Below are 50117 nucleotides of genomic sequence, written 5' to 3'. Positions count from 1 at the left end.
CCTGTTACATTTCCTGAAGCATCAACCGTAGCAACACCTGTATTGCTGCTGCTCCATGCACCAGTTCCACCACCTAGCACAACGCCGTTAGCCGTATATGCGGTTGCTGTTCCTCCAATACAGATTGCACTTGCTCCTGTAACTGAAGTAATAGCAGCGTTTACATTAGTCGTATTAATTGTAGTTTGAGGACTTGATGAACAACCCGCTGCATCTGAATAATTCAAAGTATATGTCCCGGCATCTAAACCAGTTCTATTTAAAGTAGTTCCTCCGTCACTCCAAGAAACATCCAAAACATTAACATCAATATAATGTTGTGGTGTAGTTATATTTTCGAAAAGATCTACAGTTTTAGAATAAACAACTTTGTTAGATGCATCAAGTAATTCTAACAACATATTTTGACCTCTTGTTTGGCAACAATCAGCACGATTATAAATACGTAAATAATCTAAATTTTTTGCTGATGCTAAATCCACCATTATGTACTCATTAATATTTGTAGAATTGCTATGCCAAAAACTACCTAGATTCCCATCAATTGCTCTTAATGGTCCATATGTCGCAGGAGCATTAGTATAAACAGAACTTGATGTAGCTGTAGCACCATTTGCTGACAAAGCAACATTAGTTCCTGTAAAAATCTCATAAGCCTGTATTTCAGCCACTTGTTGCCATGCATCTGCGTCAACATATTTTTGTGTTAATCTAATATACCTAATATTTGTAAGCCCTCCCGAAAGAGCTGGCGTTATAGTTCCGTTATTAGGTGATGGACAGGCTTTATCCGTTTTATTTAATGTAATGGTTGGCGTAGAATTTACTACTACAGTTGCTGATCCCGAAAGCGTAGTTGAACAAGTTGGTGCCGATTGGAATGCAACGCTAACCAAATTATAAACAAATACACCAGAAGTTGTAGTTGACGCAGTAACATTTGCAGTAGAACTAGCGGCAACATTTATGGTAGCATTTGATCCTCCATTTATATTATAAGTAACAGTAATTGGTAAAGTTTGCGGATTTGTAAAAACCACATTTGGCGAACTTGCATTTAAACAAACATTTGCCGACCCACTTATTGTCGCAGTTGGATTAGCAACAACAACCGTTTGAGTTGAAGAAGAGGCCGTGCTAACATTATTTCCACAGCCATTATAAGATCGTACTCTATAATAATACGTTCCAACGGTTAATCCAGTAACATTATAAGAAGTTGCGAATCCAATATCTAGGTTATTGACAACAAAACTTGCAAAAGTACTACTTGTTGAAACATCAATTCTATAACTAGTAGCATTTGACACTGAACTCCAATTAGCAGTAAAACTAGAACAAGTCACATTAGTTGCAACTGCTGAAGTTGGTGCTACTGGCGTTGAATTATTAGGGCTAGTAATAATAGCAACTGCATTTGTACTAAAAACACATGCGGCAGAGCTTGCAGTGGAACCTTTAACATTTCTCCTATAATAAATTCGTGTAGCAACAGTAGGTGTTGTTCCAGGGACTGTATAATCTTTTGCTGTAGCACCAGATATATCATTCCAAGTTATATTATCAGTAGAAGATTGCCATTGGTATAAAACTGGAGCAATTGAATTACTCCCTTGTGTTGCTACAGTAGAACCTGTTAATGCCGTTGTTGTAGATGAACATCTTGCAATTGGCCCAACCGGAGTAACTGTGTTTAAACTTGTTATTGTTGCTGACGCAGGAGTAATAGAAAAAGTTGATGTATTATTGCTATTTTTTTCATAATAATCAAAGACAAGCTGGCTGCTTCCATTTAAATAAACAAGTACATTATCATAAGTTGTTTCTGCTTGTTGAATCCATGCATCAAATACCAATGTTCCATCAACATATAAACGAACACCATCATCTCCTTTTATACTTACAAAATAACAACCCGCAGGATAGACTGCTGAAGTAGTTTGCATTTTATAACGAACAGCAAAGGTTTCCGTATAAAAAGTTTGCGATGTTCCACCTGCGGTAAAAGGGAAACAAGTTGCAGTTCCTGAATAATCCTGAGTAAAAGAAATTGTCGAACCAGATACAGTATTCGCCTGATTAAAATACCCTAAATAATTTCCAAATGCATCTGCATCACTAAGAGGAGAAACACCTGCTGAATCTGAAAAATTATAAACATGTCCAACCCACGAATTTGTACCAGATAAAGCTTGACTATCTGCAGTATTATTACCACCAATATAGCTAACAGTAATATCATCAGTTTGTGTACTAGTTTGGCAATTTGCAGTATTAAAAACTACATATAAAACTCCTGTAAAAGTAGCGGTCCAATCAACGGTTGCTGCGGTAGTACCAGAACTAGCATTTACAGTAGCCAAAGCAGTTGCAGTATTACTTCCATTAAACAATGTCAATCGTTTTGTAAAAGTCCTATTTGTTGCAGTAGTTGCAATACGATATTGTACACCCTGAATAACATTCACGGCTACATATCGATCAACAGGAACTGCAGAAAAAGTGACTCCTCCTGTATTTGGAGAAGAAGTTCTAACTGTTGAATCATAACAAATTGTTTGTGTCGTTCCAAATATTGTATTACTTGCAAACGGACAAAATGCAGGAACTAATTCACCTGTATCTAAAATAGTAGCATCTCTATTTTCTGCACCGACTTGAAATTTTATCTGTGACAATTGTGATGCTGTCAATCCTGTGGCCGAAGTACCAACAAAAATTCTTCCCGTGCTATTAAACGCCCCTGTCCAACCTGTTATAATCAAAGTTTTACCAGAAGTCCATGATATTCCATTACTAGCAGCAAAACTTATTGTATGACTTGACGAACCTAAGGCTATTGTCGAATTATCAGTCAAAGACAAAGTTCCTACCACTTCATTATTTCCTCCGGTAGAATAACTTCCTCCATCAAGCACAATTTTAGTCGCATCTGAAATACGATTATTAGCATTAGGCGCAAGTGCAGCACTTCCTGTTACTGTGAGATTGTTATTCACCGTTATATTAGACCCAACAGTTTTGGTTCCTGAACCTGAAAGAGTAAGATCAGTATAGGTCCCCCCTGAAACTGTTTGATTACCGCTATTATTATATTGTACGTTTGGCACCCAAGTTCGGCCAGCCGGCAAAGGAGTTCCAGTATTTTGAGTCTGCAAAATTCCACTTCCCGAAGTAGATAAACCTCCAGTCATAGCGTATGTTGCCATATTTAGAATAGCTCCTGAAGGAATACTTAAAATTCCCCCAACAGAAAAACCAACACCAGCTGTTGTTGTTGTACCAGTGTTTATCGTTAAACTACTAAAAGAAGTTATTACAGATGAGGGCAGAGTATTTGTTGCAGTCATAATTACCGTTCCCGTACTTGGAACCCAACTTGCTGCTGTTGCTGTTGGATTTACAAGAAAAGAGCCAACATTAAGTATTGATCCAGCGGTCATTGTAACGGTACCTGTACCTCCACCGGTAGCTGTACCTATCGTTATACTTCCTGCACTTAATGTTGCACCTGAAAGAAATGTTATAGTACCTGTTCTATTTGTGTTTCCTGTATCTCCAAGTTGGATATTGCCTACGACATTTAAAGAAGGAGATCCTGAATTTGCAAATGTCAATGTTCCGGCACCACCTGCTAAAGAGCCTAATTGCAAACTTGCACATGTTGCGGTAGTGCTGTTTACTGTTAAAATTGCACCATTCCTAACAATTATGATGTCAGTATTATTTGGCAATCCTCCAGGCCCACTTCCTCCTGCAAGCGCTGACCAATTTGTATTAGCAGTGACAGTAATAGTTGCCGCATTTGAAAATGTAACAACAAAAAACACTCCCAAACAAAGCATCTTAAAACTAAGGCTAAAAGATCTTTCTTTAGAAGAATTAGAAAAATTTAAAAATAAAGAACGAACAAACAATAGTAGTTTTCGAGGCATAGGCGTGGTATTAGATTTGTTTTGGCTTTAAAAGAAAATAAAAACGTGCTGTTTTATTTACAGCAAAACTTTAATTTTGGCTTTTAAATTTTAATTTTTTTAAGTTAAAACACTGTTTTTCAAAGAGGTTAAAACTTGCGATATTATCGTACAAAAATATTATAATTCCGCACACACACAACATTTTAAGCAATTTCTTTTTTAGAAAAAACGCAACAATCGGCAAAAATTTAACAGCAAAATGATTATTTTTAGCACTTATAGTTAAAAAGAAAGAAAAAACTCATGAATTCAGTTTACACAATAAAGGAAGCTTTACAGAAATTAGAACACTTTTGTGCCTATCAAGAACGGTGTCACGACGAGGTAATTTCAAAATTAGAGAGTTTCAAAATGACAACTGATGAAATTGATTTTATTGTTGTAAAATTGATTGAAGACAACTTCTTGAATGAAACTCGTTTTGCATGCAGTTTTGCTCGAGGTAAGCATAGAATGAAACAGTGGGGAAAAATCAGAATTACAAATGAACTTAAACTTAGACATATTTCATCGACAAATATAACATTGGCATTGAAAGAAATTTCACCAGAAGAATACGAAAACACTTTTAATGATCTTGCAGAAAAATGCTGGAATAGCATTCAAGAAAAAAATGTTCTCAAGAAAAGAAAAAAGTGCTGCTACTATCTTCTTCGTCGTGGCTACGAAAGCAATTTTGTTTATGAAAAAGTAAAAATGATGGAGCTAGAATAAGCTCCATTTTTTTTGAAAACATCCTTCCTAAAATCACTTAAAAACAACATTAAAACATCAGAAAATACTTTAATGTTAAAATCTTAATTTATTACGAATTCCAAAGCTTATCTCGCTTTTTTAGAATAAATTTTCCAAAAAATCATAAATTTTATGTTAATTTTTACGATTTTTCCTATATTAAATTTAGTGGATTTATAAGAATTTCCATAAAAAGGCAATTTTAAACATGCATTTCAACGAGTAATTTTAACACTTCATCGATTATTCGGCTATTCCAAAACCAACCTTATTTGAAACTCGTAGATGTCTATATCTTTGTTTGGTTAAATCCTATGCCAGCATAACATCCTGATTAAAACCACTTAACATGACTACTTGGTTTCATTTTGGATGCAATTTTCAATTAAAAAACGGGTATAGGAACGTTAAACAAAACGACAGTTTTTTTTAAAATTTAAATGCCACGATTTATATGATTAGAAAACTACTTTTAAGTGTTTTATTTTTTCTATTGTCTTTTTTTTCTTTTGGAAAAAATACACCAGCTCTCAACATCAACACAATTAGAGCCAATAACTTTTCGGATAAAATTTCCATCGTCGCAAGTACGATAACTAGTACAAGCACTGGAGGAAATTGGAACAGTACAAGTTCATGGGTTGGTGGCGTAGTTCCCTCAGCAACAGATGATGTTGTAATTGCCAGTGGAGCAACAATAACCAGCACCGGAACCATTAATGCTAAAACTTTGACAATCGATGGTACTTTTATCGTATCTGGCACGGTAACGCTTAACTCAATAACGCAATTGACAATTAACGGTTTACTTACTTTTGCAGACAACAATAGTAATATACATCTGCCATCTGGCACAGCCGTAAAAGTTAATTCTCCAGGAAAAGTTGATAATAGTGTAGGTTGTTCAAACAATGTTGCTATTTATATCGGAACTATAAAAATCGCTGCCTGCACAGGAAATGGTGGCGGTACAGTATATAGTTTTTCTGAGTTTAATAGTGGTGGCGGAACAATGAATGCAATTGCAAATTCAAATTCGCCAGTTTGTCAAAATGGGACGATTAATCTAACCGGTTCTTACTCAGGCTCAGCAGGAACAAAAACTTCAGGAGGTGCAGCAGGCGTAAATTACTCTTGGAGCATGAAAGCACCTGATGGAACTACAACTACAAGTAATTCACAAAATTATAATTTGACTGCAAGTCAGACAGGTAGTTATACAGCAATCTTAACCTGTACAACATATTACGGAAACGATTTATATACAAGTACAAGCACAATTACTGTAGCAGTAAGTCAAGCTTTTAGTCTTACTTCAGTAACTGCTGTAAAATGTACTTCTTCAAGTACGCCTATTATTACCTTAAATTCAACCGCATCTGGTTTACCAACTGGAACCTACACTGTAACCTATAACACAACTAATCCATCCGCAACAGCCAAAACAGCAACAATGACTGTTAGTACAGCTGGAAGTGGAAGTTTTACATCTACAGATTTAACCACAGTTAACTCTAGCACTATAACAATTACAAATTTAGCAAGCGGCTCAAGTGGCAATTCATGTAGTAATACAATTTCAAGTGGTAATACAGCAACTTTACAAACACCTCCTTCACCACAATCTGGATATTTAGCTTATGTTGCTCCAGCTTGCTTTAATTCTCCAATTACAATCAACTTAACAGGAACTATTGTAGGAGCAGTTGTTAGATGGGAAAAAAGATTAAGTCCATCGACTACGTGGACAACTATTGCAAACACAACCAATTCATACACAGAAACACCTGCAACTGCAGGAACTTGGGAATATAGAGTAATGGTTGGAGATGTGAACTGTGGGACCGTTTATACAGGTGTTCTACAAGTTGAAATACGACCAGAATTAACTGTAACACTTAATTCGACCAACTCTCCAGTTTGTAAAAATGGTGTAAGTAGCACTTTAAATTATAGCGCCACAACCGGCTCTCCAAATGGATATGCATTAGTTTTTGACAGCGCGGCTAAGTCAGCTGGCTTTGGAGATCAGGGTGGTTCCTTTACTGCTGGTTCTGGCACAATTGCCATAAATGTTCCTTATGGCGTAGCCGTTGGCACCTATAACGCAACTGTTAGAGTATTTATTTATTCCACATCTTGCACGAGCGTAACCTATCCTGTAACTGTCACTGTATCTGCTCAAATAGCGTCAGTTTCAATAGCACCAACCGCTACCCAAAACTTTTGCACATCAGGGAATGTTTTAACTGTTACTGAATCAGGAGGCACAATAACTTCTAGACAATGGGGCAAAAGATCTGTTTCAGGAGGTACAATAACTCCAATTTCAGGTGCTACAGGAAATACATATCTACCAACTAGTTCCGATTTAACAACAGGAACTTGGTATCTCGTATGTACATCATCAAATGGAGGTTGTATTGTAACTTCAAATGAAGTAATAGTAAATATTGGAAATATAGTTGGAAACGCGTCATCAACTCCTACACTATGTGTCGGCACTCCTCTATCACCAGCTATAACTCATACCACAATAAATGCAACTGGAATAAACAGCGCTGGTATTACCGGTTTGCCATCAGGAGTTACTGCATCATGGAATGCAAATACTATAACAATCAGTGGAACTCCATCCGCAACGGGGACTTTTAACTATAGCATTCCTTTGACCGGCTGTGGAAATGCAGTAAATGCTACCGGAACAATTACAGTAACAACATTATCAACAGCACCAACTGGCGCAACAGGAAATACTACTATTTGTAACGGAGCAAGCACTACACTTACTGTAACGGGAGGATCTCTCGGAACGGGGGCAACGACACAATGGTATACAGGATCATGTGGAGGGACTCTCGCAGGAACTGGAAATAGTATCACAGTGTCTCCCACAACAAATACTACTTACTATGTACGATATAGCGGAAGTTGCAATACAACTTCTTGTGCAACCGTGGTTGTTACAGTAACACCTACAAATACAGCAACTTCATCATCAAACCCTAGTGTTTGTGTTGGTGTATCTATGACATCTATAACACACACTACAACTGGAGCAACTGGAATTGGAACACCAACAAATCTACCTCCTGGACTGACAGCCTCTTGGTTATCTAATACTATAACAATTGGAGGGATGCCAAATACGCCTGGAAACTATTCATATAGTATTCCATTAAATGGTGGTTGCGGTTCAGTAAGTGCAACCGGAACAATAACGGTAAATGCTAATCAAACGGTATCAAATGCTTCATCAAGCCCAAGTATTTGTATTAACTCAACTATGCCTTCAGTAACTCATACTACAACAGGTGCTACAGGAATATCTAACAATGCAGTATCAGGTGCAAATGGTTTGCCTGCAGGAGTTTCGGCATCATGGTCATCTAATACAATAACAATCAGCGGAATGCCTACAGCTTCAGGAACTTTTGACTATAGCATACCATTAACTGGTGGCTGTGGAAGCGCAAATGCAACCGGAAGGATTACAGTAAATCCAGCTAATACTGTAACTTTAACTTCTGCAACAGGAACTGATGCTCAGAACATTTGCAAAGGTAGTGCCATAACAGCAATAAGATATGCTACCACAGGAGCCACAGGAGCAGACGTAACAGGATTACCTGCAGGAGTTACGGGAACTTGGGCATCAAATGTTTTAACTATAACAGGAACTCCTACAACTACGACAGGAGGTACATTCAATTACACCGTTACCTTGTTAAACGGATGTGGAAACGTTACAACAACAGGAACGATTACTGTAGCGGTCCCTAACAGAGGACAAGTACATGGTGGAAAACACATCTGCCTTGGAGATGACAGCCCACAATTATACATGGGAACTTTTAGTGGTACTATTATAAAATGGCAATATAGTGATGACCCGGCAGAATCTAGTGGAAGCTGGATCGACATACCAAATACTGCAAATTTAACTACTTATCAACCCGCAAAATTAACAGCACTTAGGACCTTCAGAACGGTAGTGCAAAACGGAACATGCCCTGCAGAAACAGCAGTTCAAACCAGAATTGATATCGATATAAGACCAACATTTACGGTCTCGCCTTCAGCAATAAGTTGCCCAAATACGGATGTAACCTATACCACTCAATCTGGGCAAGGTAATTATAGATGGACTGTTCCTGGAACTTTAGGAACCGATTATACTATAACTTCCGGAGGAGTTTCAACATCTAGTAGTACCGTAACTTTAAAATGGTTGACAGCTGGTTCAAAAACGGTTACAGTTACCTATTCAAATGCTTGTTCTAATAATCCTGTGGCTAGTTCAACTACTACTATTAACACATATAGTGTTTCTTCTGGTCCAGTAAATTTATCGGTTTGTATTAATACCCCAATAAATTCATTTTCTCATACTTTACAAGGTTATGATGGTATTGGAACAGGCTCATTTAATTTACCTTCTGGATTGAACGTAAATTATGACAGTACAAATAAATTAGTAACAATTAGCGGTACTCCAACCAGTGCAGGGTCTTTCAATTATTCTATTCCCTTAACTGTTAGTGGTTGCTCAATATCTGGCGAAGCAAAAGGAACAATCGTTGTTAATGCGCTTCCAGCAACTCCGTCAGCAAGTGTAACCACACAACCAACCTGCTCAGGAACAAAAGGAACAATTACAATAACTGCAACTGCTGGATATACTTACAGCATTGACGGAACAAACTATTACAATCAAACTGTATTTAGTTCTCTTGATCCAGGGAATTATACCGTAACAGCTAAAAATGCATCTGGATGTATTTCATCATCAGGAACATTATTGCAAGTAAACACTCCTGCGTCAAAAACCTGGACTGGAACAACTAGTGCCGACTGGAACGTTGCTTCAAACTGGAATCCAGCTGCAATTCCAACTTCATCAGACTGTGTTATTATCCCAGCGGGAGTTATAAATAATCCGGTCATTTCGGGAACAAATGGAAATTTCTATGCTTACACATTAACTGTAAATGACCAAGGAAATTTAACCGTTAAAAGTGGCAACACCCTTAGAGTTACAAGTTCAGTAAATGTATTATCATCAGCAACAACAGCTGGTACATTGTTTTTTGAAAGCACTTCTAGTTTAATACAAACTGACACTAATCCAAATATCAATACGGGTAAAATCAAATACCAACGCACAAGCCTTCCGATCCGTCTTGCCGATTACATTTATTGGTCATCACCTGTTCAAGGGCAGACTTTAGCTGGAGTCTCTCCTCAAACTTCAGGCGACAAATATTTTAGCTATGACGGAAGCAAATGGGTTGGCACAGATAAAACAAGTGTAATGACTGTCGGCAAAGGATACATCATTCGTGGTCCGCAGACCTATTCGAATACAACAAGAACAGCTTATACAGCAACTTTCTCTGGAGTGCCTAATAACGGGAATTTGACAGGAGAAACTGTAGTCGCAAACAAGTTTTATTTAGTTGGAAACCCTTATCCTTCGGCATTGGATGCTGATACGTTCATCAGAGACAATTTCTCAATCTTAGAAGGAACACTATATTTCTGGACTCATAACACCCCGGTGGTTTTAGGAGGCGCTTACCAATATTCTACGGATGATTATGCAAGTTACAACCTAAGCGGAAGCGTTAAGACTTCTAAGGAGGCTGCTTCAGGAACAAATGCTACCGGAAACAACAATGAAAAACCGAGCGGCAAAATTGGAGCTGGCCAATCATTTTTTGCAGGTACAAAAGCTGCTGGCACAATTGTATTCAACAATGACATGCGAGGTGGAGCTGCTGACAACACACAATTCTTCAAACCTGGAAAAAATTCTAAAACTGGCGCTCTTGAAAAAAATCGTGTTTGGTTGAACATGGAAAATAGCAGTGGCGCATTCAAACAGTTGTTAGTTGGATATATTGAAGGCGCAAGCAATTCTTATGAAAGCGGATTTGATGGTGTAAGTTTTGACGGAAATAAATATCTTGATTTTTACAGTATTAATGATGTCAGCAATTTAGTAATTCAAGGTCGTGCTCTTCCGTTTACAGATACTGATACGGTTCCATTAGGTTACCGAACTACTATTGCAGATGACTTTACCATCTCAATCGATGAAACTGATGGAAGCATGACTACTCAGAAGATCTATCTAGAAGATAAGACAACAGGTACAATTCATGACTTAACGCAAAGCAATTACACTTTTACAACTACAGCGGGAACTTTCGCTGATCGTTTTGTACTTCGTTACACTAATAAATCTTTAGGAACTGGAGATTTCGAAAACATCGAAAATGGAGTGCTAATTTCTGTAAAAGATAAAATAGTGAAAGTGATTTCATCTAAAGAAAATCTGAAAGAAGTAAGTGTTTATGACATTTCAGGAAAACTGCTTTACACTAAAACAAAAGTAAGTTCAACTGAATTACAGCTTTCAAACTTACAATCAAGCAACCAAGTCTTAATTGTAAAAGTGACCTTAGAAAATGATTTCACTGTTTCGAAAAAGGTTATTTTCAATTAATTTCTTATCGAAAAATCTCAAAATCCGACAGCAAAAGCTGTCGGATTTTTACATATAATAACCACACAAAATACATTCTAACAAAAACTAAGAGTCTTTAAAACCTACTAAAGATTTCGTTTTATTTTAAAAGCCAAAACAAAACCGCCCCCAAATTGTATGAGCCCAAAAATACTTTTATCTGCTCGTTTTCTTTTTTCAAAAAGAACGACTCTCTTTTTTCTATTCGCTACATTTCAAATAAATGCCCAAAGTGATGTCACCAGAATTTACACGGACTGGAACGGTTATTGGACCTCCAACAAAGCAACACTTGCAGGAAATCAACCAGACGATGCTAATAATTTATTAGCCTTTACATGGAAAAATACAACTTATTCTACTGGAGTAAACAATAGTATACTTGATTCAAAAGGCGTAGTATACAATGCTCAAAAATTTAGAGCTTTAAAAATTCAATCTTTAGCATCAGGCACTTCCACGTACTTTTTACAGGGTTCAATGATTGATGGATTGCCAACTACTGCCAAACTTGTACCTTCAATATCAGGATCAAATGCTACGGGTGCTGAACTTGCGTCAAGACTTACCGATGGCAGCTATGGCTTATCACTTGGAACTGGTATTGCAAACATTGCCACAGGTAAAGCTGAATTTAAAATTGGAACAAACAATCTAAATTTGAGTGGACTTAACGATGGTTTTCCTGACTTAATTGTGACTCAGGTAGCCGACCCTGGAGGATCTGCATCGGCCGATCTCTTTAAATTTGTAGATGCCGCAGGAAACACGGTAGGAACAGAAATATCATTTTTATTTAGCCCTGTTCAGGTAGTAGGTACATATAGCCTCGATCTTTTTAAAGTGGATGGAACTCCTAGTGCTTTTCCTGTGGCTTCAACACGAGATATTCGAATATTAGGAATAGAAACTAGTTCTTTTGGAATAACAGCTGCCAATGCCGCTCAAGTTGATCGATTTGTAGTTACTTTCTCTGGCAGTTCTGATTGTGCTTTTATTGCTTTCAATAGAAATTCACTAAAAATAGCAGAATTAACCTTGGTAAAAAAAGCAACGCTTTCCAATTGTGGCAAGCTCGGCGATATAATAAATTACTCTTTTGAAGTCACTAATACCGGAGAAGTTCCAATAACAGATATAAATGTTACAGATCCCGCATCAAGCACTGTAATAACAGGCAATCCAATTGCATCAATAGCTCCTGGAGCAACAGTTACTTTAACTGGCACACACACTATTACTGCTGCAGATGTTACACTCGGAAAAGTTATCAACAACGTTAAAGTTACAGGAACTGATCCGTCACTGAATACGGTTGAAGATTTATCTGTTCCATTAACCACTATTTTGTTAACACCACCATCCATTGGAACGATAAACAACATTACTTGTTCAAATTCAGGAACAGTTGTTTTAAATGATTTACCAGCCACCGGAACATGGACATTGGAAAGAAGCCCTGCTGCACCATCTGTTTACGGAACAGGAACCTCTACAACAATTTCGAATTTAGCAGCTGGAACCTATACTTTTAGAGTTACAAATAGTACCGGTTGCAAATCTCCTGTTAGTGCAGATGTGAAAATTACAAACCAGTCTTCTACAACTTGGAACGGCTCAACATGGTCCAACGGCAATCCAGATGCAACAAAAAATGTTCTTTTTTCTGGCCCGTACACGATTTCGGCAGACTTAGAGGCATGTTCTTGCACCATCAATTCAGGAGTCAATCTCACAGTTCCATCAGGAAAAACATTAAAGATTCTTAATGCACTTAACGTATCATCAACTGGATCTTTAAATTTTGAAAATAATTCTAGCTTATTGCAAACTAATACAGCTACAAATATTAATAGTGGTATTATTTCATATAAACGCACAAGCCTTCCAATTCGTCTTGCCGATTACATTTATTGGTCATCACCTGTTCAAGGGCAGACTCTAGTGGGAGTCTCTCCTCAAACTTCAGGTGACAAATATTTTAGCTATGACGGAAACAAATGGGTCGGCACAGATAAAACAAGTGTAATGACTGTCGGCAAAGGATACATCATTCGTGGTCCGCAAACCTATTCGAATACAACAAGAACAGCTTATACGGCAACCTTCTCTGGAGTGCCTAATAACGGGAATTTGACAGGAGAAACTGTAGCAGCAAACAAGTTTTATTTAATTGGAAATCCTTATCCTTCAGCATTGGATGCTGACACGTTCATCAGAGACAATTTCTCAATCTTAGAAGGAACACTATATTTCTGGACTCATAACACCCCGGTGGTTTTAGGAGGCGCTTACCAATATTCTACAGATGATTACGCAAGTTATAACCTAAGCGGAAGTGTTAAGACTTCTAAGGAGGCTGCTTCAGGAACAAATGCTACAGGAAACAACAATGAAAAACCAAGCGGCAAAATTGGAGCTGGCCAATCATTTTTTGCAGGTACAAAAGCTGCTGGTACAATTGTATTCAACAACGATATGCGAGGTGGAGCTGCTGACAACACACAATTCTTTAAACCAGGAAAAACTTCTAAAACGGGAGCTCTTGAAAAAAATCGTGTTTGGCTGAATATGGAAAATAGCACAGGCGCATTCAAACAGTTATTAGTTGGATATATTGAAGGCGCAAGTAATTCATATGAAAGCGGATTTGATGGTGTAAGTTTTGACGGAAATAAATATCTTGATTTTTACAGCGTTAACAACGGAAGCAATCTAGTAATTCAGGGAAGAGCTCTTCCATTTACGGATACTGATACCGTTCCATTAGGATACCGAACTACTATTGCAGATGACTTTACCATCTCAATTGATGAAACTGATGGAAGCATGACTACTCAGAAGATCTATCTAGAAGATAAGGCAACAGGTACAATTCATGACTTAACGCAAAGCAATTACACTTTTAAAACTACAGCGGGAACTTTCGCTGATCGTTTTGTGCTTCGCTATACCAATAAATCTTTAGGAACTGGAGATTTCGAAAACATCGAAAACGGAGTTTTGGTTTCTGTAAAAGATAAAATAGTGAAAGTGATTTCATCTAAAGAAAACTTGAAAGAAGTAAAAGTTTATGATATTTCAGGAAGACTGCTTTACACGAAAACGAAAGTAAGTTCAACTGAATTACAACTTCCAAACTTACAATCAAGCAACCAAGTCTTAATTGTAAAAGTGACCTTAGAAAATGATTTCGCTGTTTCCAAAAAGATTATTTTTCAATAATCATATTAATATTTCACAAAAAAATCCAGTCTACAACAGACTGGATTTTTTTTATTTTTAAAAAACGTTATTATCTCTTTTCAACCAAAACACTAACTGCATTTCCACCAAAACCAACTGCATTTACTAATACCTTTTTAATAGGCTTTGTTTGATTCTGTTTTTCTCCAAACGGAACTCCAATGAAAGTATTATGTTGCATCATCAATAGGGCGAGTTCTAGACTCAGAATCCCTGAAGCACCAAACGTATGCCCGATTTTCCATTTATTAGTCGTTAATAATGGTATATGAGACCCAAATACTTTCTCGATTGCACGAAGTTCTGTCAAATCGCCTTTTATCGTTCCTGGCGCATGCATTACGATTGCATCAATGTTTTCGATATCTTCATTTTCCAAAGCCATTTTCATTGATTTCTGAAAACAAGTTGCCTCGGCCGAAATCGAAATATTATGTTCCAAAACTTCGGTTGCATAACCAACACCAGTTACATAAGCAATTGCATTCTCTGTTTCACCAGCTTCTAAACAACAAACAGCCGCACCTTCACCCAAAATCATGGTATTTTGTGTTTTCTCAAAATCAAAAGCTAGATTTGGCCAAGCTTCTTGATTCTGATCAATGCGTGAATAGATCTTTAAAGCTCTCATTTGAGCAATTGTAAAATCGGTCAACGGCGCTTCACTTCCTCCCACCAAAAACTTATCCGACATTCCCGATTTTAGCCAAGCAACGCCATTTAATAAAGCATGAAGCGCTGTTGAACAGGTTATCGAATGCGAAATTTCGGGACCTGTACTCTGCAAATCATGAGCAATCCAAGATGAAATATTTCCTAAAGTTGTTGTTGGAGAAGCTAAAGTCTGCGCTTTTCCAGTATCGATATATTCTTTAAAGTGTTTTTCGAATAAATCTGTTGCTCCTCTCGAAGATCCAATATTTATTCCAAAAACATCATCTGAATTCCAACCTGCTTGCTGAACTGCCTTTCGAGAAACTGCCAAAGCAAATAATACAGAATCATCCAAAAACTTATATTTAGCATCAGATTCTCTTATCTCAGCAACAATTCGTTTTGATTCGTCGCTAAGCGGAGCTGTTGATGTTTCTTGCTGATCCAAAAATTGTTTTGAAAAACAATGATTATTATTGAGATAATTTGCCCAAACTTCGTCAACACTATTTCCTAAAGGCGAAATAGATGAAAAAGCGGTTATGGAGATTTTCTTATTCAATGTTGTGGTTTTTGAACCACAAAGTTCGCTAATGTTTTGCTTAAATCAAACCATATAAGTGATATAAGTAAATTTAAGCATAGTTCTAAAATGAACTTATATTACTTATATGGTAAAAATTATTTACACCATCTCGATGGCTTCTTCAATCGTTTTATAAACTTTATTTAGTTGGTCGTCAGTCATTATATACGGTGGCAAAATGTAAACGATATTTCCAACCGGTCTTAAAACCACTCCGTTTTCAATGAAGAAATTATATAACTTAGTACGCATTGAACCATAATAACTTTCCTCTGAATTTGATTTTATCTCCACGGCAAAAATAACTCCCAATGTTCTAGCCGTCGCTACTTTTGGATGATTTTCAATTTTCTTCTGAAATTCTAAATGACTACTATTAATTCTTTGAATATTCATTTGCATTTCATCTGTTTCTAATAATTCCATACTTGCCAACGCCGCCGCGCAACCTGTTGGATTTGCCGTAAAAGTATGTCCGTGAAACAGCGCTTTATTAATATCATCATCATAAAAAGCATCAAAAACTTCTTGCGTAAAAGTTGTAATCGCCATCGGAATTGTTCCTCCAGTTAATGCTTTTGATAAACAAATCATATCTGGATCGGCATTTACATAATCCATTGCGAAGGTTTTTCCAGTTTTACCAAAACCAGTCATAACTTCATCGGCAATCGTTAAAACCTTCTTTTCTTTACAAATTTCAATGAGTTTTTGTAATGCTTCTGGTTCATACATTACCATTCCCGCCGCACCTTGTACTAACGGTTCAAAAATAAATCCGGCACATTTATGGTTTTGGATTGCATTTTTTAACGCTTCAAAACTTGCCTCTTCTTGCCCTTTTAGTGGAACCGGAATTCGGACTACATCAATAAACATTCCTTGAAAAGCCTGCGTATAAAATGATATTCCGCTTGCCGCCATTGCAGCAAAAGTATCTCCATGAAAAGCATTTTCAAAAGCGATAATCGTTGTGCGTTTTTCACCTTTATTAAAAAAATACTGCAATGCGACTTTTATTGCTACTTCAACTGCTGTTGAACCATTGTCTGAGAAAAAGATTTTTTGCTGATTCTTTGGCAGAATTTCCATTAACTTTTCTGCTACTTTGATTGCCGGTTCGTGCGTGAATCCGCCAAATAAAACATGTTCTAAAGTCGTCAATTGTTTGTAAATCGCATCGGCAATAAATTTATTACTGTGCCCAAACGGATTTACCCACCAAGATGCAATCGCATCTATGTATTCTTTATTGTTTTCGTCCCAAAGCAATGCGCCTTCTCCTCTAGCTATTGCAATCGGAGTTTGAGAAGTTTTGTGTTGTGTATAAGGATGCCAAAGATATTGGCCGTCTTTTTCTTGTAAAGTCATTTTGTGAAATGTTTTCTGTTAGATGTGAAATGAAATCATTTGATTTTTTACAAAACACATTTTACATTTTTAATAAATTTTCTCGGAACAAATCGGCGTATTCTTTAATTACATTTTGATCGAAATAGGGTTCTTCATCAATTCTTCCGATACATTTTATTCCGGTTTTATTCAGAATCAAACTTTCCGTCGATTTGTTTTCGCTTCCGCTAAAGATAATTCCGTCCACTTGAAAACCTTTATTCTGAATCGCTTCAATCGTCAACAAAGTATGATTGATACTTCCCAAATAATGTCTTGAAACTACAATTATTTTATAATCGTCCTGAATCAAATCGGCAATCGTATCTTTTTCGTTTAACGGAACAAAAATGCCACCCGCACCTTCAATAACCAAATGGTTTTCTGTTTTAGGCTCTTGAATTTCTTTTAAATCAATTTGGATTCCGTCAATTTCAGCAGCTAAATGCGGACTTGCTGGTGTATTTAACTCATAAGCATTCGGGAAAAATTGAGATTTTGAATTTGATATTTTAGATTTCACTTTGTGCGTATCGCTAAAATCTAAATCTCCGGCCTGTACCGGTTTCCAATAATCAGCTTCTAAAGCTTCAACCACAATTGTCGAAGCTACGGTTTTGCCAACATCAGTTGAAATTCCTGTTATAAATATTTTCATAAATTATTGTTTCGCAAGATTCACCAAGAAGACACAAAGCAACACAAAGAAAAATATTTTGCGAATCTCTGTGCCTTCTCCGTGAATCTCTGAGTGATATTCTTCACAAAAATACCAATAAAAACAAAGCCCATCAATTATGATGGGCTTGTTCTTTATTCTTCCTTTAATTCGTCAATTACTTTTTTGATTTCTTTGGCATATCTTCCATAAGAATAGTGAACCGTCCATTCCATTGCCAGCCCCATAAATAAAATAGAAGTTGCAATACCTGCAAAAACACTTATGAGCTGCCTACTAGTAAAGTTATCAACATCAAAACCTGGATGTTGTGAAATTTTATTGTACCAAACACCAATTATAAACAGCACCATAAATGGAGTTAAAGCAAATCCGAAAGTTTTATACAACTCCATATTAAGCCTTATATCAAAGTACGTTTCATATAAACTGTCTTTTGTTTTCAAAGCAATCTTATTCAATCTCTTATAAAAGAAATAAAGTTTGAGCAAATAATAAACGGACACAGCAAAAATTATACTGAAAAGCAAATAAAAAGGCAAAATCCATTTTTCAGGAAATTGAAAAATATAAGGGCTTAACCCAATAAATAATACAGCAATCGTCTGCCCTATAAGTTCATTTCTCAGATTCTTTCTAATCTTGTCCAAAGGCGTATTAGCCGATTGTATTTTTTCTAAATTATCTGGAAGAACTACATTGTCAGTCTTTTCGCTGTTCCATGCGTTTTGTATATCGTTAAAATCCATATCCTTGATTTTTAATTATCTCTTTTAATTTTTCTTTTGCTCTGTTTAATTTCACTCTGGCATTTCCTTCAGAGATACCAAGATTTTCTCCAATTTCCTTATGAGAAAAACCTTCTAACTGATAAAAAATAATAGCTTTATCAATCTTTTCGAGTTTTTGCACTGCTTTATAAAAATGGTCTAGCTGACTTTCTTTTATATGTGAATCGCCTTCATCGTCTTTAATATTTTCCGAAGCAATTTCGTATTTGTCCACCTTTCGCTTTTCTTTTCTTAGGAAAACGATCGCTGTATTTACTGCAACTCGATACATCCAAGTCGAAAACTGGCTTTCGTTTCTAAATGTTTCATACGATTTCCAAAGCTGACAGACAATTTCCTGAAATAAATCCTGCTGATCATCATAATTATCCATGTACATTTTCGAGACTTTGTACAGAATTCCTTTATGACTTTCTATCCGATTTAAAAACTCTTGTTCTTTCTCTTTCAAAATAGTTTTAGTTCATTACTGGTTTTACAATATATCCTGCTTTTCTTAATAAATTAATCACTCCAAATTCTCCTCCTAAATGTCCTGAGCCAACTGCAAAAAATACGCTTTCATTTTTCATCATTTGAGGCATTTCCTTTACCCAATTCAAGTTTCTTCCATCCAACATCAATTTTCGTGTGGCCTCATTCATAAATTTTTTATCCGTTACAAGATTGAATAAAAGATCAATATTTTCTGCCTTATATGCTGCAACTAATTTAGTTGTTTCTTCTGGATTTGATTCACCCAACATGTCTATCATTTCATCATTTGAATAGGCATTCCCAAAAATTTCCAATTGAGACTTTACTGTTTCTAATCCGCCAATAACAATATTTCTTTTTTTGGCCATTTCAATAAATTCCATTTCATAAAGTTTGATATCGGTACAACCAAAAGTTTTCATTGAAATTAAACTCATTACGGTCACTAAACTAAAATTATCGACTTGCTGTACCGACATCCCAGCTGTACTTTTCAAAATACCATCTAATTTAGACAATTGCTCCGGCTTTAATAATTTGCTTAAAGGTTCTTTTCCCATTGCCATTTTTTGCATGTTTGTCGCTTCTACCGGATCTGCAAAATTGATTTCGAGCACTAATTTGTTAGATGCATTAATTGCTTTTTTTGCTTTTTCAGAAAGAAAATAATCTGGCGTGCAAATCATATGAATCGTTCCATATACATAAGAAGGTTTTTCCAAACCGTTTCCTGAAATTTCCCATAAAAGTGAGTTTTCAAGTTTTGGAGATTTTGTTTGTGCTTGCGCAGATGAACTAAAAACAAATACGATAATTGCTATTACTGCTTTGATTAAATTTTTCATGATTTTGATTGATTAAAGTTGATTGATGATTGATTTGATTAATTATTTGATTGACTGATAATGATTTGATTGATGATTGACGTCCATTTATTTTTTACTGTATTTTTTTCGTCGCCATGAAGCAATCGATACAATAAATAGACAGATCATTGTTAGAAGCATACTATCGTTTGGTTTATCAAAAATAAATTGCTTTGTCAAAGCATATCCAAGCCCCAAAGAAGTTAAAAAGATAAATAAGAAATCTGATATTGATTTGCTAACTGAAGTTGATTGTGTTTTCATAATTGTTTTAGTTTATTTGATTACGGCTCGTAAGTGACCAAACAATCAAAACGTTACAAAAAAAATTAAAATTTTTTTAAAAAGTGAGGAAATACAATGCTTTAGAGAATAAAAAAAGCCCACAGATCGAACTGATCAAACAGGTTTTCACAGATTATTTGTATTTTGTTTCCTATTATTTGTGTAGATAATTCGCTTAAATTCTGGTGTTTCTCCAAAATTCAATAACAACCCAACTTGAATTTGAGTTGATTTTAGATAATTCATTAATTGGGCAATATGCGAACTTGATACACATTCGCATGCTTTAAGTTCAAGAATAATAGAATCTTCAACTAATAAATCAGCATAAAACTCACCCACTAATTGCTTTTTAAAGTAAACTTTGATTTGCTTTTGAGCCTAAACTTTATATCCTTGCGACTTTAGCTCAAAATACATTGCATTTTGATAGACCTTTTCAAGAAATCCATAACCAAGTTGATTATAAACATCATAAAACACCTTTAATATTGGCTTAGTGATTTCCTTATGCAATAATTCATTCATAAAATATCAGTGCAAACCCGTTTGACCCGTTTTTATCCGTGGGCTAAAACACGAAATTTCCTAACAATTCTAGAATCTGAATTATCTCTTCTTCAGTATTAAAACTATGAATACAAAAACGAAGTCGTTCTTGGCCTTCAGGAACTGTAGGTGATAAAATTGCCTTTACATCAAAACCTTTGTCTTGCAATTGTTGCGCAATATGTTTTACGTTTTCGTTGCCCGGAATAATAGCCGATTGAATTGCAGATTTACTGCGAACAAACATTGGCTTTAAACCTAATAAATTTTTGTGCTGATTGAAGAACACAATGTTTTGACGTAGTTTGTCAATTTCTTCTTTTTCAATTTCCAATTGCTGATAAGCAACTAAAATCGTAGCAACAGAATGTGGAGACAATCCTGTTGTATAAATAAAACTTCGGGCGAAGTTTACTAAATATTCTTTAAGTTCCGGACTTCCTAACACAACAGCTCCATGGCAACCCAAACCTTTTCCAAAAGTCATAATTCGGGCGAAAATCCTTTTATGTAGTTGAAGATGTTGCGTCAATCCTTCGCCTTTTTCTCCAAAAACACCAAGCGTATGCGCTTCATCAACTACTAAATAGCAATTGTATTTTTCAGTCAGTTGTACCAATTCTTCCAAATTCGGACTGTCGCCATCCATTGAAAAAACAGTTTCAGTAACGACATAAATATTAGTACCCGGAAATTTAAGAATCAAACGTTCTAAATCTTCAAAATCATTATGATTGAATTTATATGATTTTGCGTTCGACATCACGATTCCGTCGCGAATTGAAGCATGACTTAATTCATCATACAAAATAACATCATTTCGTTGCGGTACAGCGCTAAAAAATCCAACATTGGCATCATAACCCGAATTGAAAATTAAAGCTGATTCTGCGTCGTGAAATTCAGCAATAAAAGTTTCTGCAATTTGATACAAAGTATGATTCCCCGAAATCAATCGAGAACCTGTTGCACCATTCTGAATAATTTCATTTTCGATCAAATAATGGTGTGACTGCCTAAAAATAGTTTCTGATTTTGAAAATCCAATATAATCATTTGAAGAAAAGTCAACCAGATTATTAAAACTTGGCAACTTTCTTAATGAATTATTTTGCTTTCTATTTTCAAGCTTTTGAATAAGATTTTCAGGTAATTTCATAAAAGCAAAGTTATGAAATTGAAGTTAGAATAAACGGCAGGCTCAAAATGGCCTGCCGCTTTTAATTCGATATTACAAAACGGCACTTATGAAAGGAGCTTTTTTCAGAAATTTATATTGAATCATTTCTTCAATCATAAAAGCAGCAATAGTTCCAGCACTGATTTTATCTCCTGCACAATCTTGTGTATTAACAATAATTTCAGCTTTTTCATCTGTAAATTCAATAAATGGAACGCGAACCAAAGTCCAATCAACATTACTTTCAATCAAAAGATCATAAGTCAACTGCCGATCTTTTTGAATTTCAGGAAAATTGGTTTTCATCCAATTTGTAGCCATACGTGTTTTTTCACTTTTAGTATCAAAAGGCGTATCGATATTCAAACCCGCTAGCAAAACATATCTTTGAATATTGAATTCCTCCATTGCTTTCAAGACATTTAAAGTTGCTTGACTTGCAACCATAGGTTCACCCGGCCTTTGACCAATAGTACTGACAACAGCTTGACAATCTTCTAGTAATAAGTTAATGATTCTTTCGTCGATTGCATCACCTTTGACGATTTCTAAATCTGAATGTCGAATGGTAAAGTTTTCAGGATTTCGCAATAATACTTTTACTTTAAATCCTTTTTCTAACAACTGGTTTACAAGAAATTTTCCTGTTCTTCCTCCGCCACCTAGAACGGCAACTTTTGATATATTTTTCATGAGTATTCTTTATAAAATTTGACATAAATAATTTGCGCTCAATCAGTCAGAAAAAGCGAAAACGCAAAAGCTTACTGAGCTTTTACAACAAAATCAATATTTTATAAAGAGATTTTAATAGTTCAAAAGTAAAAAAATAAAAAAAGCCAAACAAAACTGTTTGGCTTTTTAACTTATTCTGAAACTGTTTTAGTCAACTAAAACAATTATTTTGTTGTCTTTCATTTCGATTGTACCTGACTTAATCTCTAATGTGTAAGTTTGGTCATTAACTTTCGTAAATTTATCTGCTACCTCTTTAGAAAAATTAAAGCTAGGCGCTGCAATTTTTACAGTTCCTTTTTCTAGAATAGAAACAATAGGAGCGTGATTATTCAAAATTTGAAAGCTTCCATCAACTCCAGGCAAAGTAACTGCTGTAACTTCTCCTGAAAATAATTTTGCCTCTGGTGATACTATATCTAAAATCATTTTTTTATAGTTATGAGTTATAAGTTATGAGTTATAAGTGAGATGAAACTCATAATTTATAACTCATAATTCATAATTATTATTAAGCTTCAGCTAACATTTTTTCTCCAGCTTCGATTGCATCTTGAATAGAACCTTTCAAGTTGAAAGCTGCTTCTGGAAGGTGATCTAACTCACCATCGATAATCATGTTGAAACCTTTGATAGTATCTTTAATATCAACTAATACACCTGGGATACCTGTAAATTGCTCTGCTACGTGGAATGGCTGAGACAAGAAACGTTGTACACGACGTGCTCTAGATACTGCAAGTTTATCTTCTTCAGATAACTCTTCCATACCTAAGATCGCGATGATATCTTGTAATTGTTTGTATTTTTGAAGAATTTCTTTTACTCTTTGTGCGCAATTGTAGTGCTCATCTCCTAAGATATGTGGAGTCAAAATTCTTGAAGTAGAATCTAACGGGTCAACCGCAGGATAGATACCTAACTCAGCAATTTTACGAGACAATACAGTTGTTGCATCTAAGTGCGCGAAAGTTGTAGCCGGCGCCGGGTCAGTTAAGTCATCCGCAGGAACGTAAACCGCTTGTACAGATGTAATAGATCCTTTGTTTGTAGATGTAATACGCTCTTGCATAGCACCCATCTCAGTTGCCAATGTTGGTTGGTAACCTACCGCAGATGGCATACGTCCTAAAAGTGCTGATACCTCAGAACCTGCTTGTGTAAAACGGAAGATATTATCAACGAAGAATAATACATCTTTTCCTTGGTCTGATCCAGCTCCATCACGGAAATACTCAGCGATAGATAATCCTGAAAGTGCCACACGTGCACGAGCTCCAGGTGGCTCATTCATTTGTCCGAAAACGAAAGTAGCTTTAGACTCTCTCATTCCTGGCATATCTACTTTAGACAAATCCCATCCTCCATTTTCCATAGAGTGCATGAAATCATCACCATATTTAATAATTCCTGACTCTAACATCTCACGAAGCAAGTCATTTCCTTCACGTGTTCTTTCACCTACTCCAGCGAATACTGAAAGTCCACCGTGACCTTTAGCGATATTGTTGATCAACTCCTGAATCAATACTGTTTTACCAACACCAGCACCACCAAACAATCCAATTTTACCTCCTTTTGCATAAGGCTCGATCAAATCGATTACTTTGATACCTGTAAATAAAACTTCAGATGAAGTTGATAAATCTTCGAATTTTGGAGCTTGTCTGTGGATTGGCAAACCGTTTTCTCCAGTTTTTGGCAATTCACCTAAACCATCAATTGCATCTCCAACAACATTAAATAATCTTCCATATACATCTGGACCGATTGGCATTTGGATTGGATTACCAGTTCCAACTACCTCATATCCTCTAGACAAACCGTCTGTAGAGTCCATAGAGATTGTACGTACAGTGTTTTCTCCAATGTGAGATTGTACTTCTAGAACTAATAAAGTTCCATCTTTTTTCGTGATTTCTAATGAATCATAAATTTTTGGAAGTTCAACATCTTTACCGTTGAAAACTACGTCAACTACTGGTCCAATGATTTGAGCAACTTTTCCTATTACTTTTGACATTACTTATGTATTTATTAAATAGCTATTTAGGTTTATCGAAAATACCTCTTTTTTCAGAGCGCAAAGATAATTTTTTAAAATATAAAATCAATTTTTTTTTCATAAAAAATACTATGATTTTGTTTGATTCCTAAAAGTTGGGCTTCAAATAACTAAAACAGCAAATTTTAACACCATAAAAAAAAGCCACTGCATTTTAAAAATGAGTGACTTTCTTACTAAAAAAAATTGGCTTTATTGAATTGTTTGCGGATATTGACCTGGATATGTAGCCAAATCAACATGACGCAATGTAGAACCATATTGTGCATTTATAGCATCTATAAAAATATTAGCAATCAAACCATAACCTCTAGCACTTGGATGCACTCCATCTAATGAGAAAGCACCACCAACTGCAAAAGCAGAAGTCATTGTAAAGTTTCCGAATCTAATTCCGCCGCTTGACAATTGAGTCAATACTGTTTTTGTATCAACAAAAGCCAAACCTTTTGATTTTGCTACAGATTCAATTGTTGCATTGTATGCATCTGTTGCTTTTTTTACTGCCGCTGTCTCTGACGGAATAAGCACATGTTTATCTTGTAACGGATAAGTAATTCCAAATGAATTTAATGGTGCCGGAGGAGCAATTCCAATTCCTGAGTTAAGAGGCGTTGGAGCAGTACCAATATCTGACTGAGCAGTCAACACAACTAAATCTGTTGCTTTAGCCTGTCTTGCTTGCCCAAAAACAGCACCATAAAAAGCCGCAGTCTGGGCTCCTAATGTTGGAGTAAAAGCTGCTGTCAATTGAGGAGCCAAATCCGTCAAGCTTTCATCTTTTATCAATAAAGGATTTGAAGCAGTTTCAGACAACAAATTAATCCTATCGCCTGCACCAAAGGCAGTCAAAGCTTGTTTTAACGGACCATATAGTTGTGCATTCAGTGTCGGGATTTTACCTGTCAATAATTTAGGCGTAAGCGGATTATAAGGAACAGTTGTAAAATAAGGCAAAGCAGTAATATATGGCAGATTTGCCACAACCCCTTTTGCTCCATTTGCCGATAAAGCAGTAGCCAAAGAAGAATATACATTTGCAAAAACTGTTGGATCCGTAATATCATTCCCTCCATAAGTTTTAGGATCCATGTTACCAGTCTGATCTTTTCCAATTCCACCAGAAGTTGCGTAAGCTAAAACATCATTCCCTCCAATAAACAATGAGAAGAATGTTGGCGATTGAGCCAAGGCATCTGCCAAAACTGTTGTTGTTGGAGTACTAGCAAATCTTGCAAAATAAGGATTTGAAGCACCAGAAGGAACTCCGGCTGCATTACCATATCCAGCAGCTATCAAATGAAAACTTTTAGCACCCGGAACTCCCATATTATTAAACTGTCCCGTAAGATGCGCTGTTACCTCTGTTGTTGGCGTTCCAGACACAGGTGTTGGAGTCCTTGTTGCTGCATTAAAGTAAAGACGTGGCCCAGCAACTAAAACACCATTAAACAACAGTCCTCCTATATTATCATTTGCATAAGGAATTGCAAAAGCTCCTCCTCCAGCGGCAGAAAATTGTTTTGCCAAAATATTTGGGTATCCATTTTCCTGACCTTTTTTGAAAAGGGCATTATCACTATATCCTGCCGCGAAAGAATCACCAAGCGCTACGTATTTAGTAAAAACTGCCGATCCCGGAACTACTGGAACTTCCGCTGGCGTATCATTATCATCACTATTACACGCCATAAAGGTTAAAGAAACCAATAAAAGCCATTTTATATTTTTTTTCATGTCTTTAAAAATTTAAAAATTAATACCTCTTTCCATTTAACTTTCATAAGGGAAACAGAAAGAAAACCTTACCTCATTAAACCTACCTCTTCAAATTATGGATTGATTGTCCAAGAAGCAAACCACATCTGTCCAATTGCTCCAGCTCCAATTACTTGAATATAATCTTTTCCGAAAAGGTTTGTCGCTCCAACTTTAATAACTGATTTAAGTTTTGGCAAACCATAATTAACTTGTGCATCAAGAACTGTGTTTTCTGGAATCATTCCGTCTCCGAAAGAAGATTGCCATAAATACTCCGTATTCCATCTCACATTCACATTAAATCCTAAATTTTTAGCCACTTTTGCATTTCCAAGAGAAGCTTTAATCCTGTGTTTAGGCGTATTGAATCCAGCCACGAAACCAGGATCTTCTGACTGATCAAAATCAAATTGGGCGTAGTTATAATTCACACCAACTTCAAAATCCTTATAAACTTTTTTAGATAAACCAACTCCAAAACCAAATGATGAAATTTGTGCAGTTGTATTTGTATAAACCTGATACACTCTTCTATCACCAAAAGCCAATGCCGCATAAGTCATTTGAACATTTGGATCAGCAGGATTTGTCCCTACAGTACCGTAGTAAGGAGAAATTACTCTTGCAGTATTCATGAAATCATTATAAATATTGTAATAAGCATTCAAATCGATTGACAAATCATTTTGAACCACAGAACGATATCCAACCTCAAAAGCTTGAACTTGCTCTGGTTTAACCAAACCAATATTAGCCACTTGAAGATCTGCAGGATTTGCAGAAGCCGCAAACGCCTGAACTGAAGCCAATGTATATGCATTGTGATATGCATTTTGACCTGATAAATTAACAGTCGCAGGAGCTCCCATTGCTTGACCAGCCGCACTAACCGGCATTGTTTCTTGGAATCTATCTAAGTTTTCAGGTGCAGAGCCAATTAAAGCAAATGGCCCTAAATCCAAACCAATATATTGATCTTGCGTTGTTGGGTTACGGAAACCTGTTTGATATGACGCTCTGAAATTATGTCTTTTTGATTCTCCCGCAGCGTATGTAAACGATACTCTTGGCGAAATATTTCCATCAAAATTTTGGCTTTTGTCATAACGCAAAGATCCAGTGAATTTCAATCTGTCGTCTAACCATTTTTTTTGCAATTGCGCATAAGCTCCGTATTCTTTGTACTCAATTGGACCATCATAATCAGTAAAAATTGTTCCTTCAGAATCCATGATGTATTTTCTCCAAGAACCACCTACTTGAATTTCTGCCCATTTAACCATATCCCTAAAATTGTAATTCACATCTGAATGATATAATTTCGAATGATCAATAAATTTAGCCCCTTGTGTTAAATCTGGATTGGTAATAACTTTAGCAAGTGCACTATTAAACTGAGCTGAACCCGGCTCAAACCTTGGCGATCTTGGAGCGCTTGGATTAGCTGGATCAATATTAGGAGTCAACCCAAGACCTGGAGAAACATTGTAATCCGCAAAATTTCTTGCATAAATTGCTGCATCGTTTGAATTCAAGCCTAAGGAAGCAGATGACAGTTGAAAAGCTGTTGCATAATCCGTAAACCAGTTAGTATCTGATTTTGCCGCTCTGTTTACGTTCCAAGCCGCAAATCTCATGTCATAAGAATCTCCAGCATCTTCACTTGTAAAATAAACTCTACCAAAAAAGTTTTTCCCTTTTACCTCAAATTTTCCTTGTTGCATTAAGAAGTCTTTTAAGGCATATCTGTTAGCACCTTGATAAATTGTACTTCCTGTTCCAATTTTATATTGAAGAATAAATTCAGTATCGTCTTTCCAAGGTTTGAAATGAGCACTGAAATCCGCTTTCATACTTTTAACTTTATTATCAGTCAAGTCTTGCTCACGATATCCCGTTCTACTTACTTGCCCAACATTTGGAAGAAATGTAGTCACCTCGTCACCATAAATATTCAATCCATCATAATTCTGATTTACCGCATGGCTATCACCACCAGCTGTCATACTTCTTTTATCTGCAGCGATCCATTCTGTCGCTTCCATGTAAGTGAAATTAGCTTTCATCGCAAAAGTTTCTGTAAATGCTTTTGCTGCTCTAATTCCGAAATCATTATAATCGTTAGTGCCGGCAGCATCCTGAGATGTTTGTCCGTACTTATAGTAAACGCTTATTCCTTCATTTGTAAAAGGGCTTTTACTGCTCATAAACATAATACCATTAAATGCATTTGCTCCATAAAGTGCTGAAGATGCACCAGGCAAAAGCTCAACACTTGCAACATCAATATCAGAAACACCAATTAAATTCCCCAAAACAAAATTTAATGCTGGTGATGAGTTATCCATTCCGTCCACTAATTGCATAAAACGAGTATTTGCAACTGTAGCAAAACCACGCGTATTAACCGACTTGAATGAAATACTGCTGGTATTAAAATGCACCTCTTTCAAATTCTCTAAACCATCATAAAAAGTTGCGGCTGTAGTGTTTTTAATTTCCTGAATCCCCATTCTTTCAACAGTAACTGGCGACTCAATAATTCTTTCTGGAGTTCTAGAAGCCGAAACCACGATTTCGTCTAATTTATTCTCCTCATCTTTTAACACTACATCAATTTTCTGACTTAATGATGTAACACTAATTGTTTTTGTTTCAAAACCAATAGCAGAAACCTTAATAGTAAAAGGCGGTTTTGAAGTGGTATTCAACTTAAACGTACCATCAAAATCAGTTGAAGTTCCAGTTGAACTTCCTACAATATTAATATTGGCACCAGGAATAGATTGTTTGTTACTATCGGTAACAGAACCAGTAATTGTATTCTGCGCAAAAGAAACTCCACAGAAAAACAACATAATCAGTAAATACACTCTCATTTGGGTAAGTTTTTGGTTAGTTTATATAGCCAAAATACAAATATTTTTGAGATTAATAAAAAAACGTTAAAAAAAATTAATATAACGCATAAATTTTGTTAGTATTTTAACTTTTTCACATTGTGTTTTATTCAATTTACAGCAACAACAAGGCAATCCAAATCTTAAATAGTATGCATACATATAAAATTTGATTAAAAAAATGAGGATTCAATAAAAATAAGGGGGTCAGAAAAAAAATTCGACAATAAAAAAAAGCGAGACCAAAATCTCGCTTTTTTAACATTTAATATGTAATAAAATATTATTCTACAGTAACTGATTTTGCTAAGTTACGTGGCTGATCTACGTTACAACCTCTCATAACCGCAATATAGTAAGAAAGCAATTGCAATGGAATTGTCGTGATAAGCGGAGACAATGCATCTGAAGTTTCAGGAATTTCAATTACATAATCAGCTAGTTCACGAACTTGAGTATCTCCTTTTGTAACAACCGCGATAATTTTACCGCTTCGAGATTTAATCTCCTGAATGTTACTTACAATCTTATCGTAGTGACCCTGACTAGGAGCAATTACAATAACCGGCATATGCTCATCAATTAAAGCAATCGGACCATGTTTCATTTCTGCTGCTGGATAACCTTCTGCATGAATGTATGAAATCTCTTTTAACTTAAGAGCTCCCTCCAATGCAACAGGGAAGTTATAACCACGACCTAAATAAAGACAGTTTGGCGCATCTTTAAAAGCTGCCGCAATTTCTTTAGCACGATCATTAGTTTCTAAAGCTTCAGCTACTTTGTCTGGAATTATCTCTAATTCTTGTAAATAAGCATGGAAATCGCTGTTTGTCAAAGTTCCTTTTGCTTTTCCTAACTTTAACGCAATCATAGTCAAAACTGTGATCTGAGTAGTAAAAGCTTTAGTAGAAGCTACTCCAATTTCTGGCCCAGCATGTGTATAAGCACCCGCATGGCTTTCTCTCGAAATAGAAGAACCAACAACATTACAAACTCCAAAGACAAAAGCACCATTTTCTTTTGCCAATTTAATAGCAGCCATAGTATCTGCTGTTTCTCCCGATTGAGAAATTGCAATAACTACATCATCCTTGTTTATAATAGGATTTCTATATCTAAATTCAGAAGCATATTCTACTTCAACAGGAATACGTGTGAACTCCTCAAAAATATATTCTGCAACTAAACCTGCATGCCATGAAGTACCACAAGCTACGATTAGAATTCTTTTTGCATTTAAGAACTTTTCAAGATTATCCTCAACACCTGCCATTTGAACAATCCCTTCATTTGCATGAAGTCTTCCTCGGTAAGTATCTTTGATTACGCTTGGTTGTTCGTAAATTTCTTTAAGCATGAAATGATCGTAGCCTCCTTTTTCAATTTGCTCCAAATTCATTTGAAGTTCTTGAATATAAGGATCTACTAATGAGTCATCTTTAATTTTTCTAACTTTAAGAGGTTTATGCAATCTGATATTTGCCATTTCACCATCTTCAAGATAAATCGCATTTGAAGTATACTCAATAAAAGGAGAAGCATCAGAGGCAACAAAATACTCACCGTCACCAACACCAATCGCTAAAGGGCTTCCTAGTCTTGCCGCAACAATTTCGTCAGGATTCTTTTTATCAAAAACTGCAATTGCATAAGCTCCCACAACTTGATTTAAAGCAATCTGAACTGCTTTTCCTAATTTAATATTTTCTTTTTTCTGAACTTCCTCAATTAAGTTTACTAAAACTTCTGTGTCTGTATCCGACTTAAAAGTGTAACCTCTCTTGATTAATTCCTCTTTAAGCGGTGCATAATTCTCAATAATTCCGTTGTGAATAATAACTAATTCACCAGAATTAGAAAGATGCGGATGCGAATTTACATCATTTGGTACTCCGTGGGTCGCCCAACGCGTATGCCCAATACCAATTGTTCCGTTTGTTTTCAAACTATCTTGCGCTTTAGCCTCAAGATCCGAAACCTTACCTTTTGTTTTACAAAGTTTTACTCCAGATTCGTTGTCAAATAACATAACACCGGCACTGTCATAACCTCTGTATTCGAGTCGTTTTAATCCTTTGATAACAATAGGATACGCCTCTCTATGGCCAATATATCCAACAATTCCACACATATATATTTATTAATTTGGTTTCGTGTAGTAAATTTCGAGTTTCAGTCTTTTATCTTCAGGAACATTTGAATTTCCTCCATATAATATTGTCCCTAACGGACCCATAACTGAACCTCTAGGCGCATCTGTAAAATATTCAACCGGGCTAGTACCTGGTATTGCTATTTTGTTTTTCAGTTTATTAGAAGTAATTACGCCAATATCTTCTGTTACAGCCAACCCTAATTTCACATTAACGGCCGTTGTATCTTTTATAAGATTTCGAACATGATTCGTAATTCTTACTTTATAATAATTTCCTCTTTTAGTATTAGAATCAATATTTAAAATACCGCCAAAAACATATTTGGTAGCCTTAGGATTGTTTGCCAATGCACCTGTAGTTCCATCCGAATAATCTACTAAAGGCACATTATTGGTCATATCATATAGATATACTCTTTTTGGCTCTTCTGCCTGAAGACCGTCTGAGCCTTTCACAGCCATCTTGTCCGCATCAATATTAAAAACTAAATTAACTTCATTTACCCTCCATTTTTTAGTTCTAAAATCGTGTCTCATTTCATCCAAAATATCCGGAACACCATTAGGCTTACTCACCAAAACATCACTCTTATTATAACCTATTGCATCTGTCTTTCCAAAAAGCTCAATTATTGTAGTAGATCCTTGACCGCCTTTAATGTAAAGACTTTCGTCTCCCTGCGTCCTATTTATATTTGAGTCACTTATTGCGCTAGCATAACTAGCACTTTTAGTATCTTGCTGAAGGCTTGCCGTGGCACCTGTCAAATTAATCACAATACTCTTATCCTCTGTCGCATCACCATCAGTAGTACTTGCTGTTTTAGCCTTATACTTGATTGTAATTTTACCACTTTTTGCAAAATCAAGCAAAGCCATATTTGCAGGATTAGCTCCCGATCTTTCTACTTTAAAATACAATCCTCTAAACCAATCTTGAAATACAGTTGCATTTGCCAATTTTTCAGCAGGAGCTTTTAAAATCTTATCCATAAAGAACTGACTATTCAGCATCAATCGCATTTCTGGCGCCACTTTGCTTAATGTAGCTTTTCCATTTGAATCGACAGTCTTATCAGTGATTTCAGAATTATCAAAGAAGAACTCCGAATTTTGCTTTTTGTTGTCTGAATCATTTAATCTTGATCCAATTTTATAAGTATCAAAAGTTGCATTTTCGTCTGTATAATACAATTGTGGCAATTGCGTACCATTATCATAAAAATTGCTACGCATTTGAACGCCAGACTCATAAATACTTAAATTCAATTTTCCATTTGCTGGTCCAAAAACAGAATCCAATTCAAATGTACGAGCTCCAGTAGTCGCATCTGTAGCTACTACGTGATTAAAATAAGGAACACTCAAATACACACTATCAATAACAGGAGCCTCACCAATCGTAGGAGCATACTCTGATAAAGTTACTTGAGTAGCATAATTTCCAATAGTTGTACCTAAAACGGGATTATCATAAATACCTAAAGCATTTGTCGCCAATCCATTTGACTGAACAGGCGTTACTTCTTGGTTATAAGCCAAAACATCATATTTCTCTGGTGCCAAATCAAAATGATTATCTCCAATTATATCATCACCAATCGCATTAAAATCTCTATCGCAGGAATATAAAAAAACAACCGTAGCTGCCACTAGAATTTTCTTAATAAAAGAAGTATTATACATGTTTAAATTTAAAGTTAATTAAAGACCCATTTTTCTATAGAAATTCGTATACGCCTCAGCGAACGCATCTTTCGGGGTGAAAGGTAAAAAAGGTTTTCCTGAAGATTCTATAAATTTTGTTAAACTTGGGGAAACATTTTCAGATGCAATAATAACAGCGTCTGAATGCAATATACTTGCTTTTAAAACATTCTCATAGTTTGGAACTTCCAAATCAGCAACAGATTCATGAGGCACACCATCAAATTTAACTTTGTTGATCATTTCCATATCCAAATTCTCATCGAAAGACTGTCCGTAAACCGATGTCACAATTTTAGTTTCAGAAAACAAAGCTTCATTTTTATAATAATGTTTCATATAAATTGGAAGCATTGCCGCCAACCAGCCATGAACGTGAATAATATCTGGAACCCAGTTTAGTTTTTTAACGGTTTCAACAACTCCTTTGGCAAAAAAGATCGCGCGCTCATCGTTATCAGGATACAACGCACCTTCCTCGTCAGCAAAAGTTGCCTTACGCTTAAAATACTCATCATTATCAATAAAATAAACCTGAATTCTTTCTTTAGGAATTGAAGCGACTTTGATAATCAATGGCATATCTAAATCATTCACTACCAAATTCATTCCAGAAAGCCTGATCACTTCATGCAATTGATGTCTTCTCTCATTGATATTCCCATATCTTGGCATGAAAATTCTTATCTGACCTCCTTGATCATTAATCATTTTCGGAACGTCATAAGACATTAAAGAAACCTCATTTTCAGCCAAATAAGGCACGACTTCAGATGATACATATAATATCCTCTTATCTTTCATAATAGTATTTTACTTAATTTTTGGTAATAAAAACGTCGCAAAATTACAAAATTTTATGCAGTTTATAACTAATATATTATGTTTGCACTAAATTTTAATAATACTGCCATGCATATTTTTTACGGTAAAGTAGCTTTGATAGCTTATTTGAAGACTATCAAAACAGCAAATTCAACCATCGGATTTGTACCAACCATGGGAGCTTTACACCAAGGGCATCTGGCTTTAATGCAGCGATCACTAAAAGAAAACAACGATACAGTTGTAAGTATTTTCGTAAACCCTACTCAATTCAACAATCCAGAAGATTTAGAAAAATATCCTCGAACTCTTGAAGAGGATGTGAAAAAAATGCGAGGATTAAGTGACAAAATAATTTTATATGCTCCTTCTGTCGAAGATATTTACGAAGGAAATACAATTTCTCAAACATTTGATTTTGACGGTTTAGAAAATCAGATGGAAGGAAAATTCAGACCAGGGCATTTTAACGGCGTTGGAACCATCGTAAAACGTCTTTTTGAAATCGTAAACCCAACCAATGCTTATTTTGGCGAAAAAGATTTTCAGCAATTGCAAATCGTCAAAAAAATGGTCGAAAAAAACAATTTGCCTGTAAACATTGTAGGTTGTCCTATTTTTAGAGAAGATAATCTTTTAGCTATGAGTTCTCGCAATGAGCGCTTGACTGCAGAAGAAAGAAAAGAAGCTTCAATAATCTACAAAACGTTAACCGAAGCTAAAGAAATTTTTCAGAAAGGAACTCCAGAAGAAACCATCAAATTTGTAGAAGACGCCTTCAAAGACAACGAAAGATTTGACCTTGAATATTTCGTGATTGCTGACGAATCTACATTATTACCAATTGATCATAAAATTAATGATAAAAAATATCGTGCGTTTATAGCGGTATTTGTTAATTCTATAAGGTTAATTGACACCATTTCATTAAATTAAATTACCTTTGCAGCATGCAAATTCAAGTTATAAAATCAAAAATTCATCGAGTAAAAGTTACTGGTGCCGATTTAAATTATATTGGCAGCATTACTATTGATGAAACACTTCTCGAAGCTTCAAATATTATTGAAGGCGAAAAAGTATCTATCGTTAACATCAACAACGGCGAACGTTTTGAAACGTACGCTATAAAAGGTGAAAAAAATTCAGGTGAAATCACACTAAATGGTCCAGCTGCAAGAAAGGTTCAAAAAGATGATATCATCATCATCATTTCGTATGCAACTTTGGATTTTGAAGAAGCTAAAACCTTCAAGCCGTGGATTATTTTTCCTAACGAAAACGATAATTCGTTAACATAAATCTAGTTTTAAACTTATTTTACCCCTATTTGTCAAATCCTTTTTGCACAAACAGATTTCTTATGCCTTAAATTAAAAAATTTAACGTAGGAAATCATTGCTTTTTTTTAACCCCAAATTACCAAAAAGCAAATAAAGTATTATATTGCCATACAATTTCCAATACTTTTTTATTCACTGAAATGCCACAAATCATGAAAAAAGTTTACCTGCTGCTTGTATTCATCTCTGTTTCTGTTTTTTCACAGAAAAAATTTGACAATATCAAATCTGAAAAACTAGGAGAAGAACGAAGAATAACAATTGGACTTCCTCCTTCTTATGACGAAAAATCAGATCGAAAATATCCGGTTTTATACTTATTCGACGGCGATTATTTATTTGACCCTTTTTTAGGAGCCGTAAGTTATGGTTCGTATTGGGATGACATTCCTGAAATGATTATTATAGGAATTCATCAAAATAAAAATGATGAGCGAGAAGATGACTCAACAATTGATCAAAATGAAGGTTTGCCTTTTGAAAAGGGAGCGAAATTTTTCGAATTCGTAGGGGCAGAATTAATTCCTTACATCGAAAAGAAATATCACACAGCGCCTTTCAGAATTATTGCAGGCCATGACATAACAGCAAGTTTTGCCAATTTTTATTTATATAAAGAAGATCCGATTTTCAACGCTTATATTTGTTTAAGCCCAGAACTGGCACCGAAAATGGAAGTTCGAATTGCAGAAAAGTTCGCAAAAATCCAAAAACCAATTTTCTATTACCTTTCTGCAGGAGAAGGTGATATTAAAAAAATAAAAGAACCGATTGATAAATTAAACAGCAATATTAAAATTGCAAATAATCCGTTAGTGAATTATAAATACGATGTATTCAAAGGCGCTACGCATTATACTGAGGTTTTACATTCAATTCCGAATGCATTATATCAAATTTTTGAATCGTACAGACCAATTAATTCTGCTGAATACAATGAAAAAATTGCAGTTTTAGAATCTGGCTATTCCGATTATTTAGAAAAAAAATATGCTACAATGTCTGAGATTTTAGGATTTCAGGTTCCGGTAAGAATGAGTGATTTCAAAGTAATCGAAAATATTATTTTGAAAAAGAATGCGTACGATGAATTAGGAAAAATGGCCGAAATTGGAAATGTAAATTATCCAAAAGCTATGTTGGGAGAATATGAATTAGGTTTAATGTACGAAAAAATGGGCGATCCAAAACATGCTTCAAAAAAATACCAAAATGCTTCTCAAATGGAGCCAATTGGAGATCTGAACAAAGATTTGATGTATGAGAAAATTGACGAAATGAATACGCTTGCCAAAAAAACTAAATAATGTCAAAAGTTAAAACTTCCTTTTTTTGCCAGAATTGCGGAACTCAATATGCCAAATGGCAAGGACAATGCAATGCCTGCAAAGAATGGAATACAATTGCTGAAGAAATTATTCAGAAGCAAGAAAAAGTGGCTTGGAAAAGCGAACCAACTCCGGCAAACAAAGCACCTCGACCTTTAAAAATAACTGAAATCGATTCGGCACAGGAAATCCGAATGGATACTACTGACGGAGAATTGAATCGTGTTCTTGGAGGCGGAATTGTTCCGGGATCTTTAACACTTTTGGGCGGCGAACCTGGAATTGGAAAAAGCACACTTTTACTTCAAATCTCATTAAAATTACCTTATAAAACTTTGTATGTTTCAGGCGAAGAAAGTCAGAAACAAATAAAAATGCGTGCCGAAAGAATAACGCCAAATAGCGATAATTGCTATATTCTGACGGAAACAAAAACACAAAACATCTTCAAACAAATTGAGGCAATTCAACCAGAAATTGTCATTATTGATTCCATCCAAACTTTACATACCGATTATATCGAATCGACAGCGGGAAGCATTTCTCAAATTAGAGAAACAACTGCTGAATTGATCAAGTTTGCAAAAGAAACAAACATTCCAGTGATTTTAATTGGACATATTACCAAAGATGGAAATATTGCTGGGCCGAAAATTCTGGAACATATGGTTGATACTGTTCTTCAGTTTGAAGGAGACAGAAATCATATTTACCGAATTCTTCGTTCGCTAAAAAACCGTTTCGGCTCAACTTCTGAACTTGGAATTTACGAAATGCTTGGAAGCGGTTTGCGCGAAGTAAGCAATCCGTCAGAAATATTGATTTCGCATAAAGACGAAGAATTATCCGGAACAGCAATCGCTACAACACTAGAAGGCATGCGTCCGCTGATGATTGAAATTCAATCTTTAGTCAGCACAGCAGTTTATGGAACACCTCAGAGAAGCACAACTGGTTATAATGCCAAAAGATTAAACATGATTTTGGCTGTTCTAGAAAAAAGAGCTGGATTTCGTTTAGGAGCAAAAGACGTTTTCTTAAACGTTACAGGCGGAATTTCTGTCGATGATCCGGCGATTGACTTAGCAGTTGTTGCAGCAATATTATCTTCAAACGAAGATATTCCTGTTGGAAAAGGTTTCTGTTTTGCTGGCGAAGTTGGACTTTCAGGCGAAATTCGTCCCGTTAACCGAGTGGATCAACGCATTCAAGAAGCCGAAAAACTAGGCTTCGATACTATCTTTGTTTCAAAATACAATAAAATTGCTTTAAAAAATACAGGAATCAAAATTGAGCTTGTGGCAAAAATTGAAGATGTTGCAAGTATTCTTTTCGGTTGATTTTTGACAAAAATACCACTATGAATTTTCCAAAACAAAAACTATTTAAAGCCCTAAAAATACTCGGAGTACTAATAGTATTGCTTTGCATTGCGCTTTATTACTTTCGCGACTCTCTTTTAAAACAAGCCATTGCAAAAGTTACCCATAAAATGGCGGTAAGTTACAACAGTGACTTTTCTGTAAAAGAAGCTTCTTTTAATGGCTTATCTACCATCAAATTAAAAGACATTGTTTTGGTTCCAAAAAATGCCGACACTTTGCTTAAAATCCAAAATATTGAAACAAGTGTCAGTTTGAGCAATTTATTAATTGGCGATGTTCAAGTTGGGACTTTAAAAGTTGACAATGGTTATATTCAATTAGTCAAAAAAGGAAAAATCAGAAACTTTGATGCTTTCTTGAAACGAAACAGCGATGAGACTGAAAAAAGCGAAAAAAGAAAATATGGCGCTTTCGCTTACAGAATCATTTCAAAACTATTGAATTTGGTTCCGACAGACATGAATCTGGAAAATTTCCAATTCAAAATTGATGACAACGGAAAAAAAGCTTCAATTGCAGTCAATAAATTAGTTTTAAGCGACAAACAACTCGAAACCAAAATTCATGTCCAAAGTAAAAATTTTGACCAGCGTTGGAACATAAAAGGTTTTGCAGACCCAAGAAACGAAAAAGCTGATATTCGTTTTTTCAATTTAGATACTGGTGCTATTCGCGTTCCTTATCTTGACGAACGATACAATCTAAAAGCAAGTTTTGATTCGATTCGATTAAATGTAGAAAAAATTGACAAAAGCGGTGGCGAACTTCATATTGACGGTTTTACCTCGATTACCAACTTAAAAATCAATCACCCAAAAATCGCCAGCAAAGATGTCGTGATCAAAAATGCACGTTTTGATTATCGCTTTTTATTGGGAGATGATTTCATTTCGATTGACAGTACCTCAACTATGCAGTTGAACAAAATAAAAGTGAAGCCTTATATTTCGTACAACACCGAAAAAGATACGGTTTACACGCTGAAAGTCGATATTCCGAAAATGAAAGCACAAGATTTCATTGTTTCACTGCCAGATGGATTGTTTACACATTTCCAAGGAATGGAAGCAACCGGAAATTTTGATTATAAACTGGATTTCAAATTCAATAAAAATAAGCCGAATACACTTGTTTTTGACAGCAAACTCAACAAAGAAGATTTAAGAATCACAAAATATGGCGAAGCCGATTTGAATAAACTAAACGGCGAATTTGTGTATCGTGCAATAATTCAGAATGTCTTGCAAAGACCCGTTTTAGTTGGAAATGCAAATCCGAATTACACACCTTTAGATCAAATTTCTCCTTATTTGAGAAAATGTGTTTTAACGACAGAAGATCCTTCTTTCTTCTCGCATCGCGGATTTATTAATGAGGCTTTCAAACAATCGATTCTGAAAAACATCAGAACTAAAAAATTCTCTCGTGGCGCGAGTACAATCAGCATGCAGTTGATTAAGAATGTCTTTTTGACTCGTGAAAAAACGCTTTCGCGAAAGCTTGAAGAGATTTTATTAGTTTACATTTTAGAAAACAACCGAATTGTAAGCAAAGAAAGAATGCTTGAAGTATATTTCAACATTATCGAATGGGGACCAAATGTATACGGAATTGGAGAAGCAAGTCATTTTTATTTCCAAAAAAACCCAGCCGATTTAAATGTTGACGAGTGCTTATACTTGGCAACTATTATTCCGAAGCCAAGAAAATTCATGTATCAATTTAATGATCAAGGAAACTTAAAAGACTATGCATTAAAAAACCAGAAGTTTTTAAAGAATTTAATGTTCCGCAGAGGTTTATTAATTCCTGAAGATACAATTGGACAATTGCCGGTTTATATTTCTGGAAATGCTCGTTCTTTAATTCGCATTAAAGCACCAGATTCAACTGCTATCAAAAATGATTCTTTAGTTGTTGATGATGAATTTGATTTATAATAAATTGCCACAAAGACACCAAGACACAAAATTTTTTATTTTATCACTTCAAATCAATAGCATCCAGCTTTAGCTGGATGGAAATATAAAAAAAATAAAAGGGCTTTAGCCAAACGTATTAGTTTGGCTAAAGCCCTTTTATAACAATCTTATTTCCCCTAGCTGAAGCTAAGGGCTATTGAAAAATCTTTGTGACTTAGCACCTTTGCGGCAAATACATTTTAAGGCGCAGGATCAGGAATTATAGCCTGAACCGCATCAATTTCATGTAAAATTTGTTTTGAAAGAACTACATCAATTGTGTCGATATTTTCTTTTAATTGTTCCAATGTTGTAGCTCCAATAATTGAACTTGTTAAGAAAGGTTGTTGCAAAACAAATCCCATCGCTAATTGCGTTAACGTTAAACCGTGTTTTTTAGCGATTTCCTGATACAATTTAGTCGCTTGCGTACATTGGTCGCTATTGTAACGTTTGTATTGCGGAAAAAGATTAATTCTCGCTTTCGGATGAGCTTCTCCTGTTAAGAATTTTCCAGTCAAAACTCCGAAGGCTAACGGAGAATATCCTAGCAAACCAACATTCTCATATTTTGAGACTTCAGCAGAATTCACTTCAAACAAACGATTCAATAAAGAATACGGATTTTGAACCGTCTTGATTCTTGGCAAATTATTGTATTTGCTCTCTTCCAACAAACGCATCATTCCCCATGCATTTTCATTTGAAACTCCAATATGTTTAATCTTTCCTTCTTTAATTAATCCGTCAAACGTTTCAAGGATTTCTCTGAAGTTATCTTCCCAAACATCATCATGACCGTGAAAAGCGCGTTGCCCAAAATTATTTGTTTTTCTTTCCGGCCAGTGCATTTGGTACAAATCGATATAATCCGTTTGAAGTCTTTTCAAACTGTTTTCAACGGCATATTTAATACTTGCAGGAGAAAAATCCAGTTTTTCACGCATATATCCAAAATTTGGATTTGGACCAGCGATTTTTGATGCTAAAACCACTTTATCGCGATTTCCTGATTTTTTAAACCAAGTTCCAATCACTTTTTCGGTGCTACCATAAGTTGCTTCACTTGCCGGAACCGAATACATTTCGGCAGTATCAAAAAAATTCACACCTCTTTCAAGAGCATAATCCATCTGAGCATGTCCTTCTGCTTCTGTATTTTGTTGCCCATAAGTCATGGTTCCTAGGCAGATTTTACTAACTTTTATATCGGTATTGGGTAATGTTGTGTATTTCATTTTTTCTCTTTAAGGTTCAAAGTTGCAAAGAAACAAAGGTACAAAGGGATTTTTCAAATCGAAATTTGACAAAGGTTAAAATAATGATAAGATAAAATATTGCAGAAAATTCCAAGCTTGGAATTTGAGAATTGGTATTAAAAAAAAGGCTCAAAAGTAAAAACCTTTGAGCCTTTGCACCTTAGAACCTTTGTCCCTTAGTTTATGCTATTAAGCATCTCCGCAATCTCGTCTAATCTTGGTGTCAAGATAATTTCGATTCTACGGTTTTTAGCTTTTCCTTCTGGAGTTGCGTTGCTTGCCAAAGGAGAGAATTCGCTACGTCCCGCCGCAGTTAATTTTTGCTTGTTGATTTTAGTGTTTTCACTTAAAATTGCTACAATTGCAGTTGCTCTTTTAGTTGATAAATCCCAGTTATTTGCAATTGGCCCAGAACCAGCATACGGATCATCGTCAGTATGACCTTCAATCAAAACAGAAAGATCTGGATTGTCGCCTAAAACTTTTCCAAGTTCAACAACCGCTTTTCTACCTTCTGCTCCAACTGCCCAGCTTCCTGAATTGAAAAGCAATTTGTTTTCCATTGAAACATATACTTTTCCATTTTTCTGTTCCACTGTCAAACCTTTTCCTTCAAAACCATTCAACGCTTTAGATAAAGTTTCTTTTAATTTTCGCATCGATTCTTCTTTCGCCGCGATCATATCTTCAAGTTCTTTCAAACGACTTGCCGTTTTATCCAGACGTGCTTGCTCATCAGCTAACTTTTTAGATTTAGCTTCTAATTGCGCCAACAATTCACGGTTTTTAGCCATATTGCTTTCTAAAGCATCGTTGCTGTTTTTCTCCAAAGCATTGTACGAATCCTGCAATACTTTGTATTTTTTCTGCTCAGCAGCAAGATCTGCTTTTTGTTTTGCAAGATCATCTTTAGTGCTTGCTAAATCTTTCGTCAGCTTATCTTTATCTAATTCTAGCTGATTTTTTGCTGTTTTTAAATTTGCATTTTCATCAGCAATCGAACGATTTTCTTTTTTTAAATCTGAATATTTTGTTTCAAGATCATTGTAAATCTTTTTGGATACACATGAAGTTGCAGACAAAGCTAAAACTACTAATCCAATCGAGGCTTTTTTAATCATTTTACTTTTGGTTTTTATTTGGGGCTATTATTAATTCGTTGTTTAAAATTCCAAGATTCAAATTCCAAATTCCAATCTTCGGAGCTTCGAGGACTAAAATCAAAAAATCTGAAATCTCCAATTCAGTTGCATTTCCTTCAACAAGAACAATACCAAACTTTATTCAATTTCTACTAAAACAGGGCAATGGTCAGAGTGAACAGCATCTGGAAGAATAACGGCACGTTTTAATCTGTGCTCCATCGAATCACTCACCAAATTGTAATCGATACGCCAACCTTTATTATTGCCACGAGCTCCGGCACGGTAACTCCACCATGAATAATGATGAGGGTCTTTATTGAAATGACGGAAACTATCTATAAAACCAGACTTCATGAAAGCATCCAACCAAGCTCTTTCAGCAGGCAAAAATCCTGAAACTGTTTTATTGCGCACTGGATCATGAATATCAATGGCTTCGTGACAAATATTATAATCGCCACAAATAATCAAATTCGGAATCGTTAATTTCAATTCGTTGATATACGTTTGAAAATCATCCATAAACATAAATTTATGATCCAATCTTTCAATATTTGTTCCTGACGGAAGATACAAACTCATAACAGAACAATCCTCAAAATCAGCACGAAGATTACGCCCTTCAAAATCCATATGATGAATTCCTGTTCCGTAAACCACCTCTTTCGGCTCAATTTTAGACAAAATTGCAACACCACTATATCCTTTTTTAGTTGCAGGATAATAGTATTGATAAGGATAGCCAGCGGCTGTTATGGCTTCAACCGGAATTTGATCATGGGTTGCTTTAATTTCCTGAAGACAGATAACATCTGGGCTAGCTTGTTGCAGCCATTCGATAAATCCTTTAGTAATTGCAGCGCGAATTCCGTTTACGTTATAAGAAATAATTTTCATCTAGGTATTTTTTTTAGGATTCCAAATGTAATAAAAAAGTGGAAAGTTTATAATTGAATAAAGGAAAAGTAGAGTTTTTTGTTATCTTTGTTCGCTACTCTAATAATTTAAAAATAGTACATGGGTTTAGTTACCGCGAAAGAAGTTGCAAAGGCAATAAATGTTGATAAGTACGGCGTATTTGGTACTTTTTCAGGCTGGATTCTTATGAAGGTTCTTAAGATCTCGACCCTTAATAAAATTTACGATCGCAATAAACATTTGGAAGACCTTGCGTTTTTGAACGGAATTTTGGACGAGATGGAAATCAAATTTGAAATTCCTGAAGAAGATTTAAAACGCCTGCCGAAGGATGGTGCTTACATTACTATTTCAAATCATCCGCTTGGAGGAATTGATGGAATTTTGCTTTTGAAATTAATGCTTGAAAGAGAACCAAATTTCAAAATCATTGCAAATTTCCTATTACACAGAATTGTTCCGATGAAAAAATACATTATGCCGGTTAATCCTTTTGAAAATCATAAGGATGCAAAATCGAGCGTAATTGGTATTAAAGAAACTTTACGTCACTTAAGTGATGGAAAACCTTTGGGTATTTTTCCTGCGGGAGAAGTTTCCACGTACAAAGATGGAAAATTAGTAGTAGACAAACCTTGGGAAGAAGGAGCTTTAAAACTAATCAGAAAAGCAAAAGTTCCAGTTGTTCCAATTTATTTCCACGCTAAAAACAGCAAATTATTCTATTGGCTTTCAAAAATAGACGACACTTTACGTACAGCAAAACTTCCATCAGAATTGCTTACGCAGAAGGATCGTGTAATCAAAGTTCGTATTGGAAAACCGATTTCTGTTAGTGAACAAAACGAAATTGAATCTTTTGAAGAATATTCAGAATTTTTAAGAAAGAAAACCTATATGCTTGCCAATCCTTTTGAAAAGGATACTAAACTAATTGATACAGCAAGCTTAAAAATTCAGAAAGCACCTAAAAAAATCGTTACGCCAGCAAACGAATCAAAATTGATTGATGAAGTTCAAGCGTTACGAAATAGCGACAGCCGATTTTTACAAAGCAAAAACTATGAAGTTTTCTTTGCAAGTGCAAAACAAATTCCGAACATTTTGCATGAAATTGGGCGTTTGCGCGAAATCACTTTCCGTGAAGTTGGTGAAGGAACAAATGAATCGATTGACTTAGACGAATACGACAAATATTACCACCACATGTTTTTATGGGATGATGAAACCAAAAAAATTGCGGGTGCCTATCGTATGGGGCTAGGTTCTGAAATTTATCCAAAATACGGAATCGAAGGTTTTTACTTGACTGATCTATTTAGATTTGAACAAGAACTTCACGACATGATGCACAAATCGATTGAAATGGGCCGTGCCTTTATTGTGAAAGAATATCAGCAAAAACCAATGCCTTTGTTCTTACTATGGAAAGGTATTATTCATACCACTTTACGTCATCCAGAGCACAAATACTTGGTTGGTGGTGTAAGTATCAGCAATCAGTTTTCAGACTTCTCTAAATCGCTAATGATTGAGTTTATGAAATCAAACTACTACGATCCATATATTGCACAATATATCCATCCGAAGAAAGCTTATAAAGTAAAACTAAAAGATGCTGATAAAGATTTTATCTTCGATGAAGCAGAATCTGATTTGAACAAATTTGACAAAATCATTGATGAATTGGAACCAGGAAATTTACGTTTACCTGTTTTGATCAAGAAATACATCAAACAAAACGCAAGAGTAGTTGCTTTCAATGTCGATCCATTATTCAACAATGCCATTGACGGTTTAATGTACATCAGAATCGCCGATATCCCAGAAAGCACCATGAAACCGGTTATTGAAGAATTCCAGATAGAATTAGAGAAAAAGTTATCTGAAAAAGAAGATTAACTCAAAATCTATTAAACATAAAAAAAATCCCATTCTTTACGAATGGGATTTTTTATTTACAATTTTTATTTAAAACTAGAACCAAGCCTTTTTTCCAATTTGGTATGTTTTATAAAACTCCTCATCAGATTTAGTCAAATAAATTATTCCTTCAACAAATCCAATTATCCCAGCAAATCCACATGTTACAACACTAACGATTAACTGAATAATTCCCTCTTTAGTATAACCTAAATAGAATTTATGCACACCAAAAGCTCCTAGTAAAATTCCTAGAACTCCTGCTACAACTTTCTTGTTTTCAACATTTTCAAACTTTGCGTTTTCCATTTTTTCTCAATTAAAGTTTACATTTTCAAGAAAATCCTTGAAAAATGCAAAACTAAAAATCAAAAAATCGCGTAATAAGCTCAATAAGCTAATATTATATCAAAAAAAGACATTCTCTTATTGTTCATTAATATTTACGTTTAAAACCAGCCTTGATAACCTACTTGGTACGTTTGATAAAACTCTTCATCACTTTTTGTCAAATACAAAATGCCTTCAATGATTCCGATAATGCCACCAACACCGCACATCAAACCTAAAAGCAACTGAATGATACCTTCTTTCGTATAACCCAAATAAAACTTATGAACTCCTAATGCTCCTAGCAAAATAGCCAGAATTCCTGCTGAAATTTTTTTATTTTCCTGTCTTGGCTGTGATGGCGTATTCCAAGCCTCATATTTTGAATTTTCCATTTTCTATTTTTTAAATTTTTAAGCAATAACAAAAAAACCCATTCGCTTGCGAATGGGTTTTCTATATGATCAATTAAAACCAGCCTTTTTTACCAACCTGATACGTTTGATAAAACTCTTCATCTGATTTTGTTAAATAAATAATTCCTTCAATAAATCCGATTATTCCACCAAGTCCACAAGTAACAATACTGATTACTAATTGAATAATTCCCTCTTGAGTATAGCCTAGTATGAATTTATGAATTCCTAAATATCCAAAAATTATCCCCATAATTCCAGCTAAAACCTTTTTGTTTTCTTGTCTAGGTTGAGACGGCGTATTCCAGCTTTCTGGTTTTGTAGTTTCCATATCTTATTTAGTTAATGTTAACACCTATTTCTTCAATTTCTTCAATGGTACTTTTTGGATCTGGGCCATAATAGTTTTCTCCTTGCTCCCCTTCTGTTGCTAAAAGAATAAGAAACCAAATAGGCCCAACTAATGGAATGCAGGAAATAAGGATGTTCCAGCCACTTTTGCCCAAATCATGCATTCTTCTAACTGTTACTGCCAAAGAAGGGATTACCGTAAGCAATGCATAAATAATAAAAAGCACTATAGCTATCTGAAAAGCCAAATCTCCACCTGTAACGATAGATAATAAAACTGCAAAAGCAATCATCACAAAAAAGATAACTGCTGTGGCAAGACGAAAATACCAATATTCACTTCTTCTAGCTCTACCGCTAAAGTTCGAGTAGTTTTGAAACATGGCAATTTTATACCATTCAATCATAATTAAAGATAATTTATTAGGCCTACTCTTGGGATTTTCGGTTTTCTCCGAACTTCAAAAAGAAATTACTTAGAATCATTCTTTAAAATTCGGAAACAATATTATTAAAAATTAACAAATAAAACTAATCTTGCCAAATAAAATTTACAGGAAAAACCTCGTTATAAAAAACCAAACGAAACAAGTTATTGTTTCTCGTAAACTGCCTTGATTTTATCAACAATTACTTGAGCTAGACGCTCGTGGCTCTCAAAAGTCCAACCTGCAATATGTGGTGTAAGTAAAGCATTTTTTGCATCAAGCAAATATTGAAACGCTTCTGGTGTATTTTTATCCTGAAAAAGGGTTTCAAAAGATAATTTTTCATACTCCAAAACATCTAAACCTGCACCTAGCACCTTTTTTGACTTCATAGCTTCAACTAAATCAGCTGTGACTATATTTTTGCCACGAGAAGTATTTATGATCCAGAATGGCTTCGAAAATGCGTTTATAAAATTCGCATCAACCATTTTGTCCGTTTCAGGCGTCCAAGGCAAATGCAAACTCAAAACATCAGCTCGTTTTTGCAATTCTGCCAGTGAAACTTGTTTGGCATTTTCATCACCAATATTTTCTAGAATATCATAAAACAATATTTCGGTATCAAAACCGCGAAGTTTTTTGGCGAAAGCTTTTCCCATATTTCCATAACCAATAATTCCGACAGTTTTCCCATCAAGCTCATGACCACGATTACTTTCTCTGTTCCAATGTCCTGCCCTAACTTCGGCGTCGGCCTGATTTAAATTATTGAAAAGCGACAATATTACACCTAGCGAATGTTCTGCAACCGCATTTCTATTTCCTTCTGGCGCCGCAATCAAATGAATTCCTTTTGCAGAAGCATACTCACAATCAATACTTTCTAAACCGGCACCCACTCTTGCAATAAATTGCAACTTAGTTGCTTTATCTAAAAAAGCCTTGTCAATCTTGAAACGACTGCGAATTACAATTCCGTTATAATCTTGAATTTTAGCTTCTATTTCTTCTTTAGAAGATTTAAAATCGGCATGGTTTTCAAAACCCGCTTCTTCTAGTTGGTTCCACAAAACGGGATTATTGCTGTCGATATGAAGAATTTTTACACTCATTTTTCTTGAATTTTTATATCAAACAAAAATACGGTAATTCTCCAAAATTACTTCCACTTTGTCAAACACAAAAAGCGCAAAACACAAATTCATTTTATTTTTTTAACTTTGAAAATACGAGACAAAAACTTTCACTTCTCAGGAAAATCTGCCAAAATGAAATTGACTAAAACTTTTAATTCTTTTTTTAATAACGAAAAATCTGGCGGACTGCTATTGTTGTTTGTAACAATCTGCTCGTTATATCTTGCAAATTCTGCTTATTCCAACGGATATGTTTCTTTTTGGGAAAAAGATTTGGCAGGTCATTCCATCACCCATTGGATCAATGATGGTTTGATGACTATTTTCTTTTTATTGATTGGTTTGGAACTGGAACGAGAAATTTATCATGGCGAATTATCCAATATAAAAAATGCCTCGCTTCCAATAATGGCGGCGCTCGGCGGTATGTTAGTTCCTGCTGCCATTTTCCTGGCTTTAAATTTTGGAACAGCAACCCAAAACGGAGCAGGAATTCCCATGGCGACTGACATTGCATTTGCTATCGGGATTTTGTCGCTTTTGGGCAAAAAAGTTCCCGCTTCTTTAAAAGTCTTTTTGACCGCACTTGCCGTAATTGATGATTTGGGAGCCATAATTGTCATCGCTGTTTTTTATACCACATCGATTGCTTTTGTAAATCTTGCTATTGCATTGGGAATTTGGGGACTGCTTTTTATTTTAAACAGAATGAAAATCAACAATATCATTCCGTATTTGATTGGCGGCATTATAATGTGGTATTTTATGCTTAATTCTGGTGTTCATGCAACGATAACAGGCGTAATATTAGCATTTGTAATTCCGTTTGGCGATGGCAGTGAAAAATCATCTTCATACAAATTACAGCATTTTTTACATAAACCTGTTGCCTTTATCATTTTGCCACTTTTTGCTATTGCAAATACTTGCATTGCAATAACGCAAGATTGGCATGAAGGCTTGAATCACCCAAACACTTTCGGAATTATTCTGGGCTTAGTTGTCGGGAAACCTTTAGGAATTGTTCTTTTTTCATCGATCGGTGTAACAGCAGGCTTGTGTGCTTTGCCAAAAAATCTAAAATGGGCTCATATTTTAGGAGCAGGAATGTTGGGCGGAATTGGTTTTACGATGTCGATTTTCATTACCATTTTGGCTTTTAAAGATCCTGAAACGATTGTTTTCTCAAAAATTGCTATTCTTATTGCGTCTATGCTTTCTGGAATTATTGGCTTTTTCTATTTAAAATATACTTTGAAAAAAAATCTAAAAACGAAATCATGATTGCAAGAATCTGGCATGGAAAAACAAAGATTGAAGATTATGAAACTTATACCAAGTTTTTAGTCCAAACTGCCATTCCTGATTATGAAAAAACCCCAGGTTTTGTAAAACTTTCTTTTTTAAGAAACATCAAAAATAATGAAGGTCATTTTACACTTATTACGTATTGGGAAAGCTGGGAAGTCATTAAAAATTTTGCCGGAGAAAACATTGAAAAAGCTAAATATTACCCTGAAGACAACCAATTTCTTTTGGAATTTGAAGAGAATGTACAGCACTTTGAAGTTTTTGCTTAATTAAAAAAAGAAGCATTATGAAAAGAAACAAAATCATACTTTTTTCTTTCGTTGCCATTATTGTTCTACTTGGCGCAGTGATCATGCTCAAAGCAAAAAAATCGGAAATCCCAGGTGGTTGCGGAACACACAGCTTGCCTTCTCATAAAAATGCCAACTTAACCGAAAATCAAAAAAAGGGAAGAGAAATATTTAATTCCAATTGTGCAGCATGCCATAAATTAGACATAAAATCAACAGGACCGGCACTTCACGAAGTCGATTCGATTGTTTTTGTAAACTGGTTAACGAATAAAAAACACAAAATCGACTCTACAAAAGTGGAGATTTTAGCAATTGATTATCATAAAACGGTATTTTCAAAAACTTTATCTAAGAAGCAAGTCACACAATTAATAGATTATTGCCACTCGAAATAAAATTCCAAAAAATAAAAATTCCAAATCCCAACTAGAAGCTTGGAATTTGGAATTTGATTTTTCAAAAATTGATTTTTTTTATTTCAACAGTC

37 protein-coding genes and 1 pseudogene (1 of these 38 only partly in view) are annotated in these 50117 nt (G+C 35.2%); 12 read left to right on the top strand and 26 right to left on the bottom strand.

The features are described 5' to 3' along the window. The coding region (locus AAYQ19_RS13130) for a beta strand repeat-containing protein (protein WP_343536822.1) at positions 1-3830 on the bottom strand (3830 nt) is incomplete at its 3' end. A gap of 390 nt (positions 3831-4220) precedes the next feature. Here AAYQ19_RS13130 and AAYQ19_RS13125 point away from each other — a divergent pair. From AAYQ19_RS13125 to AAYQ19_RS13115, 3 genes are all read left to right on the top strand, one after another. After that, on the top strand, positions 4221-4691 hold the full coding sequence (locus AAYQ19_RS13125; protein ID WP_343536812.1) for a regulatory protein RecX: 471 nt from the start codon (positions 4221-4223) through the stop codon (positions 4689-4691). Between the two features lie 475 nt (positions 4692-5166). Continuing rightward, positions 5167-11223 carry a RemA C-terminal-like gliding motility protein gene (locus AAYQ19_RS13120; RefSeq protein WP_343536811.1) on the top strand — a complete coding sequence of 2019 codons (6057 nt, stop codon included), beginning with the start codon at positions 5167-5169 and terminating at the stop codon, positions 11221-11223. A 159-nt stretch (positions 11224-11382) separates the two neighbouring features. Further along, positions 11383-14469 carry a RemA C-terminal-like gliding motility protein gene (locus tag AAYQ19_RS13115; RefSeq protein ID WP_343536810.1) on the top strand — a complete coding sequence of 1029 codons (3087 nt, stop codon included), beginning with the start codon at positions 11383-11385 and terminating at the stop codon, positions 14467-14469. A 70-nt stretch (positions 14470-14539) separates the two neighbouring features. Here the strand turns inward: AAYQ19_RS13115 and AAYQ19_RS13110 are convergent, their stop codons facing one another. From AAYQ19_RS13110 to AAYQ19_RS13035, 16 genes and pseudogenes are all read right to left on the bottom strand, one after another. Further along, entirely contained in the window at positions 14540-15706 is a 1167-nt protein-coding gene (locus tag AAYQ19_RS13110) for a beta-ketoacyl synthase N-terminal-like domain-containing protein (RefSeq protein WP_343536809.1), read from the bottom strand. Between the two features lie 123 nt (positions 15707-15829). Continuing rightward, positions 15830-17101 (bottom strand): adenosylmethionine--8-amino-7-oxononanoate transaminase, encoded by a 1272-nt coding sequence (bioA, locus tag AAYQ19_RS13105; RefSeq protein WP_343536808.1) that lies wholly within the window; start codon positions 17099-17101, stop codon positions 15830-15832. 61 nt (positions 17102-17162) lie between these two features. After that, positions 17163-17780, bottom strand: coding sequence for a dethiobiotin synthase (gene bioD / locus AAYQ19_RS13100; RefSeq protein WP_343536807.1), 618 nt, complete (start codon positions 17778-17780; stop codon positions 17163-17165). A 155-nt stretch (positions 17781-17935) separates the two neighbouring features. After that, entirely contained in the window at positions 17936-18550 is a 615-nt protein-coding gene (locus tag AAYQ19_RS13095) for a hypothetical protein (protein WP_343536805.1), read from the bottom strand. Beyond that, positions 18540-19043: an RNA polymerase sigma factor gene (locus AAYQ19_RS13090; RefSeq protein WP_026727493.1), complete on the bottom strand. Its 504-nt coding sequence runs from the start codon at positions 19041-19043 to the stop codon at positions 18540-18542. Before AAYQ19_RS13090 ends, AAYQ19_RS13095 begins: the two co-directional genes overlap by 11 nt. A 7-nt stretch (positions 19044-19050) precedes the next feature. After that, positions 19051-19914 carry a TraB/GumN family protein gene (locus AAYQ19_RS13085; RefSeq protein ID WP_343536803.1) on the bottom strand — a complete coding sequence of 288 codons (864 nt, stop codon included), beginning with the start codon at positions 19912-19914 and terminating at the stop codon, positions 19051-19053. 432 nt (positions 19915-20346) lie between these two features. Next, positions 20347-20748 (bottom strand): annotated as a pseudogene (locus AAYQ19_RS13080) (GxxExxY protein). 43 nt (positions 20749-20791) lie between these two features. Then, positions 20792-21928, bottom strand: coding sequence for an aminotransferase class I/II-fold pyridoxal phosphate-dependent enzyme (locus AAYQ19_RS13075; protein ID WP_343536802.1), 1137 nt, complete (start codon positions 21926-21928; stop codon positions 20792-20794). Between the two features lie 72 nt (positions 21929-22000). Continuing rightward, the gene (locus AAYQ19_RS13070; protein ID WP_343536801.1) at positions 22001-22642 is read right to left on the bottom strand and encodes an NAD(P)-dependent oxidoreductase; all 642 of its coding nucleotides are present in this window, start codon (positions 22640-22642) and stop codon (positions 22001-22003) included. Positions 22643-22831: 189 nt separating this feature from the next. Continuing rightward, positions 22832-23113: a F0F1 ATP synthase subunit delta/epsilon gene (locus AAYQ19_RS13065; RefSeq protein WP_343536800.1), complete on the bottom strand. Its 282-nt coding sequence runs from the start codon at positions 23111-23113 to the stop codon at positions 22832-22834. 82 nt (positions 23114-23195) lie between these two features. Beyond that, positions 23196-24707, bottom strand: coding sequence for a F0F1 ATP synthase subunit beta (atpD, locus tag AAYQ19_RS13060; protein WP_026727486.1), 1512 nt, complete (start codon positions 24705-24707; stop codon positions 23196-23198). A 234-nt stretch (positions 24708-24941) separates the two neighbouring features. Then, positions 24942-26486 carry an SGNH/GDSL hydrolase family protein gene (locus AAYQ19_RS13055; protein WP_343536799.1) on the bottom strand — a complete coding sequence of 515 codons (1545 nt, stop codon included), beginning with the start codon at positions 26484-26486 and terminating at the stop codon, positions 24942-24944. A 95-nt stretch (positions 26487-26581) separates the two neighbouring features. Next, positions 26582-29389, bottom strand: a complete 2808-nt coding sequence (locus AAYQ19_RS13050) for a TonB-dependent receptor domain-containing protein (RefSeq protein WP_343536798.1) — start codon at positions 29387-29389, stop codon at positions 26582-26584. A 304-nt stretch (positions 29390-29693) separates the two neighbouring features. Beyond that, positions 29694-31544, bottom strand: a complete 1851-nt coding sequence (gene glmS, locus AAYQ19_RS13045) for a glutamine--fructose-6-phosphate transaminase (isomerizing) (RefSeq protein ID WP_343536797.1) — start codon at positions 31542-31544, stop codon at positions 29694-29696. Between the two features lie 9 nt (positions 31545-31553). Further along, positions 31554-33254 (bottom strand): BamH family beta-barrel-assembly machinery protein, encoded by a 1701-nt coding sequence (gene bamH / locus AAYQ19_RS13040; protein WP_343536796.1) that lies wholly within the window; start codon positions 33252-33254, stop codon positions 31554-31556. A gap of 18 nt (positions 33255-33272) precedes the next feature. Continuing rightward, a complete protein-coding gene (locus AAYQ19_RS13035; protein WP_132987792.1) occupies positions 33273-34079 on the bottom strand; it encodes a glycogen/starch synthase in 807 nt (268 codons plus the stop codon). 78 nt (positions 34080-34157) lie between these two features. Between AAYQ19_RS13035 and panC the strand changes: the two genes are divergently transcribed. The 5 genes from panC to AAYQ19_RS13010 all read left to right on the top strand — a co-directional run bounded on the left by panC (position 34158) and on the right by AAYQ19_RS13010 (position 40096). Beyond that, positions 34158-35036 (top strand): pantoate--beta-alanine ligase, encoded by an 879-nt coding sequence (gene panC, locus AAYQ19_RS13030; RefSeq protein WP_343536795.1) that lies wholly within the window; start codon positions 34158-34160, stop codon positions 35034-35036. Positions 35037-35050: 14 nt separating this feature from the next. Next, positions 35051-35401, top strand: a complete 351-nt coding sequence (gene panD / locus AAYQ19_RS13025; protein WP_008465481.1) for an aspartate 1-decarboxylase — start codon at positions 35051-35053, stop codon at positions 35399-35401. 194 nt (positions 35402-35595) lie between these two features. Beyond that, on the top strand, positions 35596-36750 hold the full coding sequence (locus AAYQ19_RS13020) for an alpha/beta hydrolase (RefSeq protein ID WP_343536793.1): 1155 nt from the start codon (positions 35596-35598) through the stop codon (positions 36748-36750). Then, positions 36750-38111, top strand: coding sequence for a DNA repair protein RadA (gene radA, locus AAYQ19_RS13015; RefSeq protein WP_343536791.1), 1362 nt, complete (start codon positions 36750-36752; stop codon positions 38109-38111). Before AAYQ19_RS13020 ends, radA begins: the two co-directional genes overlap by 1 nt. Before the next feature lie 20 nt (positions 38112-38131). After that, positions 38132-40096 carry a transglycosylase domain-containing protein gene (locus tag AAYQ19_RS13010; protein ID WP_343536789.1) on the top strand — a complete coding sequence of 655 codons (1965 nt, stop codon included), beginning with the start codon at positions 38132-38134 and terminating at the stop codon, positions 40094-40096. Between the two features lie 221 nt (positions 40097-40317). Here the strand turns inward: AAYQ19_RS13010 and AAYQ19_RS13005 are convergent, their stop codons facing one another. From AAYQ19_RS13005 to AAYQ19_RS12995, 3 genes are all read right to left on the bottom strand, one after another. Next, complete coding sequence (locus AAYQ19_RS13005; protein WP_343536786.1) at positions 40318-41355, bottom strand: aldo/keto reductase; 1038 nt, start codon at positions 41353-41355, stop codon at positions 40318-40320. Between the two features lie 197 nt (positions 41356-41552). After that, positions 41553-42497 carry an OmpA family protein gene (locus AAYQ19_RS13000; protein ID WP_343536785.1) on the bottom strand — a complete coding sequence of 315 codons (945 nt, stop codon included), beginning with the start codon at positions 42495-42497 and terminating at the stop codon, positions 41553-41555. Between the two features lie 159 nt (positions 42498-42656). Continuing rightward, positions 42657-43418 carry an exodeoxyribonuclease III gene (locus tag AAYQ19_RS12995; RefSeq protein ID WP_343536784.1) on the bottom strand — a complete coding sequence of 254 codons (762 nt, stop codon included), beginning with the start codon at positions 43416-43418 and terminating at the stop codon, positions 42657-42659. A gap of 120 nt (positions 43419-43538) precedes the next feature. Between AAYQ19_RS12995 and AAYQ19_RS12990 the strand changes: the two genes are divergently transcribed. Further along, positions 43539-45341, top strand: a complete 1803-nt coding sequence (locus AAYQ19_RS12990) for a lysophospholipid acyltransferase family protein (protein WP_343536783.1) — start codon at positions 43539-43541, stop codon at positions 45339-45341. Positions 45342-45416: 75 nt separating this feature from the next. Here the strand turns inward: AAYQ19_RS12990 and AAYQ19_RS12985 are convergent, their stop codons facing one another. The 5 genes from AAYQ19_RS12985 to AAYQ19_RS12965 all read right to left on the bottom strand — a co-directional run bounded on the left by AAYQ19_RS12985 (position 45417) and on the right by AAYQ19_RS12965 (position 48002). Next, on the bottom strand, positions 45417-45671 hold the full coding sequence (locus tag AAYQ19_RS12985; protein ID WP_343536782.1) for a TM2 domain-containing protein: 255 nt from the start codon (positions 45669-45671) through the stop codon (positions 45417-45419). Positions 45672-45811: 140 nt separating this feature from the next. Then, on the bottom strand, positions 45812-46087 hold the full coding sequence (locus AAYQ19_RS12980; RefSeq protein ID WP_343536781.1) for a TM2 domain-containing protein: 276 nt from the start codon (positions 46085-46087) through the stop codon (positions 45812-45814). Positions 46088-46160: 73 nt separating this feature from the next. Beyond that, the gene (locus AAYQ19_RS12975) at positions 46161-46439 is read right to left on the bottom strand and encodes a TM2 domain-containing protein (RefSeq protein ID WP_343536780.1); all 279 of its coding nucleotides are present in this window, start codon (positions 46437-46439) and stop codon (positions 46161-46163) included. 7 nt (positions 46440-46446) lie between these two features. Beyond that, entirely contained in the window at positions 46447-46866 is a 420-nt protein-coding gene (locus AAYQ19_RS12970) for a DUF805 domain-containing protein (RefSeq protein WP_343536779.1), read from the bottom strand. A 185-nt stretch (positions 46867-47051) separates the two neighbouring features. Next, positions 47052-48002, bottom strand: coding sequence for a 2-hydroxyacid dehydrogenase (locus AAYQ19_RS12965; protein ID WP_343536778.1), 951 nt, complete (start codon positions 48000-48002; stop codon positions 47052-47054). Between the two features lie 156 nt (positions 48003-48158). On the opposite strand from AAYQ19_RS12965, the gene nhaA reads away from it, so the two are divergent. From nhaA to AAYQ19_RS12950, 3 genes are read left to right on the top strand one after another with little or no spacing between them, the layout of a single operon-like run. After that, positions 48159-49310 carry a Na+/H+ antiporter NhaA gene (gene nhaA, locus AAYQ19_RS12960; protein ID WP_343536777.1) on the top strand — a complete coding sequence of 384 codons (1152 nt, stop codon included), beginning with the start codon at positions 48159-48161 and terminating at the stop codon, positions 49308-49310. Continuing rightward, a complete protein-coding gene (locus AAYQ19_RS12955; RefSeq protein ID WP_343536776.1) occupies positions 49307-49606 on the top strand; it encodes an ABM domain-containing protein in 300 nt (99 codons plus the stop codon). Before nhaA ends, AAYQ19_RS12955 begins: the two co-directional genes overlap by 4 nt. A gap of 17 nt (positions 49607-49623) precedes the next feature. Beyond that, positions 49624-50025 carry a cytochrome c gene (locus tag AAYQ19_RS12950; protein WP_343536775.1) on the top strand — a complete coding sequence of 134 codons (402 nt, stop codon included), beginning with the start codon at positions 49624-49626 and terminating at the stop codon, positions 50023-50025. Between the two features lie 78 nt (positions 50026-50103). On the opposite strand, the gene proC is transcribed toward AAYQ19_RS12950, so the two are convergent. Next, positions 50104-50117 carry the end of a pyrroline-5-carboxylate reductase gene (proC, locus tag AAYQ19_RS12945; RefSeq protein ID WP_343536774.1) on the bottom strand. 772 nt of this gene lie beyond the right edge of the window, so only the last 14 of its 786 coding nucleotides appear in the window; its start codon lies beyond the right edge, outside the window; its stop codon occupies positions 50104-50106.

It is taken from the genome of Flavobacterium mesophilum (assembly GCF_039581405.1).
Lineage (GTDB): Bacteria > Bacteroidota > Bacteroidia > Flavobacteriales > Flavobacteriaceae > Flavobacterium.
Note: the sequence above shows the minus strand (reverse complement) of the source record. Positions and strands in the feature narration are given on the sequence as shown.

Excerpts from the sequence above, each read along its gene's own strand:
- AAYQ19_RS12970 (WP_343536779.1), bottom strand. The coding sequence starts at position 46,866 with ATGATTGAATGGTATAAAATTGCCATGTTTCAAAACTACTCGAACTTT.
- AAYQ19_RS12950 (WP_343536775.1), top strand. The coding sequence starts at position 49,624 with ATGAAAAGAAACAAAATCATACTTTTTTCTTTCGTTGCCATTATTGTT.
- AAYQ19_RS13120 (WP_343536811.1), top strand. The coding sequence starts at position 5,167 with ATGATTAGAAAACTACTTTTAAGTGTTTTATTTTTTCTATTGTCTTTT.
- AAYQ19_RS13010 (WP_343536789.1), top strand. The coding sequence starts at position 38,132 with ATGAATTTTCCAAAACAAAAACTATTTAAAGCCCTAAAAATACTCGGA.
- AAYQ19_RS13085 (WP_343536803.1), bottom strand. The coding sequence starts at position 19,914 with ATGAAAAATTTAATCAAAGCAGTAATAGCAATTATCGTATTTGTTTTT.
- AAYQ19_RS13125 (WP_343536812.1), top strand. The coding sequence starts at position 4,221 with ATGAATTCAGTTTACACAATAAAGGAAGCTTTACAGAAATTAGAACAC.
- AAYQ19_RS13065 (WP_343536800.1), bottom strand. The coding sequence starts at position 23,113 with ATGATTTTAGATATAGTATCACCAGAGGCAAAATTATTTTCAGGAGAA.
- atpD (WP_026727486.1), bottom strand. The coding sequence starts at position 24,707 with ATGTCAAAAGTAATAGGAAAAGTTGCTCAAATCATTGGACCAGTAGTT.
- AAYQ19_RS13075 (WP_343536802.1), bottom strand. The coding sequence starts at position 21,928 with ATGAAATTACCTGAAAATCTTATTCAAAAGCTTGAAAATAGAAAGCAA.
- AAYQ19_RS13005 (WP_343536786.1), bottom strand. The coding sequence starts at position 41,355 with ATGAAATACACAACATTACCCAATACCGATATAAAAGTTAGTAAAATC.
- glmS (WP_343536797.1), bottom strand. The coding sequence starts at position 31,544 with ATGTGTGGAATTGTTGGATATATTGGCCATAGAGAGGCGTATCCTATT.
- radA (WP_343536791.1), top strand. The coding sequence starts at position 36,750 with ATGTCAAAAGTTAAAACTTCCTTTTTTTGCCAGAATTGCGGAACTCAA.
- AAYQ19_RS13095 (WP_343536805.1), bottom strand. The coding sequence starts at position 18,550 with ATGGATTTTAACGATATACAAAACGCATGGAACAGCGAAAAGACTGAC.
- AAYQ19_RS12995 (WP_343536784.1), bottom strand. The coding sequence starts at position 43,418 with ATGAAAATTATTTCTTATAACGTAAACGGAATTCGCGCTGCAATTACT.
- bioA (WP_343536808.1), bottom strand. The coding sequence starts at position 17,101 with ATGACTTTACAAGAAAAAGACGGCCAATATCTTTGGCATCCTTATACA.
- AAYQ19_RS13050 (WP_343536798.1), bottom strand. The coding sequence starts at position 29,389 with ATGAGAGTGTATTTACTGATTATGTTGTTTTTCTGTGGAGTTTCTTTT.
- AAYQ19_RS12975 (WP_343536780.1), bottom strand. The coding sequence starts at position 46,439 with ATGGAAACTACAAAACCAGAAAGCTGGAATACGCCGTCTCAACCTAGA.
- AAYQ19_RS12990 (WP_343536783.1), top strand. The coding sequence starts at position 43,539 with ATGGGTTTAGTTACCGCGAAAGAAGTTGCAAAGGCAATAAATGTTGAT.
- AAYQ19_RS13070 (WP_343536801.1), bottom strand. The coding sequence starts at position 22,642 with ATGAAAAATATATCAAAAGTTGCCGTTCTAGGTGGCGGAGGAAGAACA.
- AAYQ19_RS13055 (WP_343536799.1), bottom strand. The coding sequence starts at position 26,486 with ATGAAAAAAAATATAAAATGGCTTTTATTGGTTTCTTTAACCTTTATG.
- bioD (WP_343536807.1), bottom strand. The coding sequence starts at position 17,780 with ATGAAAATATTTATAACAGGAATTTCAACTGATGTTGGCAAAACCGTA.
- bamH (WP_343536796.1), bottom strand. The coding sequence starts at position 33,254 with ATGTATAATACTTCTTTTATTAAGAAAATTCTAGTGGCAGCTACGGTT.
- AAYQ19_RS12985 (WP_343536782.1), bottom strand. The coding sequence starts at position 45,671 with ATGGAAAACGCAAAGTTTGAAAATGTTGAAAACAAGAAAGTTGTAGCA.
- AAYQ19_RS13000 (WP_343536785.1), bottom strand. The coding sequence starts at position 42,497 with ATGATTAAAAAAGCCTCGATTGGATTAGTAGTTTTAGCTTTGTCTGCA.
- AAYQ19_RS13035 (WP_132987792.1), bottom strand. The coding sequence starts at position 34,079 with ATGAAAGATAAGAGGATATTATATGTATCATCTGAAGTCGTGCCTTAT.
- panC (WP_343536795.1), top strand. The coding sequence starts at position 34,158 with ATGTTTGCACTAAATTTTAATAATACTGCCATGCATATTTTTTACGGT.
- AAYQ19_RS12965 (WP_343536778.1), bottom strand. The coding sequence starts at position 48,002 with ATGAGTGTAAAAATTCTTCATATCGACAGCAATAATCCCGTTTTGTGG.
- AAYQ19_RS13115 (WP_343536810.1), top strand. The coding sequence starts at position 11,383 with ATGAGCCCAAAAATACTTTTATCTGCTCGTTTTCTTTTTTCAAAAAGA.
- panD (WP_008465481.1), top strand. The coding sequence starts at position 35,051 with ATGCAAATTCAAGTTATAAAATCAAAAATTCATCGAGTAAAAGTTACT.
- nhaA (WP_343536777.1), top strand. The coding sequence starts at position 48,159 with ATGAAATTGACTAAAACTTTTAATTCTTTTTTTAATAACGAAAAATCT.
- AAYQ19_RS12955 (WP_343536776.1), top strand. The coding sequence starts at position 49,307 with ATGATTGCAAGAATCTGGCATGGAAAAACAAAGATTGAAGATTATGAA.
- AAYQ19_RS13020 (WP_343536793.1), top strand. The coding sequence starts at position 35,596 with ATGAAAAAAGTTTACCTGCTGCTTGTATTCATCTCTGTTTCTGTTTTT.
- AAYQ19_RS12980 (WP_343536781.1), bottom strand. The coding sequence starts at position 46,087 with ATGGAAAATTCAAAATATGAGGCTTGGAATACGCCATCACAGCCAAGA.